The sequence below is a fragment of the Alsobacter ponti genome, assembly GCF_024294805.1.
GTDB classification, from domain to species: Bacteria; Pseudomonadota; Alphaproteobacteria; order Rhizobiales; family Beijerinckiaceae; genus Alsobacter; species Alsobacter ponti.
Genome location: NZ_JANCLU010000016.1, coordinates 56,669 through 114,339 on the forward strand (window position 1 = coordinate 56,669; position 57,671 = coordinate 114,339).

The 57,671-nt window shown below is 69.4% G+C and carries 47 protein-coding genes (2 of these 47 running past the window's edge); 21 read left to right on the forward strand and 26 right to left on the reverse strand.

Translation table 11 applies throughout. The features are described from left to right. From NK718_RS15760 to NK718_RS15820, 13 genes are all read right to left on the reverse strand, one after another. Window positions 1-39, reverse strand: partial view of an acyl-CoA dehydrogenase family protein gene (locus NK718_RS15760; RefSeq protein ID WP_254744199.1) — the 5' end (the start) only. 1,230 nt of this gene lie to the left of the window's left edge; the window shows 39 of its 1,269 coding nt (coding positions 1-39); its start codon is at window positions 37-39; its stop codon lies beyond the left edge, outside the window. Next, window positions 39-1,151, reverse strand: coding sequence for an acyl-CoA dehydrogenase family protein (locus NK718_RS15765; protein WP_254744201.1), 1,113 nt, complete (start codon window positions 1,149-1,151; stop codon window positions 39-41). Before NK718_RS15765 ends, NK718_RS15760 begins: the two co-directional genes overlap by 1 nt. 259 nt (window positions 1,152-1,410) lie before the next feature. After that, window positions 1,411-1,821, reverse strand: a complete 411-nt coding sequence (locus NK718_RS15770; protein ID WP_254744203.1) for a MarR family winged helix-turn-helix transcriptional regulator — start codon at window positions 1,819-1,821, stop codon at window positions 1,411-1,413. A 186-nt stretch (window positions 1,822-2,007) separates the two neighbouring features. Continuing rightward, window positions 2,008-2,796: a cyclase family protein gene (locus NK718_RS15775; RefSeq protein ID WP_254744205.1), complete on the reverse strand. Its 789-nt coding sequence runs from the start codon at window positions 2,794-2,796 to the stop codon at window positions 2,008-2,010. 72 nt (window positions 2,797-2,868) lie between these two features. Then, window positions 2,869-4,833 carry a TRAP transporter large permease gene (locus NK718_RS15780; RefSeq protein WP_254744207.1) on the reverse strand — a complete coding sequence of 655 codons (1,965 nt, stop codon included), beginning with the start codon at window positions 4,831-4,833 and terminating at the stop codon, window positions 2,869-2,871. 138 nt (window positions 4,834-4,971) lie between these two features. Beyond that, window positions 4,972-5,931 carry a TRAP transporter substrate-binding protein gene (locus tag NK718_RS15785; protein WP_254744209.1) on the reverse strand — a complete coding sequence of 320 codons (960 nt, stop codon included), beginning with the start codon at window positions 5,929-5,931 and terminating at the stop codon, window positions 4,972-4,974. A gap of 202 nt (window positions 5,932-6,133) precedes the next feature. After that, window positions 6,134-7,186 carry a TRAP transporter substrate-binding protein DctP gene (dctP, locus tag NK718_RS15790; protein ID WP_254744211.1) on the reverse strand — a complete coding sequence of 351 codons (1,053 nt, stop codon included), beginning with the start codon at window positions 7,184-7,186 and terminating at the stop codon, window positions 6,134-6,136. Window positions 7,187-7,426: 240 nt separating this feature from the next. After that, window positions 7,427-7,939 carry a flavin reductase gene (locus NK718_RS15795; RefSeq protein WP_254744213.1) on the reverse strand — a complete coding sequence of 171 codons (513 nt, stop codon included), beginning with the start codon at window positions 7,937-7,939 and terminating at the stop codon, window positions 7,427-7,429. Between the two features lie 19 nt (window positions 7,940-7,958). Then, a complete protein-coding gene (locus NK718_RS15800; protein WP_254744215.1) occupies window positions 7,959-9,179 on the reverse strand; it encodes an acyl-CoA dehydrogenase family protein in 1,221 nt (406 codons plus the stop codon). Window positions 9,180-9,263: 84 nt separating this feature from the next. Next, on the reverse strand, window positions 9,264-10,142 hold the full coding sequence (locus NK718_RS15805; RefSeq protein WP_254744217.1) for an enoyl-CoA hydratase-related protein: 879 nt from the start codon (window positions 10,140-10,142) through the stop codon (window positions 9,264-9,266). Window positions 10,143-10,181: 39 nt separating this feature from the next. Further along, entirely contained in the window at window positions 10,182-11,405 is a 1,224-nt protein-coding gene (locus NK718_RS15810; RefSeq protein ID WP_254744219.1) for a CaiB/BaiF CoA transferase family protein, read from the reverse strand. Further along, window positions 11,405-12,676: a CoA transferase gene (locus tag NK718_RS15815; RefSeq protein ID WP_307730371.1), complete on the reverse strand. Its 1,272-nt coding sequence runs from the start codon at window positions 12,674-12,676 to the stop codon at window positions 11,405-11,407. Before NK718_RS15815 ends, NK718_RS15810 begins: the two co-directional genes overlap by 1 nt. 103 nt (window positions 12,677-12,779) lie before the next feature. Next, the gene (locus tag NK718_RS15820) at window positions 12,780-13,901 is read right to left on the reverse strand and encodes a CaiB/BaiF CoA transferase family protein (RefSeq protein ID WP_254744223.1); all 1,122 of its coding nucleotides are present in this window, start codon (window positions 13,899-13,901) and stop codon (window positions 12,780-12,782) included. A 154-nt stretch (window positions 13,902-14,055) separates the two neighbouring features. On the opposite strand from NK718_RS15820, the gene NK718_RS15825 reads away from it, so the two are divergent. Beyond that, entirely contained in the window at window positions 14,056-14,703 is a 648-nt protein-coding gene (locus NK718_RS15825) for a carboxymuconolactone decarboxylase family protein (RefSeq protein ID WP_254744225.1), read from the forward strand. Window positions 14,704-14,807: 104 nt separating this feature from the next. On the opposite strand, the gene NK718_RS15830 is transcribed toward NK718_RS15825, so the two are convergent. From NK718_RS15830 to NK718_RS15840, 3 genes are all read right to left on the reverse strand, one after another. Continuing rightward, window positions 14,808-16,934, reverse strand: coding sequence for a methyl-accepting chemotaxis protein (locus tag NK718_RS15830; RefSeq protein ID WP_254744227.1), 2,127 nt, complete (start codon window positions 16,932-16,934; stop codon window positions 14,808-14,810). Between the two features lie 88 nt (window positions 16,935-17,022). Further along, complete coding sequence (locus NK718_RS15835) at window positions 17,023-17,460, reverse strand: chemotaxis protein CheW (RefSeq protein ID WP_254744229.1); 438 nt, start codon at window positions 17,458-17,460, stop codon at window positions 17,023-17,025. Window positions 17,461-17,807: 347 nt separating this feature from the next. Then, the gene (locus NK718_RS15840; protein WP_254744231.1) at window positions 17,808-19,349 is read right to left on the reverse strand and encodes an ADP-ribosylglycohydrolase family protein; all 1,542 of its coding nucleotides are present in this window, start codon (window positions 19,347-19,349) and stop codon (window positions 17,808-17,810) included. A gap of 92 nt (window positions 19,350-19,441) precedes the next feature. Here NK718_RS15840 and NK718_RS15845 point away from each other — a divergent pair, with 92 nt between their 5' ends. After that, the gene (locus NK718_RS15845) at window positions 19,442-21,988 is read left to right on the forward strand and encodes a ligase-associated DNA damage response DEXH box helicase (protein ID WP_254744233.1); all 2,547 of its coding nucleotides are present in this window, start codon (window positions 19,442-19,444) and stop codon (window positions 21,986-21,988) included. Between the two features lie 20 nt (window positions 21,989-22,008). Then, window positions 22,009-22,704 carry a ligase-associated DNA damage response endonuclease PdeM gene (gene pdeM, locus NK718_RS15850; RefSeq protein ID WP_371877307.1) on the forward strand — a complete coding sequence of 232 codons (696 nt, stop codon included), beginning with the start codon at window positions 22,009-22,011 and terminating at the stop codon, window positions 22,702-22,704. A 2-nt stretch (window positions 22,705-22,706) separates the two neighbouring features. Here pdeM and NK718_RS15855 read toward each other — a convergent pair whose 3' ends face one another. From NK718_RS15855 to NK718_RS15870, 4 genes are all read right to left on the reverse strand, one after another. Next, window positions 22,707-23,219, reverse strand: coding sequence for a DUF3429 domain-containing protein (locus NK718_RS15855; RefSeq protein ID WP_254744237.1), 513 nt, complete (start codon window positions 23,217-23,219; stop codon window positions 22,707-22,709). A 65-nt stretch (window positions 23,220-23,284) separates the two neighbouring features. Continuing rightward, a complete protein-coding gene (locus NK718_RS15860; RefSeq protein ID WP_254744239.1) occupies window positions 23,285-24,037 on the reverse strand; it encodes a TIGR02186 family protein in 753 nt (250 codons plus the stop codon). Next, window positions 24,034-24,960: a sulfite exporter TauE/SafE family protein gene (locus tag NK718_RS15865; RefSeq protein ID WP_254744241.1), complete on the reverse strand. Its 927-nt coding sequence runs from the start codon at window positions 24,958-24,960 to the stop codon at window positions 24,034-24,036. Before NK718_RS15865 ends, NK718_RS15860 begins: the two co-directional genes overlap by 4 nt. 162 nt (window positions 24,961-25,122) lie before the next feature. Beyond that, window positions 25,123-28,038, reverse strand: coding sequence for an SEL1-like repeat protein (locus tag NK718_RS15870; protein WP_254744243.1), 2,916 nt, complete (start codon window positions 28,036-28,038; stop codon window positions 25,123-25,125). Between the two features lie 278 nt (window positions 28,039-28,316). Here NK718_RS15870 and NK718_RS15875 point away from each other — a divergent pair, with 278 nt between their 5' ends. The 3 genes from NK718_RS15875 to NK718_RS15885 are packed head-to-tail and all read left to right on the forward strand — an operon-like array spanning window position 28,317 to window position 33,573. After that, window positions 28,317-30,104, forward strand: coding sequence for an acyl-CoA dehydrogenase C-terminal domain-containing protein (locus NK718_RS15875; protein WP_254744245.1), 1,788 nt, complete (start codon window positions 28,317-28,319; stop codon window positions 30,102-30,104). Between the two features lie 35 nt (window positions 30,105-30,139). Further along, a complete protein-coding gene (locus tag NK718_RS15880; RefSeq protein WP_254744247.1) occupies window positions 30,140-31,348 on the forward strand; it encodes an acetyl-CoA C-acetyltransferase in 1,209 nt (402 codons plus the stop codon). Window positions 31,349-31,365: 17 nt separating this feature from the next. Beyond that, window positions 31,366-33,573: an FAD-dependent oxidoreductase gene (locus NK718_RS15885; protein WP_254744312.1), complete on the forward strand. Its 2,208-nt coding sequence runs from the start codon at window positions 31,366-31,368 to the stop codon at window positions 33,571-33,573. An 8-nt stretch (window positions 33,574-33,581) separates the two neighbouring features. Here NK718_RS15885 and NK718_RS15890 read toward each other — a convergent pair whose 3' ends face one another. Beyond that, window positions 33,582-37,085 carry a PAS domain-containing hybrid sensor histidine kinase/response regulator gene (locus tag NK718_RS15890; RefSeq protein ID WP_254744249.1) on the reverse strand — a complete coding sequence of 1,168 codons (3,504 nt, stop codon included), beginning with the start codon at window positions 37,083-37,085 and terminating at the stop codon, window positions 33,582-33,584. 171 nt (window positions 37,086-37,256) lie between these two features. On the opposite strand from NK718_RS15890, the gene mscL reads away from it, so the two are divergent. The 7 genes from mscL to NK718_RS15925 all read left to right on the forward strand — a co-directional run bounded on the left by mscL (window position 37,257) and on the right by NK718_RS15925 (window position 44,013). Further along, the gene (gene mscL / locus NK718_RS15895) at window positions 37,257-37,673 is read left to right on the forward strand and encodes a large conductance mechanosensitive channel protein MscL (RefSeq protein WP_254744251.1); all 417 of its coding nucleotides are present in this window, start codon (window positions 37,257-37,259) and stop codon (window positions 37,671-37,673) included. A 108-nt stretch (window positions 37,674-37,781) separates the two neighbouring features. Further along, window positions 37,782-39,005: a pyridoxal phosphate-dependent aminotransferase gene (locus tag NK718_RS15900; RefSeq protein ID WP_254744253.1), complete on the forward strand. Its 1,224-nt coding sequence runs from the start codon at window positions 37,782-37,784 to the stop codon at window positions 39,003-39,005. A 32-nt stretch (window positions 39,006-39,037) separates the two neighbouring features. Further along, window positions 39,038-40,276 (forward strand): two-component system sensor histidine kinase NtrB, encoded by a 1,239-nt coding sequence (locus NK718_RS15905; protein WP_254744255.1) that lies wholly within the window; start codon window positions 39,038-39,040, stop codon window positions 40,274-40,276. Window positions 40,277-40,321: 45 nt separating this feature from the next. Beyond that, entirely contained in the window at window positions 40,322-40,942 is a 621-nt protein-coding gene (locus NK718_RS15910; protein ID WP_254744257.1) for a response regulator transcription factor, read from the forward strand. Window positions 40,943-41,092: 150 nt separating this feature from the next. Continuing rightward, window positions 41,093-41,446, forward strand: coding sequence for a response regulator (locus NK718_RS15915; RefSeq protein WP_254744259.1), 354 nt, complete (start codon window positions 41,093-41,095; stop codon window positions 41,444-41,446). 164 nt (window positions 41,447-41,610) lie between these two features. Further along, window positions 41,611-42,345, forward strand: coding sequence for a Crp/Fnr family transcriptional regulator (locus NK718_RS15920; protein WP_254744261.1), 735 nt, complete (start codon window positions 41,611-41,613; stop codon window positions 42,343-42,345). A gap of 570 nt (window positions 42,346-42,915) precedes the next feature. Beyond that, a complete protein-coding gene (locus NK718_RS15925) occupies window positions 42,916-44,013 on the forward strand; it encodes an AbrB family transcriptional regulator (RefSeq protein WP_254744273.1) in 1,098 nt (365 codons plus the stop codon). Window positions 44,014-44,383: 370 nt separating this feature from the next. Here the strand turns inward: NK718_RS15925 and NK718_RS15930 are convergent, their stop codons facing one another. Next, the gene (locus NK718_RS15930) at window positions 44,384-45,874 is read right to left on the reverse strand and encodes a mannitol dehydrogenase family protein (protein ID WP_254744275.1); all 1,491 of its coding nucleotides are present in this window, start codon (window positions 45,872-45,874) and stop codon (window positions 44,384-44,386) included. Between the two features lie 215 nt (window positions 45,875-46,089). On the opposite strand from NK718_RS15930, the gene NK718_RS15935 reads away from it, so the two are divergent. After that, entirely contained in the window at window positions 46,090-47,091 is a 1,002-nt protein-coding gene (locus tag NK718_RS15935) for a tripartite tricarboxylate transporter substrate-binding protein (RefSeq protein WP_254744277.1), read from the forward strand. A 10-nt stretch (window positions 47,092-47,101) separates the two neighbouring features. Here the strand turns inward: NK718_RS15935 and cysN are convergent, their stop codons facing one another. The 3 genes from cysN to NK718_RS15950 are packed head-to-tail and all read right to left on the reverse strand — an operon-like array spanning window position 47,102 to window position 50,417. Next, complete coding sequence (gene cysN, locus NK718_RS15940; RefSeq protein WP_254744279.1) at window positions 47,102-48,730, reverse strand: sulfate adenylyltransferase subunit CysN; 1,629 nt, start codon at window positions 48,728-48,730, stop codon at window positions 47,102-47,104. After that, complete coding sequence (gene cysD / locus NK718_RS15945; RefSeq protein WP_254744281.1) at window positions 48,730-49,632, reverse strand: sulfate adenylyltransferase subunit CysD; 903 nt, start codon at window positions 49,630-49,632, stop codon at window positions 48,730-48,732. The genes cysN and cysD overlap by 1 nt, the downstream gene beginning before the upstream one ends. Then, the gene (locus NK718_RS15950; protein WP_254744283.1) at window positions 49,629-50,417 is read right to left on the reverse strand and encodes a phosphoadenylyl-sulfate reductase; all 789 of its coding nucleotides are present in this window, start codon (window positions 50,415-50,417) and stop codon (window positions 49,629-49,631) included. Before NK718_RS15950 ends, cysD begins: the two co-directional genes overlap by 4 nt. Before the next feature lie 282 nt (window positions 50,418-50,699). Here NK718_RS15950 and NK718_RS15955 point away from each other — a divergent pair, with 282 nt between their 5' ends. From NK718_RS15955 to NK718_RS15970, 4 genes are all read left to right on the forward strand, one after another. Beyond that, the gene (locus tag NK718_RS15955; protein ID WP_254744285.1) at window positions 50,700-52,292 is read left to right on the forward strand and encodes a peptide chain release factor 3; all 1,593 of its coding nucleotides are present in this window, start codon (window positions 50,700-50,702) and stop codon (window positions 52,290-52,292) included. Window positions 52,293-52,360: 68 nt separating this feature from the next. Next, on the forward strand, window positions 52,361-52,987 hold the full coding sequence (locus tag NK718_RS15960) for a glutathione S-transferase family protein (RefSeq protein ID WP_254744287.1): 627 nt from the start codon (window positions 52,361-52,363) through the stop codon (window positions 52,985-52,987). Between the two features lie 280 nt (window positions 52,988-53,267). After that, window positions 53,268-53,681, forward strand: a complete 414-nt coding sequence (locus NK718_RS15965; protein ID WP_254744289.1) for a hypothetical protein — start codon at window positions 53,268-53,270, stop codon at window positions 53,679-53,681. 34 nt (window positions 53,682-53,715) lie between these two features. Continuing rightward, window positions 53,716-54,090: a hypothetical protein gene (locus NK718_RS15970; RefSeq protein WP_254744291.1), complete on the forward strand. Its 375-nt coding sequence runs from the start codon at window positions 53,716-53,718 to the stop codon at window positions 54,088-54,090. A gap of 56 nt (window positions 54,091-54,146) precedes the next feature. On the opposite strand, the gene NK718_RS15975 is transcribed toward NK718_RS15970, so the two are convergent. Beyond that, window positions 54,147-55,160 carry an aldo/keto reductase gene (locus NK718_RS15975; protein ID WP_254744292.1) on the reverse strand — a complete coding sequence of 338 codons (1,014 nt, stop codon included), beginning with the start codon at window positions 55,158-55,160 and terminating at the stop codon, window positions 54,147-54,149. 171 nt (window positions 55,161-55,331) lie between these two features. On the opposite strand from NK718_RS15975, the gene kynU reads away from it, so the two are divergent. The 3 genes from kynU to NK718_RS15990 form a co-directional block, all read left to right on the forward strand. Then, a complete protein-coding gene (kynU, locus tag NK718_RS15980) occupies window positions 55,332-56,564 on the forward strand; it encodes a kynureninase (RefSeq protein WP_254744293.1) in 1,233 nt (410 codons plus the stop codon). A gap of 10 nt (window positions 56,565-56,574) precedes the next feature. Next, a complete protein-coding gene (kynA, locus tag NK718_RS15985) occupies window positions 56,575-57,432 on the forward strand; it encodes a tryptophan 2,3-dioxygenase (protein WP_254744294.1) in 858 nt (285 codons plus the stop codon). Between the two features lie 115 nt (window positions 57,433-57,547). Continuing rightward, on the forward strand, window positions 57,548-57,671 hold the beginning of the coding sequence (locus NK718_RS15990; protein WP_254744295.1) for a GntR family transcriptional regulator. It continues 653 nt past the right edge of the window; the window shows 124 of its 777 coding nt (coding positions 1-124); it begins with the start codon at window positions 57,548-57,550; its stop codon lies off the right edge, out of view.

Sequence of the window (57,671 nt, forward strand, 5' to 3'; positions counted from 1 at the left end):
GCGGAAGGCGGCTTCCGCCGGGGTATCCGAAAAATCCATCACGCGTCTCCCGTCCGGGCGCCGTCCCGCAGTCTCTCCACCAGGAGACTTTCCCATGTCGACAGGGGCCCGAGCACGAGCGCCAGCGCGTTGGACCGCCTGAAGAAGACGTGGCAATCGTAGTCCCAGGTGAAGCCCACGCCGCCATGCACCTGGATGGCGTTCATGGCGCACTCCTGGAACGCTTGCGTCGCGCTGACGCGCGCCGTCGCCGCCGCCACGGGCAGTTCCCCATGGCCGGTCGCCATCGCCCACGCGCCGTAATAGGCGTTCGAGCGGGCCAGCGTCTTGGCGACGTACATGTTGGCCAGCATGTGCTTGATGGCCTGGAAGGAGCCGATCTGACGCCCAAACGCGACGCGCTGCCGCGCATAGTCGCAGCCCGCCTCCAGCGCCCGCTCGGCCCCTCCGAGCTGTTCGAAGGCCAGCAGCACGGCCGCCGTGTCGACGACGCGGGAGAGGTCCGGCATCTCGACGCCGTCGCCCAGCCTCTCGACCTCGCAATCGGTGAAGACGAGGGAGGCGCAGGTCCGCGTCGGGTCGATGGAGGCGAGCGGCTCCCGGGCCGCTCCGGGTCCGGAAAGGCGGGCGAGGTAAAGCCCCAACCGGCCCTCCTCGTCGAGGGCGGGCAGGACGGCCCAGTCCGCCACCAGGCCGTCATGCGCCATGGGGACGCGGCCCGTCAGGCGGCCGCGGCTCACGCGCAGCGACGTCCTGTCGGGGGACATGAGCGCATCCGCCGGGCACGTGCCGATCTCCCGTCCCGCCGCGATTTGCGGCAGGCGGTCGCGGCGCTGCCGCTCGCTGCCGAAGGCCAGGACGAGTTGGGCGTAGAGATAGACGGCGGAGGAGAACGGAACCGGCGCGACGGCGCGGCCGAGCTCCTCGGCGATCACGCAGAGTTCGAGAAGCCCCAGGCCCAGCCCGCCATACTCTTCCGGAATGGCGACGCCCATCGCGCCGAACTCCGCGAGCGCCCGCCAGAGCGGCTCGTCGAAGGCGACGCGGCCGTCGAGCGCGGCGCGAACCCTGCCCATGTCGCACTCGCGGGCGAGCAGCGTGCGCAGCGATTGCCTGAGCTCCTCCTGTTCGGAGCTGAAACCGAAGTCCATGCCGAATTCCCTTCCCGATGGACCGAGAGTGCACAAGGCCGAGGGTCCAGTCAAACTACTTTAGTTCTAAAGCTTGCGGAGTCGGAGCTCCGCAAACCGATGTGTTCCGCCGGTCACGCCGGGGTGTTCACGGCCATCCGCGAAGACACGGAATCCGACGGTCCGCCGGGCGGAACGCCCGCGTCACGCGCGTCCCCGCGGCTTCGACGGCCGGGGTTCCGGCTGGGCCGGGACGGCGACGAGACGGACGGTCGCGAAGCTACGAAAGCCCGCGCGCGGCGAGCTGCTTTCTCACGGCCCCGAGCAGTTCCATGAGCTGCATCGACTGCGACTGGGACATGCCGCCCAGCAGGTCCTCGACCCAGGCCTGATGCGCCGCGTTGAGCTTGGCGGCGCAGGCGCGGCCACTGTCGGTGAGCGAAACGATGGACGATCTCCGGTCCGTCTGCGCCGTCGACGTCGTCACCAGTTTCTGCTCCTTCAGGTCGCGCACGATCCCGCTGATATTGCCCGCCGTGACGAACAGCTCGGCGGAAAGGTCGCTCATGCTCAGCCCGTCCGGGTGCCTGTCCAGCGTGGCCAGGATATCGAAGCGGACGAGAGTCATGTCGAACTCCGCCGCCAGGTTCTTTCTCAGCTGCCTGTCGACGATGGCGTAGCAATTCGCCATGCGGAGCCACATGCGCAGGCGAACGGACCCCTGCGAAGTGTTCCGCTGTTCGATTCTGGAGGGGGAACGGGTCAATGTTCGGATCCTAAAGCAATCGGGCTCACCTACTTCACCGCGCCGGCGGCATCAACAACGACTCGCGCGAATGCCGGAGCGGCCTCGTCGGCAACGCGCGAAGTCTGCTTGCTATCGGAAGGTGAGCGCAAGGGCCCTCACCGGGGAACCGGTGCCGTTCACGATCTTGAGCGGGGCGGCGATGAGGATCGCGCCCTTCGGCGGCAGCCGGTCGAGCTGGCACAGGCTCGCCAGGCCATAGCGGTTGGCCTTGTGCATGAGGTTGTGCGCCGGGAAGGGCGGGTCCATTCCCCCCGCCGAGCCGGCGTCGGTTCCCACCGTCTCCACGCCCCAGCCGATGACGCCCTTGTCGATGAGATAGGAGATGGCGTCCGCGGTCGGCCCGGGAGAGTGCGGCCCGTTCTCGTCGGCGTTGAGAAATTCGGCGTCGGAGCCGTTGCGCTTGTACCAGTCGGTCCGCATCAGGACCCAGCTGCCCGCCTCGATGGCCCCGTGCTCGCTCTCCCACTGCCGGATGCTGTCGACGGTCAGGAGGTAGTCGGGGTTGGACCTCACCTCCGGCGAGCGGTCGATCACGTTGGCGGGCGCGACGAAGCGGCCGGGCGGGATCGTGTCCGTCGTACTGTCCGGGTTGTCCTTGCCGGTGATCCAGTGGCACGGCGCGTCGAAATGCGTCCCCGTATGCTCGCCCAGCTCGAGCCAGTTCCAGGCCCAGAACGGCCCGTCCTGGTCGTAGTGGGAGATGGTGTGGACCTTCACCCGGGGCGTGTTCTTGCCGAACTGGGGCGGCAGGTAGATGACCGGGGTTTCGGGGCCGAGGGGCGCGGTGAGGTCCACCACCTCGATGTCGCCGCTCAACAGGCCGGCGGCCAGGCCGCCCAAACTCGCCTTCGCATCCATGCGCGTCTCCCTTCCTTCTGTTTGGCGCGTCGCCGCGCAAGGTTCGTTCGGATGGCGTCGAGGGCGGTCCCGCTATCTGAGCGCGTTCGGCAGCCAGGTCACCAGCGCGGGAAAGAAAAGCATCAGCGCGACCTTGACCGCGTCGCTCACGACGAACGGCAGGACGCCCTTGTAGACGCGCGAAAGGGCGATGTCGGGCGCGACCGTCTTGAGCACGAACAGGTTCATGCCGAACGGCGGCGTCAGCACGCCGATCTCCACCAGCACGACCATGACGATGCCCCACCACAGCAGGTCGTAGCCGAGGCCCTGGATGATGGAGGCCGCCATGGAGGCGGTGATCATCATGATCGTCATGCTGTCCATGAACATGCCCATGATGATGTAGAACACCACCAGCAGCAGGATGACGCCCCAGTTGGGCAGGCCGAGGCCCAGAATACCCTTAGTGATGGACTGGGTGATCGTCGACGAGCCGAAGAAGAAGGTCAGCACGAGCGCCCCGATGATCAGGAAGTAGATCATCGAGGTCGAGCGGGTCGTTTCGGCGGCGATGGTCCAGAACGCGCCCTTCGAGAGCTTGCCGCGCCACAGCGCGACGACGAACGCGAACACCGCGCCCAGCGAGGCCGCCTCCGTCGCCGTGACCACGCCGAACGCCATGCCGCCGAGCACGACCCCGAACAGGGCGATGGCGGGAATGCAGTTCACCGTCGCGACCCGCAACTCGCCGAGGTCCCAGCGCTGGCCGGCCGGCGCGAGGCGCTTGTTCAGGCGCACCAGCGCGAGGATGGTGCCGGAGTACATGAGCACCGTGAGGAAGGCGGGCACCAGGATCGCGACATACATCGCCCCGATCGACTGCTCGACGAGCACGGAGTAGACGACGACGACGGTCGAGGGCGGGATCAGCTGGCCCAGCGTTCCGCCGGCGGCGATGCTGCCGGCGGCGAGCCCGGGATCGTAGCCCCGGTTCTTCATCTCGGGATAGGCCGCCGACCCGATGCTGATCACCGTCGCGATGGACGAGCCGGTGAGCGCGCCGAATCCGGCGCAACCGCCGATAGTGGCCAGCGCCAGGCCTCCGCGAAACGGCGCGAACGCGGCGTGCGCCAGGCGGTAGATGTCGCCGGCCATCCCTCCCGCCACGGCGAAACCGCCCATCAGCAGGAAATAGGGGATGATAGCGAGTTCGCTGCTCGTCAGCAGGCCGATGGTCTCCGATCCCGCGATGTTGAGGGACGCGGAGAACCCGAACGTGGCGGCGATGCCGACGATGGCTGTGGCGATCATGGCCGCCGCGAGCGGCACGAAGAGCAGGATGGCCACCCACAGCACGAAGATGGCGATGGTCGCCGCGAGCACGGGATCGGAGGCGAGAGCGGGCCTCGGTTGCGACACGCCGTAGAGGACGACCAGGGTCGCGAGCAGGCTGATGCCGCCGAACAGGGCGACGGTTCCCGCCAGCGACTTCCCCCACTGCGCGGCGAGATCGAGCGCCGTCAGCGCGTGCGACGGCACGCACAGCACGACGAGGGCGAAGATGCCCGTGTAGAAGGGCCAGAGCTTCCACTGCTGGATCGCCGTCAGCGTCCCCATCCGGTAGGCCGTCGCGGCCTGCTCGAACACGGCCACGGCCAGAAGCACGAGGCAGAACAGATAGAGGAACGACCCGACCATCCGCATGGCGGCCACCGTCCGCGCGGGGAGCCGGCCGGCCATGATGTCGACTTCGAGGGTCGCCCGCTGCGAGAGGCCGCTGGCGAGCACGGCGGCGATCGCGACGGCGAACACCGTTCCGAAGATCTCGTTCGAGCCGGCGATCGGCGAGTTCAGAAGCCAGCGGAAGACGATGATGTCGACGAGGCTCAGTATGCCCGTCAGGAGCATGACGACGACGCCGAGCGACGCGACTTTCCGGTTGAAGGACGCGAGCGCTTCCCCCGCCCGCAGGATCGCGCGCCGCCCCGTGTAGTCCGTCGCGGCGCCCAGGAATTCGCCCGCGATCGGCTGGCCGGATGTCGGCTCGCTCGTCATGCGTGATCCTTCATGTGTCTCGCCCATCCGGCCGAAGTTCCCGGATGCGCCGGGCGCGCCCGGATCGACGCCGGCCGGCCGGCTGGCGCGCCGGCGCATGTCGCGCCGACGGCATGCCGGCCGGCGGCCGCCGCATCCTCATTTCGCCTTGAGCGCCGCGTCGTAGGCCTGCTTGAAGGCCTCGAGCACCTGCGCGCCGTCCGGCGTGCGCTCCATCCAGCCCTTCTCGACGGTGGCCGTCAGGGCGCGCCACTTGGCGAGTTCGGCGGGCTCGATGGTGATGAGCCGGTACTTCTTGTCGTCGCTGAACTTGGCCACGATGCGCGCATCCGACGCGCCGTAGGCGGCGCCGATCCACTTCGACGTCGCTTCGCCCGTAAACTTGTCGAACACGGCCTTCGCGGACGGGCTGAGCCCGTCATAGAAGGCCTTGTTCAGCACGAACGCCGTCGGGATCGCGCCGAAGCTGACATTCTCGACGTGATTGTGCGCCAGCTCGTTGTAGCGGAAGGTCTGGATCGTGCCCGGGTTCGAGACCGCCGCGTCCACCACGCCCTTGCTGAGGGCCTGGTAGGCCTCCGTCGCCGGGATGAAGGAGGGCGAGGCCCCGAGCGCCGAAAGTGCGTCCGCGCCGTTCTTGTCGTTGGCGCGCACCTTGAGGCCCTTCATGTCGTCGAGCGTGCGGATCTCCTTGCGCGAGATGAGCGTGTTGGGAGGCAGCACGGCCAGCGCCATCAGCTTCGTCCGCGCGAACTCGTCGGCCAGCAGGCCTTTCTCGTAGAGCTTCCAGAGCGCGACGGAGGACGCCGCGGAGTCGCCGCCGACCATCGGCAAAGTGGTCACCAGCGTGCGATGGAAGGGGATTCCCGTCGCCGGAATCACCAGGATGCCCATGTCCGCGACGCCGCTGACGACGCGGTCCATCACGTTCGTCGTGGTCGCGAAGGTCGGCCCGAACAGCTGGATCTCGAACTCGCCGTTGGCGGCCTTGTTGATCTCGTCGACCCAGGGTTTGATGACGTCGATGACCGTGACGCTCGTATCCGGCAGCGTCGTCGCGAACTTCACGATCGTGGCCGCCGAAGCCTCGTGCTGCACGGAAGCCGTCGCCGCCGCCGCAAGACCGAAAACCGCAAGGGAATGGCGCAAGCGCGCCCACAGAAACCGCTCTTTCGCCACTGGGATCCCTCCACCTTCGCTGCAGAAAGGCCGAACGTCGCGCCATTCCCGCGACGGCGCCCGGCCCGCGTTGTTCTTGTCGTTGCCGCCCGCGCGGGCTGTGCCGCGCGCGCTCGCCGCGCTACTTCTTCTCCGCCCTGGCGTATTCCTCGACGAAGCGGCTGTAGATATCGGCGCCGCCCGGCGTGTCCTTCTTCCAGGCGTCGACGACAGGCTTCGTCGCGTCCTTCCATCGGGCGAGTTCTTCCGGGGGCAATTGCCGCATCGTGTACTTGGCGTTCTGCCCGCGCACCGCCTCGAAGTTCTGGGCCTCGAAGCCGATATAGGCCGCGCCGATCATCCGCGACGATTCCTCGCCGATGAAGCGGGCGAAGATCTCCTTCGCCTTGGGCGACAGCCGGTCGTAGAACTCGGCGTTCATGAAGATGGCGGAGGGCAGCATGCCGAAATAGGCGTTGGCGATCTGGTTATCCATCACCTCGCCAAACTTGTACGCCACCAGCGTTCCGCCATTCGCCACGAACCCCTGGACGACTCCCTTGCTGATGGCCTGGTAGGCCTCGGTGAACGGGATCGCCACGGGCGAGGCCCCCAGCGCCGTGAGAGAATCGGCGCTGATCTTGTCCACGGCCCGGATCTTCAGGCCGGCGACGTCTTCCAGCTTCTGGATCGACTTCTTCGTCACCAGCACAACGGGGGGCAGCGTGGTGACGTTGATGACCTTGACCGAGCGGAACTCGTCGCTGATCAGGCCTTTCTCGAACAGCCGCCACAGCGCGATCGAACCCACTTCCGTGTCGTGGCCGAGCCCCGGAAGCATCGAGACGGAGCTCTTCGGAAAGGGCAGGCCTGTATTCGCCAGGATCGCGAAGCCCATGTCGGCGACGCCGCTGACGACGCGGTCCCAGACATTGGTGCCGGTCGCGAACGGCGGCTCGAAGGGCACCACGACGAACTCGCCCTTGCCCGCCGCGTTGAGCGCGTCGACCCAGGGTGCGTACACGCTCTTGTAGATGACGCTGTTGGACGGCATCGTCGTCGCGAACTTGATCGTCGTCTCGGCGGATGCCGGAACGGGACCCGCGGCGAACGCCGCGAGCCCCGCCAGGACGATGCTCTTCCACGAACACAACGCCTTTGTCACGGTCGCCATGCCGCCTTTACTGCGCGTCATTCGTCCTTTCCTCCCTGTTTTTTCTTGTGCAAGCCCGCGCCGGGTTTCGGGCGGGGCGGGCCCGCTTTCCCGGTCTCCCGCTTCGAGCGGGGCACTTACTTTATTTCTAAAGCATCCTAGCGCGACCTTGTCCGCGGTGCAATCGAAAGATGCTCGTTCTCAACCTCGTCCGCGCCGTGCGCGATTTCGAACATTGCAATCAGCGAGCGGCGCCCTGCCGGAGGGGGCGAGTCCGCGCGCTCAGTATTCGGCGACGGCCTGCCCGGCCCAACCGGTGATCGGGTGATACGCGCGGTCGAAGTAGATCAGCCCTTCGGTCGTCGCCGAGAAGGAGACGTCGACGACCTCGCAGAAGAACACGCCGTGCGTGCCCATGTGCTTGACCATGGAGACCCGGCAGTCGAGCGACACGGCGGCGTCGGCCAGCGCCGGGGCTCCCGTCGCCAGCGTCTTCCATTCCACCCCGCTCCACTTCTGCTCGGCGGACAACTGGGCCGTCGAGAACCGTCGCGACAGGTCGACGTGCCGAGGCGCCAGGATGTTGACGCAGACCGCGAGGTTCCGCCGGACAGCCCGGTACGTGGACGCGTTCCGATTGATGCAGACGAGGAGCGTCGGAGGCTGGTCGGTGACGCTGCACACCGAGGAGGCGGTCATGCCTCCCCGGCCGGCGGGGCCGTCCGTGGTGATCAGGCTGACGGACGCGCCCAGCCGCGACATCGCCGCCCGGAACTCGGTCGCATCGACGGTCATCGCGCGGTCCTCCCGACGGTCATCGCTGGGGCCGCGGAGGGTAGTAGAGCGGGTCGGACGGCGTCTCCCCGAGCAGCATGCCGCCCACGATGGAATAGCTCATCGGCGACGCCACCAGGTGCTGGTTGGCCGTGTGAACGTCGCGGAAGCAGCGGTCGAGAACGCTCGGAGCCTTCACCGCCGTGGTTCCCGCCGCGTTGAAGACGAGGTCGACCGCCTCAACCGCCGCGTGATGCGCGTGGGTGATGGCGAGCCGGAACCGCGCCGCCTCGTCGAGCGAGAGCGATCCGCGCTCCGACAGCGCGGCGTGGAGATCCTCGAGCGTCCGGAGCGCGTAGCAGCGGGCGGAGCCCGTCAGCGCCTCGGCCCTGGACAGCGCGCTGAGCGCAAAGGATTGGCGGCTCAGCGGACCCCACGGTGTCTTCTTGCCGAGGCAGATCTCGCGAAACGCCTCGATCGCGGCGCGCGCGATCCCGAGCACGGCCGCCGCGTGGTTGAAGAAGAACATGTTCGGGAAGGCGTAGAGCGGCTCCGGCCGGCGCACCGGCGTCGTGTAGAAATTGAACGTCCGCTCGGCGGGCACGAACATCTGGTCGATGACGAAGTCGTGGCTGCCGGTCCCGCGCAGCCCCGTCGATTGCCACGTGTCGAGAACGGTCATCTCGGACGTGCGGACGAACGCCGCGATGACGGTCGGCTTGCCGGACTTGTCGAGAACGACCTGGCCGCCCTGCCGGACCAGCGCGCCGGCCAGGAACCACTCGGCGTGGCGGACGCCGCTGCCGAACGGCCATTGCCCCGTCAGGACATAGCCTCCCGGCGCGAGTTCGGCGGCCCCGATCGGGGAGGGGACGCCGCCGCTGGGGGCGTCCAGATCGGTGAACATGTCGCGCGCGACATCAGGGTCGAGATAGGCCGCGAAGTGACCGCCATTGCTGCCCACATAGGCGCACCAGCCGGTGGATCCGTCGGCGGCGGCGATCTCCTCGACGACCTCGAATTGCTCTGCCGGGGACAGCTGCGGCCCGCCCCACTCCCTCGGATAGGACATCCGGAAGACGCCGGCCTGCCGCAGCCCCGCCACCACCGCCGGCGGGAGCGTGCGCGCCCGTTCGGCCTCCTCGGCCGCGCCGCGGATCAGGCTTTTCAGGCCGCGCGCTGCTTCCAGGATTCGCCGACCTTCATCCCCCGCCTGGGAGGGATCCGGCGTCGCCACTTGGGCGCGGGTGGCCACGGTCATCTTGTCCGCCTTCCTCCCGGGCGATCGCTCCGGGCTCCGTTGTCATGTCAATCGACGCCTTCCGGGGGATGGCCGCGCGCCGGGTCAGCTTTCGGCGTTGCTGCCGCGGAACGGCCCGTCGCGCCATTCCAGCGCCGCCTTGAGCGACTTCGTGGTCGCGATCCGCAGGAACTCGGCCGTGAACGGGCTCTGGTGGGAGATGGAGTTGAGGTCGACCGTTGTATCGACCGACGGCCCGTAGCCCATGTTGTCGACCCAGCGGTTCACCACCTCCTTGTGGACGGTCAGCATGTCGAGAGGAAGCAGGGCGATCCTCCGGCAATACTTCATCACGTAGGCGTCGAGTTCGTCCGCCGGCACGGCGCGATTGACGATCTGCCACTGCTCGGCCTCGCGACCGTTCACCGTGTCGCCCGTGAACAGCAGCTCCTTCGTCTTCAGCGGCCCGGCCTTGATCGGCAGCAGGCCGAGCGTCGTGGGCAGGCCGAGCGCGCGGGAGGCGGGATGGCCGAGGCAGGCGTCCTCGGCCGCGAAGACGCTGTCGCACACGCCGATCAAGTCGAGGCCGCCGGCCAGGCAGTAGCCGTGGACCTGCGCGACGAGCGGCTTGCGGAAGCGGCGAATCTGCTGGAGCCAGTTCGCCACCTGGCGAAGATTGTCGCGGTCCTGCGCGATGAAGGATTCACCGATGCGGCTGACTTCGTCCTGAGTACGCGCGGGATGACGCTTCTGGCGCGACATGACGTCGTAGCCGCCTTCGAGGTCGTACCCGGCCGAGAAGGCGCGCCCGGCGCCGCGCAGGCGGATGACGCGGATCTCGTCGCCCGGATTGAACCGCTGCAGGACGGCGACGAGTTCGTCGCGCAGCTCGATGCTGATGCTGTTGAGCTTGTCGGGCCGGTTCAGCGTCACCGTCGCGACTGGCCCGTCCGTTTCGACCTGAAGCGTGTTGTACTCCGCCATCGTGCGTGTCCTCCCTGTTTCGTCGTCTTCTTGTGCGCGTCAGCGCAACGCGCCGGATTGCGCGAGCTGTTCGATCTGGTCTGCCGAAAGGCCGAGAAGCTGGCCCAGAACGAAGTGCTCGTGCTCGCCGATGTCGGGCCCCGCGCCCTGGGGTCGCCCCGGAGTTTCGGAGAGCCTGATGCGCGTCGATTCGACATAGCTCGGCCCGCGCCTCGGGTGGCGTACCGGGACAAAATGCTCCCGCGCGATAAGCTGCGGGTCGCGCACGAGGTCGACCCCGGTGACGGCGACATGCGCGGGGACGCCGGCCTGTTGCAGGCGCGCCTCCACCGCCTCGGCGGCCTGCGTCGAGGTCGCTTCCTGGATGGCGTCATCGATCCGCTGGCTGTGGGCGCGGCGCTCCTCGAGGCTGGCGTCGGCGAGGTCGCCGAGGCCGGCCAGGTCGAGGCTCGACAGAAGGGCGCGCCAGTCCGCGTCGTTGCGGACGCTGATCGCCACGAAGCGATCCGACCCGTCGCCCGCCGGGGCGCATCTGTAGGCGTTGTTCGGGCAGCAATGGGGGTCGGCGTTGGCGGCGCGCTCCGCCACGGCTCCAGTGGTCGCGTAGGCGAGGAGTTCGAGGCTCATGAACTGCAGGCCGGTCTCGACCTGCGAGACGTCGATATAGGCGCCCTGTCCCGTCCTGCGCCTGCGATCCAGCGCCGCCAGCAGGCCGATGAGGCTGAAGCGAGGGGCGGTGAAGTCGGTGTAAGGGCCCGAATAACCGGTGGGAAAGAGATCGGGCCAGCCCGTCACGTAGTGAATGCCGGAGAGGCACGATCCGGCGCTGCCGAAACCGGCCATCTTGGCCAGCGGCCCGGCGTTGCCCATCAGGCAGGTGCTGAGCATGATCAGGTCGGGGTTCGTGGCGGTCAGCGCCTCGAAGTCGAGCCCCCATTTCTTCATCGTGCCGGGGCTGAAGGACTCGATGACGATGTCGGCCCAGTCCGCCAGCTTGCGCGCGACGTCGCGGGCTTCCGGCACGGCGAGGTCGAGCGCCAGACCCAGCTTGCCGGCATTGACGTCGCTCGCCAGCGCCGAGTTGTCGCTGCGGATCTGCCCGTTGGTGAAGGGCGAGAGCGCTCTGGCGAGGTCCACGCGCTCCGCCGTTTCCACCCGAACGACGGTGGCGCCGTAGTCGGCCAGCACGCGCCCCACCGAGGGGCCGGCCAGCACCCACGAGAAGTCGGCGACGCGGATGCCTTCGAGCGGAAGCGAGCGCATCAGATCACTCCGTTTGCACGAAGGGCCTCGATGTCGCCGTCCGACAGGCCGACCCAGCGGCGATAGATGTCGGCGTTCGCGGAACCCGGTTCTCCCGGTCCGCCGCGATCCTGGAAGCCGTCGGGGACCGTGCGCGCGAAGCGTCCGACCAGGCGCGGCCCGTCGCTTGCGGGACCCTCGGGGGAGAACCACAGGCCCCGCTCTGCGTGGTGCGGATTGGCGTAGACGTCCGCCACGGAGAAGATCGGCGAGAGCAACAGACGACGCTCGTGCGCCGACGCGAGAAGATCCCGCGTGCCCAAGGTGAGGAAGAACCGGCGGATCGCCTCCTCGAGCCGGCTCCTCTTCGCCTGATCCAGCCCCGCCGCCGCGAATCGTTCGAGCGTCGATCCGCTGGACGAGAGCCCCGAACCCGATGTCTGCGGCAGGTCGCGCCAGTCGAAGACGGCGAATTCCTCGGGCAGCATTCCGGCTTCGTCCATCCAGCGGATGAAGCCGTTGCTGAAATGCCCGGTCGCCGGGCCGGTCGTCAGGGTGAACTGCACGTAGCCATCGCTCGTCCGCCACACCGTCGGGAAGATCGTGACCGCCTGGTCGGGCGGCGCCGCGACATCGTTGACGAGCGGGTAGAGGCCCTGGAGCATGTTGGCGAAGACCATCGAGTTCTGGAACGAGATGTCGACGTGCTGTCCACGGCCGGACCGGGCGCGCTCCGCCAGCGCGAGCAGAGCCCCCGCCACGGCCTCGACGGCCCCGTGGAAATAGCCGTGCAGGGGAGAGCTGATGCGGATCGGCACGCGAGAGCCGACCCGGTTGCGCGAGAGCGTGCCCGAGGCGGCCCAGACGATCAGGTCGCTGTCCGCATAGTCCGCCTTCGGGCCGGTGAGCCCGAACGGACTCATGGTCACGTAGATCAGGCCGGGGTTGGCTTTGGCGAGGCGCTCGTAGCCGAGGTCGAGCGCTTCCAGTTCGGCCGGCGCGCCGGACAGCAGCAGGAAGTCCGCGCCCCTGCACAGCTCGTCGAGGAGGTGGCGGCCCTCCGGGCGGCCGGCATCGCAGGTGACGCTTTTCTTGTTGTAGGAGAGAACCGACCATTGCTCGGGACGCGCCCATGAGACGGGCCATTCCCCGCCGCCTGTGGGCGGCTCCACGGCGACGACCTCGGCGCCCAGGTCGGCGAAGACACGGCCGGCAAGCATTCCCCGGACATCGGTCAGATCCACGACACGGTATCCGTCCAAGAAGCCCATCGACGAAACCCCACCGCCCATTGGTTTGCAGCAACCGACCAAACCACTTTAGTTCTAAAGCATACCGGGTGACAAGGCCCGGCGAGCGTGTGGTGGACGCCCGCGCCTCGCCCATGTCGGGCGGTCAGCGCCCGTCGCCTCGCGCCGGCGACGCCCGTTCGGCCCAGTCGCGGACCACGTCGCCATCCTCGTCGCTGAACCGCGCTCCCGGACGAGCGGTGGACGGCGTCAGGGACAGTTTCGGCGCGGGGCCGGTCCTTATCTTTCCATCCCGGACGACATAGGCGCCTCTGGCCCGGTTGTGCGGGTGAAGCGGCGCTTCGCCAAGGCTCAGGACGGGCGCGAAGCAGGCGTCCGAATCTTCCAAAAGGGCGCACCACTCCGCGCGCGTCCTGCCGGCGAAGATCGCCGCGAGCTTCTGCTTCAGCTTCGGCCAGGACTGTTCGTCGAGCTGGTCGTCGAACTGGGGGTCGTCGATTCCCATCCGGTCGATGAGCTCGCGGTAGAATTGCGGCTCGATCGCCCCGACCGCGATCCAGTGCCCGTCGCGGCACTGGTAGACGTTGTAGAAATGGGCGCCCCCGTCGATGACGTTGCTCTCGCGGCTGTCGCGCCACGTCCCGTCGTCCCACCGGCCGTGGATCATGCTCAGCAGCGACACGGCGGCATCGCTCATGGCGCAATCGACGACCTGCCCCTGCCCGGTCGCTCGCGCATGGTGAAGCGCGGCCAGCACCCCGAGCGCGAGGTGCAGCGCGCCGCCGCCATAGTCGCCGACGAGGTTGAGCGGAATTTGCGGCCGGTCCGCCGTTCCGATGGCGTGCAGCGCGCCGGAGATCGCGATGTAGTTGATGTCGTGCCCGGCGCGCCGGCTTGAGGGGCCGTCCTGGCCCCAACCGGTCATGCGCCCGTACACCAGGCTCGGCCGGTTCGCGAGCGCGACGTCGGGCCCCAGCCCCAGCCGCTCCATCACGCCCGGCCTGTAGCCCTCGATGACGATGTCCGCGCGCACCATCAATGCCATTGCCGCGGCGCGGCCTTCCTCCGACTTCAGGTCGAGGGCGATCGAGCGCCGGCCGCGGTTTTCGGGAGCGAGGGGATCCTGCGGGACCAGGCTCTTGCGGTCGACGCGCACGACATCGGCCCCGAGATCGGCGAGCAGCATCCCGCAGAACGGGACCGGTCCGATCCCCGCGAATTCCAGGACCCGCACATCCGCCAGGGCGCCCCGTTCGGGTCCATTCATCGGTGAAAATCCAGGAGCGCGAGGTCGCGAAGGCCGGCCGGCGGAGTGGCGCCGAGGCCGGGAATGGAAGCATTCGGGCCCTTGCCCGTCAATAAACTTTAGAAATAAAGTTGTCCGGCCGCGCGCGCCTGGCTGGGCATGAAGGATCTTCGGGATGGGGCTGTCTCTCGGCGACATGCATGCCTGGGCGCGGGAGCGCCTGGCGACCGTGGAGGACGGCGCGCCTCTTCCCTCGGTCGACGCGTCGCTCATCGAATTCGCGCTATCGATCTCGCCGTTCTGCCTCGACCTCCGTCGCGCGCGTGACCACGGGTCCACGGCCCTTGCCGGCGGCGCGACGCCGGACCAACTCCACTCCGTCGTGACGCTCGTCTCGGGGGCGGGCGTTCACTCGGTGATGGAAGGCTCCCCTCTGGTCCAGGATTTGCGGGGAGGCGCGACGTCCGGCGAGGACTTCGACGGCGAACGGGCCGAGCTTTGGGCCCGCTATATCGGGGACAGGCCCGTCTGGCGCGCGGTGGAACAGTCGAATCCGGGCTTCCTGAAAGCCCTGGTCCAGCAGTCGCCTGACGGGTTCCGGAATTTCTGCGAGTCGATGCGGCTTCCGTGGAAAGAGAGACGCCTGTCCCCCCGGCTCATCGAGCTGATCTGCATGGCGCTCGATGGCCTTCCCAGCCACCGCTATGGCCCCGGATTCCGGCTTCACCTCGACAACGCCCTCGTCGCCGGCGCGACGAAGCGTCAGATTCTCGAAACGATCGAACTGGCGGCTGTCGAGCGTGTCGTCCCCGGCGTCGAGTGACGCGGCCGTTCCGGGTCAGAACGCCTCCCACCCGTCCGCCCGGCCGCCCGCGGCCACGCGCTGGCGCTTGCGTCTTACGCCGGGGATTGCACGGCGCATCAGCGTCAGAATTCGCTCCAGCCGCCATTGCCGGCGGCGCGCTTGGGGCGCTGGCGGGCGGCGGGCGCGGAGAACGCCGCCTCGGCCATCTGGCGCAGCCGCGCCGGCTCTCGGCGGACAGCTTCGCCGCGCGCCGCGTCGCCGGTCCGCGTGCGGAAGCCGGCCACCAGCTCGTCGAGACGCTCGATCTGCTGGGTGAGCGTCGCGGCGGAGGCGGCGCTCTGCTCGGCGAGCGCGGCGTTCTGCTGCACCATTTCGTCCATGTGGGCGACGGTCTGGCTCATCTCCTCGATTCCGTTGGCCTGTTCGACGGCGGCGGCGGAGATCTCGTTGACCATGGTCGAGACCTTGCTGGAGGCCTCGACGATCTGGCCCAGCGCGTCGCCGGCGGAGCGCACGAGCTGCACGCCCTCCGCCACCTGCGCGGTGGAGGACTGGATCAGCCCCGTGATGTCCTTGGCGGCCTCGCTGGAGCGCTGCGCCAGCGTGCGGACTTCGGAGGCCACCACCGCGAAGCCCTTGCCGGCGTCGCCGGCGCGGGCCGCCTCCACCGCGGCGTTGAGCGCCAGCAGGTTGGTCTGGAAGGCGATGTCGTCGATGACGGACGTGATGTCGGTGATCTTCTGCGAGGCCGCCTCGATGCGCGCCATGGCGTCGACCGCCTTGCGCACGATGCTGCCGCCCGTCTGCGCCACGCCCATGGCCTCCTCGGCGACCACCACGGCCTGCCGAGAGGCGGCGGCGCTGGACTTCACGGAGGCGGCGAGCTGTTCGGTGGTGGCGGCCGTCTCCTCCAGAGACGCGGCCTGGCTCTCGGTGCGCTTGGAGAGGTCGTCGGAGCCCGAATTGATTTCGCGCGCCGCGTTGCCGACATCCTGCGTCGTCGCCTGGATCGTGCTCACCGCTTCGGACAGGCGGACGACCGTGGCGTTGATGGCGTCGCGCAGCTCGCCGAGGCGGCCCGCATACTGGCTGTCGACGGTGCGCGTCAGGTCGCCCGAGGCCACCGCGCCGAGCGCGTCGGCGAACTCGCCGGTCGCCTGGTCGACGACCTCATTGATCTGGTTGACGCTGTCGACGAGCGCGCCGAGCTCCGGAATGCTGGCGCTGGCCCGGGCGCGGCGGGAGAAATCGCCCCGCGCGGCCGCCTCGACCACCGCGCCGACCTCCTTGACGACCTCGGCCATCTCGCGGGCCTGCGCGACGCGACGGTCGGAGCCGGCGCGCTCCTCGGCCTCGAGCGCCCGGGCGTGCGCGGCGTTCTCGCGGAACTGGACGAGAGCGTTGGCCATCACGCCGATCTCGTCGGTGCGGTGCGCGTCGGGCACCTGGGTGGCGAGGTCGCCGCCGGCGATCGCCGCCATGGCGGCGCGGATGCCGTCCAGTCCCTTCAGCACGCGCTTCCACATGAAGCCGCACAGCACGATCACCGAGCCGGCGAGCAGGGCGGTCGTGACGTAGGTCAGCAGCATGAACAGGCCGAGCGAGGACTCCGCCCGCTCGATGGCGCCGGCGGTGCGCTGGTCCAGCAGGACGAAGAAGTCGTCCACCGGCTTCATGATCTGCGCCTTGTAGCGATGGTACTGCGCGGAGTGCAGCAGCTCGCGGGCGCGTTCGGGATCGGCCGGCGCGGGATTGCCGCGCGCGTCCTTGCCTTCCACGGCGTTCATCGCCTCGACCTCGAGGCCGATCAGCCCGTCGGAATTGGCCTTGGCCTCCTCGAGCTTGCCGAACTCCTCGCGCGAGAACCCGGCCTCCTTCATCAGGTCGAGGAGCGCGACGGTGCGGCCCGGCGGGCGGGGCTGTGGATTGCCGGCGGCGACGAAGTCCCAATAGACGCGATGGGCTTCCACCGGCCGCGGCTTCTGCCCGTTCCGGATGGCGATGATGTCGTTGTACTGCTGCTTGTAGGCCGGGTCGCCGGTGACGACGTAGGTGCGCGCCAGGCGCGTCAGGTCATCGGAGCTCTGCCGCATTTCGTCGGCGAGCAGATAGGACGCGTAGCGGGCGTCGTGCGCGTCGCTGACGGCATGGGCCGCGCGCCGGTAACCGACCAGCGCGCCGATCTGAAACAGGCCGGCGACGATGCTGACGCCGACCATCGCGACGAACGTGCTCTTGACGTTGAGCATCCGAAATCTCCTTGGCGCCGCCGGGGGCGGCGCGAAAAATGGCTGCAAGGGAATGAACGATGGAAACGGGGAGGCCGGGTCGCCGAAATCAGGCGACCCGGGCGATGTCGATGAGGGGGATGACCTCGTCGCCCTTGACGACGAGCGCGTCGATCAGAGAGTTCTCGTTGGCGGCGAGCGGCGGCGGGCGCAATTCCCCGCTCGTCACGTCGAGGATGTCGGAGACCGCGTCGGCGAGGATGCCGATGTTGCGGCCGTCGCTGTCGACGACGATGACGACGCTCGCCTTGTCGCGCTCGCTGGCGGCGCGTTCCAGGCGGATGCGCAGGTCATAGACCGCGATCACCTGGCCGCGCAGGTTGATGACGCCGAGCACGTGCGGCTCGGCGTTGGGGATCGACGTGGTGGGTTGCCAGCCCTTGATCTCGCGTACGCCGTCCACCGGCACGCCGAAAGTCTGCTCACCGATCTTGAAGGTGACGATCTGCCGCGGCGCTTGGGCGTTGGCGGTGTCTGTCTCGGTCACTGCTTTTCCCTGCCTCGATGAAGCTCCGCCGAGGCCGCACCGGGCCGCGCCGCGCGAGGAGCGTTGCGTGGACCGGGCGGATCGGAACATCCCGAGTCGCCGGCGGGCTTGACGTTCACAAACAGAGCAGAGTCGAATGAATCTGAAGTTAATGGGGCGAAATTCGACGCTTAATCGTCGAAGATGTCGACCGCTTTCATTTTCAAATGATCTGACCGAAATTAACAAGCGGAAAAAATAATTGCTGTGAAAGCTTGATACAACTCTACGTTGTAGCGTCTGCGCCGGTTGCGATGATCAACATCGGCGCGACGCCCCTTCGCCTTTGCTCCGGGAAGCGGGTGCGGTCAGCCGGCCGGACCGCCAGGTCCATGGTCGTCGTTTTCCGCCTCGCCCGCCCCCGCCGCGAACAGTGCGGTCGCGGCCTGCGTCAGGCGCTCGCGCCAGGCCAGCCGGGCCAGCCAGTCCTCCGGGATGCCGGACAGGCCGTACAGCGCTCCGGCAAGCTGGCCGGCCACGGCGGCGGAGGTGTCGGCGTCCTCGCCGAGATTGGCGGCGAGCAGGACGGCGGAGCGGAAATCCGTGCTGCGCCCGACCGCCCACAGCGCCGCTTCCAGGCAGTGCGCGACGTAGCCGGACCCCCGGATCGTGTCGCGATGGCGGCCCCGCCACGAGCCGGCGGCGATCGGGCCGATGGCGCCGGCGAACGCGCCCGGCCGGGGCGCCAGCACGTCGCGCGCCGGCCGCCCCGCGATGGCCTCGGCCAGGAGCTCGGCGAACAGGCGCGAGGCGTCGATGGCTTCGCTCGCCTGGTGGGTCGTGCGCGTCTGCGCCTCGGCGGCGGCGGCGAGGGCGGCGGGGTTCGCCCAGTAGCGCACGGCGACGGGGGCGAGCCGCATCAGCGCGCCGTTGCCGGCCGTATGCGGCTCGCTCGCCCCGGCGAAGGGGTCGCCGGTGCGCTGGTAACGGCGCAGCGCCGCGTTCACCGTCGTCCCGATGTCGAAGCAATGGCCGGTGCAGGAGGTCGCGCCGTTGTCGCGCCAGTCCAGGAAGCGTTCGATCAGGTCGCGCGGGTCGAGGCCGCCTTGGGCGGCCAGGCTCTCGGCCAGCGCCAGCGCCATGGCGGTGTCGTCCGTCCACTGGCCCGGCGCCAGCCCGAAGGGCCCACCGCCCACCATGTCGGCGAGCCTGGCCGTGGCGGGCTTGGGCTGGAACTCCAGCGTCGTGCCCACCGCGTCGCCGACGGCGAGGCCGATCAGGGCCCCGAGCGCGCGGTCGCGGACCGCCTCGGCCGTACCCGCCCGCGGCCGATCGTCGCCGACGGTGGCTGCGGCCGCGACCCAGCGCTCCTGCGCCGTCGTCTCGACCGCGCCGGGCCGCGCCTGCCGCACGGCGGCGATGGCGTCTTCGGCGGGGTGGCCGAACTCGGCGAGCAGGCGCGCCGCGATCATGCCCGAGCGGCCGAGCCCGCCCTTGCAGTGGACGAGCACGTTCGCTCCGTTGGCCAAAAGCGTGCGCAGCCGCGCCGACCAGTCCGGCCAGCCCGCCTCGAACGCGGCGGAGGGCACGCCGAAATCGGCGATCGGCCAATGGTGCCATTCCATGTTCCGGCGGCGCACCTCCGGCCCGAGCGCGGCGATGCGAAGATCGCGCAGCTCGTGCGCCTCCACCAGCGTCACCACGGCGGCGGCGTTCCACGCGGCGACGGCGTCGAGGTCGCGCCCCAGGTCGCGCGCCCATGCGCCGGTGTGGCCGTCGGCCTGGTGCTTGCCCGGCGCGAAGGTGACGCCGATCAGCCCGTGGCCAGGGGCGGGGCGGACCTCGGCGATCTGGAGCGGATGCGTCTCGCTGGTCCGCGCGCCCGCCATGCTCCCGCCCTTTCCGCTCATGCCGAATCTCCCATCCTTGTCCCGGCCGGCTAGTCTAGCATGCTCGCGCTCCTGCTTTCCCGCGATGGGGGAAATGGGCTACGTCTCGCACCGTGTCCGCTCCGCCCGCCGCCCCCGCCCCGGACGACCTGCCCGCCCGGTTCGCCGCCTGGTTCGCGGCTCGCGGCTGGACGCCCCGCGCGCACCAGCTCGAGCTGCTGCGGCTGGCCCGGCTCGGCCGCTCGGTGCTGCTCGACGCGCCCACCGGCGCGGGCAAGACGCTCGCCGGGTTCCTGCCCACGCTCGTCGAGCTCGCCGACGCGCCGCCGGCTCCGCTGAAGGGGCGCGGGCTGCACACGCTGTACATCTCGCCGCTGAAGGCGCTGGCCGTCGACGTGGCGCGCAATCTCGACGCCCCGGTGGCCGAACTCGGCCTGCCGGTCCGCATCGAGACGCGCACCGGCGACACCTCGGCGCACAAGCGCACAAGGCAGATCGAGCGGCCGCCGGACATCCTGCTCACCACGCCCGAGCAACTGGCGCTGCTGCTGGCGCATCGCGGCGCGGAGGCGCTGTTCGGCTCGCTCCGGCGCGTCGTGCTCGACGAGCTGCACGCGTTGGTCACCTCCAAGCGCGGCGACCTGCTGTCGCTCGGCCTGGCGCGGCTGTGGCGGCTCGCGCCCGGGCTCGGCGCGGTGGGCCTGTCGGCGACGGTGCGCGAGCCGGACGACCTGCGCCGGTTCCTCGTGCCCCAGCTCGCGGCGCAAGCCGCGACCCAAGGCGCGCCGCCGCCGATGGCGGACCTGGTGGTGGCGCGCGGCGGCGCGAAGCCGCGCATCGACATCCTGGAGACCGGCCGCCGGCTGCCGCTGGCCGGGCACATCGCCCAGCACGCCATGGGGGACATCTACGCCGCCATCGCGGCCCACCGCACCACGCTGGTGTTCGTCAACACCCGCATGCAGGCCGAGTTCGTGTTCCAGGAGCTCTGGCGCATCAACGACGAGGGCCTGCCCATCGCGCTGCACCACGGCTCGCTCGACGCCGGCCAGCGCCGCAAGGTCGAGGCGGCGATGACCGCGGGGAAGCTGCGCGGCGTGGTGTGCACCTCGACGCTCGACCTCGGCATCGACTGGGGGGACGTCGACCTCGTGGTCAATGTCGGCGCGCCGAAGGGCGCGAGCCGGCTGATGCAGCGCATCGGCCGCGCCAACCACCGTCTCGATGAGCCGTCGCAGGCGCTGCTCGTGCCCGCCAACCGCTTCGAGATCATGGAATGTCGCGCCGCGCTCGACGCGGTGGCCGACGCCGCGCAGGACACGCCGGAGGCGCGCACCGGCGCGCTCGACGTGCTGGCGCAGCACACGCTCGGCATGGCCTGCGCCGGCGGGTTCGACGCCGACGACTTTTACGAGGAGGTGCGTTCCGCCGCGCCCTACGCGCGGCTCGGGCGCGAGGAGTTCGACCGCGTGGTCGGCTTCGTCGCCACCGGCGGCTACGCCCTGCGCAGCTACGACCGCTTCGCCAAGATCGTGCGGGGCAAGGACGGCCTGTGGCGCGTCGCCAATCCGCGCTTCGCCCAGCAATACCGGATGAATGTCGGCACCATCGTCGAGGAGCCGATGATGAAGGTGCGGCTCGGCCGCGCGCGTCGCGCCGCGCCGGGCTTGCCGGCGCCGCCGCTGCGCGCCGGGCGCGTGCTCGGCGAGGTGGAGGAATATTTCGCCGAGACGCTGACGCCCGGCGACACCTTCGTCTTCGCGGGCGAGGTGCTGCGGTTCGAGGCCATCGTCGAGACCGACGTGCTGGCCTCGCGCACCAGCCCGGGCACGGACCCCAAGGTGCCAGCCTATGCCGGCGGCAAGTTCCCGCTTTCGACCTTCCTGGCCGAGCGCGTGCGCGCCATGCTGGCCGACCCGCGCCAGTGGCGGCGTATGCCGGGCGGCGTGGCCGACTGGCTGGAGACGCAGCGGCGCAAGTCGGTGCTGCCCCGCCGCGACGAAATGCTGGTGGAGACGTTTCCGCGCGCCGGCCGCCATTACCTCGTCTGCTACCCCTTCGAGGGCCGGCTGGCGCACCAGACGCTGGGAATGCTGCTGACCCGCCGGCTGGAGCGCGCGCGGCTGAAGCCGCTCGGCTTCGTCGCCACCGATTACGGCCTGGCGGTATGGGGCCTCGCCGATGTCGGCGCGGCGCTGGCGCAGGGCCGCGTCACGCTCGCCGAGCTGTTCTCGGAGGATATGCTGGGCGACGATCTCGAGGAATGGCTGGCGGAATCGGCGCTGATGAAGCGCACCTTCCGCCACTGCGCCATCATCGCCGGGCTGATCGAGCGGCGCTTCCCCGGCCAGGAGAAGACGCGCCGGCAGGTCACCATGTCGACCGACCTCGTCTACGACGTGCTGCGCCGGCACGAGCCGGACCACGTGCTGCTGCGCGCCACGCGCGCCGATGCGGCCACCGGCCTGCTCGATCTCAAGCGTCTCGCCATGTTGCTCTCCCGAATCAGGGGCGCGATCGTGCACAAGGAGCTGGAGCACGTGTCTCCCCTGGCGGTGTCCGTCATGCTGGAGATCGGGCGCGAGGCGGTCTATGGCGAGGCGGCGGAGGAAATCCTGGCCCGCGCCGAGGCCGAGCTTCTGGAGGAGGCTCTGGCGTGAATGCGCGGGCGGGATTCAGCGTGGAGGTCGAGGCCGTGCCGGTGACCGGGCTCGTGCGCGTCGGGGGCCGCGACTTCGTCGCCGACCCGTCGGGCGCGCTGGTCCTGCCGGAGGAGTCGGCGCTGCTGGTCGCCGACCTGCACCTGGAAAAGGGATCGGCCTTCGCCGAGCGCGGCCAGATGCTGCCGCCCTACGATTCCCGCCAGACTCTGGCGGCGCTGTCGCTGGTTCTGCTGCGCTACCGGCCGCGCACGGTGATCGTGCTGGGCGACTCGCTGCACGACCGTCGCGCGCTGCGGCGCATCGCCCCGGACGACCTCGCCTCGCTCTCCGCCATGCAGGTCGGGGCGGACTGGATCTGGCTGACCGGCAACCACGATCCCGTCATTCCCGCGGCGCTCGGCGGCGAGATGCGCGCCAGCGCCACGCTGGGCGGCGTGACGCTGCGGCACGAGCCGGGGCCGGCGGGCGCGGGGCCCGAGATCGCCGGCCACCTGCACCCGGCGGGCAAGGTCCGCCTCAGCGGCCGCTCGGTGCGCCGGCGCTGCTTCGTGTCGGATGGCGCGCGCTGCGTCATGCCCGCCTTCGGGGCCTATGCCGGCGGGCTCAACTTGCTGGACGCGGCCTTCCGGCCGCTGTTCCCGGCGGGCTTCACAGCCCACATGCTGGGCGAGGCGCGCGTCTACGCCATTGCCGGCGACCGGCTGGCTCGCTGACCTCAGAGGCCGGTTTCGAGCGGCAGCACCGCCAGCGCGACGATCAGGATGGCCACGACGAGGCCCGTCAGCACGGTGCGCAACGTGCCGTACCACGCCGGCGCGGAGCCCTTGCGGGCCATCATCACGTCGCTGAACCCGAGCAGCAGGAAGATCAGGATCAGCAGCGTGAGGTCGTGCGGCGGGCGCGTCACGATCGGGATCGCGAACGCGAACAGGGGCGCAAGCACGGACATCGCGAAGAACATCGCGCGCTCCTTCGGGTCGGGGTGCCGCATCGCGGCGCCCCAGCGTATGCCGCCCACGAAGGAAGCGATAACGATGCCGTACAGAACGAGGAAGTCCCGCGCCGAGCCGGACGCCAGGCCCACCCGCCTGTCGTATTCGAAGATGGCGGCCAGCGTCAGCAGCGCGAAGGGGAGCACGCCCGCCACGCCCAGCGCCGCCGCGCTCATCGGCATGTCGCGGTCTTCGCGCGGGTCGGGCTCGCGGCGCAGGGCGGAATATTGCTGCACGTCAGGCTCCTTCTGGCTGCCCGGCCGCCTTCGGCCGTGCTTCGGCGCTACCGTCCGCCGCCGCGTCAGTCGCGGCGGAAGATGACACTGGCAAGCCACCCGAAGGCAAGAGCTATGGCAGCGGTTATGCTTCCATACAACCAGGGATGTTGGCGCGCCGCGGTTGACAGGGTCTGCTCGAAGCCCGCTTTCGACACTTCGAAGCTTGTCTTTTCGCGCGTCAGCTCCAGCCCACCGGACATCAGCGACACCGTCACCTCGTAGGTCCCGACCGGCGCGGTGTCGGCCACCGGCACCGGGGCGCGGAAGATGTCGCCGCTGATGAAGGTGACGTCACGCGGGTTTTCCACATAGAGCCCCTGCTCGCGCTTGAGGCGGATCAGCGCTTCGCGGAAGCGCGGTTCGGCGTTGTCCGCGCCGAGCGCGTTGGCGAGGCCCAGGCCGTAGCGCTTCTGCATCTCGGGCGGCGCGATGTCGACGAGGTCGCGGCTCGACAGCACGGAAAGCGTGGAAGGAGCCAGCGGGAACTTGCGCTGTTCCAGGTTCACCCAGATCGGGCCGAAGCGCGTCTTCTCGCGTACCACGGTCTGGCCCCTCGGACCCTTCACCGTGACCACGATGTCGAACGGCCCCGGCCGCGCCACGCTGCGCGCGTCGCGCTCGATGGCCCCGAAGATGACGAGTTCCGCGCCGGTGTAGCTCTGCGTGATCTGCACGCGCCGGCTCGACAGCGACAGGATCAGCGTCTCGGCCCGCGCCGCGGCGGCCGGCGGCAGCAGCGCCGTGGCGACGAGCGCGATGCGCAGCGCGCGCCTCATCCGCGGACCTCCACCTGGCCGAGCGAGAACACCTCGTCAGGCTTGACGGCGATCTCGGTGGCGAAGCGCACGCCGACGGCGAGCACGATCAGGGCCAGCAGCAGGCGGAAGTGCTCGCCCCTGATGTTCTGCCCGGCGCGCGCGCCGAACTGCGCGCCGAACACGCCGCCCACGACGAGCAGGATGGCGAGGATGATGTCGACCGACTGGTTCGTCACCGCATGCAGGATCGTCGCGGCGACCATCGTGAACAGGATCTGGAACAGCGACGTGCCCACGACCACGGCGGTCGGAACGCGGAACAGGTAGATCAGCGCCGGCACCATGAGGAAGCCGCCGCCGATGCCCAGCACCGCGCCGATGAAGCCGATGATGATCGACAGCACCATCAGCGGGATCACGCTCGCGTAGAGCTTCGAGCGGTGGAAGCGCATGCGCAGCGGCAGGCCGAAATACCACGGATGGTGGCCCGGCTGGTTGAGCCGGGGCGGCGCGCCGCGGCGCACCTGCAGGATGGCGCGCACGCTCTCGAACAGCATCATGCCGCCCACCGAGCCAAGCAGCGTGACGTAGGACAGCACGATCACGAGGTCGAGCTGGCCGACCCGCCGCATCGCGTTGAAGAAGGCGACGCCAAGGAACGTGCCGACGATGCCCCCCACCAGCAGCACCGACCCGAGCTTGAAGTCGAGGGCGCGCCTGCGCCAGTAGGCCAGAGCGCCGGTCATCGACGAGGCGGCGATCTGCGCCGACTCCGTCGCCACCGCCACCGCCGGCGGGATGCCGACGAAGATCAGCAGCGGCGTCATCAGGAAGCCGCCACCGACCCCGAACATGCCCGAGATGAAGCCGACCGCCGCCCCCAGCCCCAGGATCAGGAACACGCTGACCGGCAGTTCCGCGATGGGCAGGTAGATCTGCACGGCGTCAACCTCCGTCCGGGGCGCGCGGCTCCGGGCCGTCAGGGGTCGTTCGGGGCGCTCCCAAGCGGAAGCGCGGCAAGCGTTCGGCGCGCATCGAACGTCGGCGGCCGCCCGGCGTCAACCGCCGAACGGCCCTGCCGTGCCCGATGGTCGCCTGTCACGTCAGGAGCGCGGCTTGGCCGCTCCGCCGGCGACGTCGTCCCATCCGCCCTGAGGCGGCGTCACATCGTTGGCCGCGCGCTCCACCGGCCGCGGCTTGAACTCGGCGAGGGCGGCCTTGGCGCGGGCCAGCGTGGCGGCGTCCAGCCGCGCGCCGACCTCGTCGCGCTTGCGGGCCGCGTCGTCGTCGCCCTGCGCGGCGGCGAGCGCGAACCACGTCCAGGCCTCGGCCAGGTTCTGCGGCCCGCCGATGCCGCGCGCCGTCAGGATAGCGAGGTTGTACTGGCTGTCGCGCAGGCCGAGATCGGCGGCGCGACGAAACCACTGCGCCGCCGCCGCGTAGTCGGGCGCGGCGCCCGCTCCGTCCGCGAACAGCACCCCGAGATTGTGCATGGCCCGCAGATGGCCCTTCTCGGCGGCGCGCAGATACCAAGCCTTGGCCTGCGTCGGGTCGGCGTTGACGCCGACCCCCTTCTCGAGCGCCGCCCCGACCCGATACTGCGCCGGCGCGAGGCCGAGCTCGGCGGCGTATTCGAACCATTTGAAGGCGGAGCGCGCGTCGCGCGGCACGCCCTGTCCGTCGGCCAGCCGCACGCCGACCTCGTAGGCCGCGTCGGCATTGCCGGCTCGCGCGGCGCGCAACAGGCCCTTGGACATCAGCGCCGCCTGCAGGTCGCTGACGCTCGGCGGCGGCGCGGCTTCGGGCTGCGCCGGTGTCGACTGCGCGTCGCTGCCGAGCGCGCCCACCGTCTCGGGGTCCGGAACGACGCCGGCGGAGCCGGAGTCCGGGGCCGTGATCTCGTTGCGGGCCACCGGCGCGCCGGTATCCCCCTGCCGCATCAGCGTGCCGAGATAGCCGTAGCCGAGGCTGCCCAGCGCCAGCGCGAGGATGCCGGCCCCGACAAGCAGCGTCGGCCGCAGGCCCTTGCCGCCGGTCTCGCCGGAGGCCGGCTCGCTCTCCGCGCCCGGCGCGTCGCCCTTGGAGTCCTGAGCCGTCTGCGCGGCGCGGCGCGCGGCGGCGATGAATTCCGGCGTCGCCGGGCCGGCCTCCGGCGCGCGGGCCATCAGCGGCCGGGACGCGCCGAACTCGAAGCGCACGTCCTCTCCCAGGCCATGCCGGCGCGGCAGGTCCGCGCCGATGGCGCGCGCCGTCTGCGCGGCGGCCGCGGCGGCGGCGATCTTCTCGGCGACGGTCATCGCGCCGGGCGCGGTGGGGACCGGACGCTCGGCCGTCTCGACGCGCGGCGCGCCGTGGACCTTCTGGGCCAGTTCGCGGACCAGCGCCTCGATGCGGCCGAGGTCGGGAGTGGCGCGCAGCGCGTCCCCGACCATGGCATGAACCGCGTCGAGGCGGTCCCGCAGTCCGTCGAGGCTGGAGTGGTCTTGGCTCTCCGACAGCGCGTCGATGCGCTGCGCCAGTTCGCCGAGGCGCTGTTCGAGGCTCGCGGACTGTTCGGGCGAGGCGGTTTCGCCGCGCGGGCCGCCGACGGCGGCGACGATGTTGCGCTCAAGGGCGGCCAGGGCGCGGCGGGCGATCTCGCCTTCGCTGCGCTGGCCCTGCTCGATGCGCTGGGCGAGCGTGTCGACGAGTTGCTCGACGTCGTCGCGGCGCAGCGCCGGCTCGGCGCTCTTCGCCAGGATGTCCTGCAGCGCCGTCATGCGCTCCTGCATCTCGGAGCGGATCAGCTGCGCGACTCGGGTCTCGTCGTCGCGGTCGTTCAGCCTGGCGGCGATGTCGTCGAGCCGCTGGCGGATGTCGACCAGCTCGTCCGGGCCGGGCGCGCCAGGGGCGGCCGCGGCCGGAACCGCGGCTCGCAGTGCGCGCAGCTCGTCGGCGATGGCGTCGAGCCGTCCGTCGGGGGCGTTGGCGCGCACGGCGGCGACAACGGCGGCGAGGGAGGCTCGCAGGCTCTCCAGCTCGGGCATCGGCCGTGGCTCGGCGAGCCGGTCGAGCCTTGCGACGAGGTCGCGGCGCAGTTCGTCGAGGTCGGGGCGCAGGTCGCCGGCGTGGTCGATGCGCCCGCCGAGAGCGGCCAGCTCGGCCTGCACGGCGTCGAGGCGGGGGCCGGGGTCGATGTCGCGTACCGCGGCTGCGAGGCCGGCGAGCCCGTCGAGGACGTCGTCGGAGGTCACGCCTTCGGGCGCGGGGCGGGCCAGGAGCTCCGCGATGTCCTGCTGGATTCGGTCGAGCGCCGAGGCGGTGCGGGCGTCGCGCGCCTCGGCTTCCTGCGGGTCGGGCAGACGGGCCAGCACCGCATCGAGCGCGGCGGGAGAGGCCGCCGACGGCGGACGCTCGGCGTCGATCCGTCCGGCCAGCGCGGTCAGGCGGCGTTCGAGGTCGGCGAGATTGTCGGCGAGCCTGGGCGGCAGTTCGCCGGCGCGCGCCTGCGCGTCCAGCGTGTCGAGGCGGGCTTCCAGCGCGGCGAAGGCTTCACGCAACAGGGCGGATTCGCCGGTGCTGTCGGCGCGGCGCTCGACGGCGTCGAGGCGCGCGACCACCAGCGCCAGCGCCTCACGCACCGCGCTCGTCATGCGTTCCTGCGCGGCGGCGACGCCGCCGATGTCGTGCCGCAGCAGCGTATCGCTGCGCTCGACCCAGCCCATCAGCGACTTGAGGGCGGCGGCGGTCTTCTCCTCCACCGCCTCGACCCTGCGGCGGCCCTCGGCGGTCGCGGCCTCGATGCGCGCCTCCACGTCGGCGGGCGCGGGCGGGGCGGCGGGACGGGTCGGCTCGAGGCGCTCGATCAGCTTGGACAGGGTGTCGCCGGCGGCGGGATCGTGAGTCTCGACAGCCTTGCGCGCGATCATCGTGTTGAGCCATTCCCCGAGTGTCATGCCGGCGCGGCGGGCGGCTTCCTTGGCGGCGTCCCGGGCGTCCGGTCCGACCCCTTTCACGCTCCAGGGAACCCCCTGCTTCATGGTCGCGCTCGTGTCGGAGGGCATGGCGTGCCTGGCCGTTGGAGGACCGGCCAGCCGGCCGGCGGGGATGCCGCCGGGATGTCCCGGGTGACGGGCCATCCGGCTGAATCGCTGCCTCCAACTGTTCCCCGTTACGGTAAATAAGCCGTTAAGCCACGGCTTGGGCGTTTCACTTTCATCAATCTTCGCGCGGCCACTCCGTCACCGAGGCGGGCCCACGCTTGAACCTTTGGGCGCACTGTTTATTTATGAACTATCTGTTGGAGCGGGAGCACGCCATGCCGAGCTACAGGGCCCCGGTCGACCACACATTGTTCCTGCTGCGCGACGTCTTCCGCATGGAGCGCCACGCCGGCCTGCGGGGATTCGCGGACGCCACGCCGGACGTCGTCGAAGCCATCCTGCGCGAGGGCGCGCGGCTCTGCGAGGAAGTGCTGCAGCCGCTCAACCGGGTCGGCGACCTTCAGGGCTGCCGTCGCGGGGAGGACGGTTCGGTGCGCACGCCGGACGGCTTCGCCGACGCCTACCGCGAATATGCGCGCGGCGGCTGGATGGGCCTTTCGGCCGATCCGGCGTTCGGCGGCCAGGGCCTGCCGTTCGTGCTCAGCACGATGATGAACGAGTACACGGCCTCCGCCAACGTCTCGCTCGGCATGTATGCCGGTCTGACGATGGGCACGATCGCCGCGCTCGCCCGGCACGGCGACGAGGCGCAGAAGCGTCTCTATTTGCCGAAGCTCGTGGCGGGCGAGTGGAGCGGCACGATGAACCTCACCGAGCCGCATTGCGGCACGGATCTCGGGCTCATCCGCACGCGCGCCACGCCCCAGACGGACGGCTCCTACCGGATCACCGGAACCAAGATCTTCATTTCGGCGGGCGACCACGACCTCGCCGACAACATCGTCCACCTCGTGCTCGCGCGCATCGACGGGGGGCCGGAGGGCACGCGCGGCATCTCGCTGTTCGTCGTGCCGAAGTTCGTCCCCGGCCCGGACGGCGAGCCCGGCGCGCGCAACGGCGTGTCGTGCGGCGCGCTCGAGCACAAGATGGGCATCCACGGCAACGCCACCTGCGTCATGAACTACGACGACGCGACCGGCTGGCTGGTGGGGGAGGCGAATCGCGGCCTGAACGCCATGTTCGTGATGATGAACGAGGCGCGGCTGGTGGTCGGCATCCAGGGCCTCGCCCTGTCCGAGGTCGCCTACCAGAACGCCGCCGCCTATGCGCGCGAGCGGCGCCAGGGCCGCGCCCCCACGGGCCCGGCGGAGCCGGACAAGGCGGCCGACCCCATTATCGTCCACCCCGACGTCCGCCGCGCGCTGATGGGCATCCGCTCCTTCAACGAGGCGGCGCGGGCGCTGGTGGTGTGGACCGCGCTGCAAAGCGACGTCGCGCACCGCTCCGACGACGCCGTGCAGGCGCGCGACGCGCAGGACCGGCTCGGCCTGCTGACGCCCGTGGTGAAGGGTGTGCTGACGGACATGGGCTTCGACAACGTGGTCGCGGCGCAGCAGGTGTTCGGCGGTCACGGCTACATCGCCGAATGGGGCATGGAGCAGTTCGTCCGCGACGCCCGCATCGCCATGATCTACGAGGGCACGAACGGCGTCCAGGCGCTCGACCTCGTGGCCCGCAAGCTGCCCAAGGACGGCGGCCGGGCCGCCATGGCCTTCTTCGCCGAGCTCTCGGGCTGGGCCAAGGCCCACGCCGTGGACGAGGGGCTGAAGCCCTTCGCAGCGCCGCTGGCCGCCGGCCTCGACCACCTCCAGCAGGCGACGCTCTGGCTGATGCGCAACGCGCCGGCCAACCCGGACGAGGCGGGGGCGGCGGCGACCGACTACATGCACCTCTTCGGCCGCGTGGCGCTGGGCTACATGTGGGGGCTGATGGCGCAGGCCACGCTCGCCGACCCGGAGCTGGCGGCCTCGCCGGAGGGGCAGGCGCGGCTGGCGCTCGGGCGCTTCTTCATGGAGCGCGTCATGCCCGAGACCGCGCTGCGTCTGGCGCGTGTCGCCGCCGGGTCGCGCGCGACGATGGCCTTGCGGCCCGAGCAGTTTTAGCCGACGACTCGGGCGGGGCACACGGAGGGAACGACATGGCCGACGCCTTCATCTACGACCATGTGCGCACGCCGCGCGGGCGCGGCAAGCCGGACGGCGCCCTGCACGAGGTGAGTTCGCTCGGCCTCGCCACGCACGTGCTGCGGACGCTGCGCGAACGCAACGGGCTCGACCCCGGGCTTGTCGACGACGTCGTGCTCGGCTGTGTCGATCCGGTGGGCGAGGCGGGCGGCGACATCGCGCGCGCCGCCGCGCTGGCGGCGGACTATGGCGATGGCGTGCCGGGCGTGCAGATCAACCGCTTCTGCGCCTCCGGTCTCGACGCGGTGAACTTCGCCTCGGCGCAGGTGATGGCCGGCCAGCAGGACATGGCGGTGGCGGGCGGCGTCGAATCCATGAGCCGCGTCGGCATCGGCGCGTCGGGCGGCGCGTGGCCGGTGGACCCGGCCATCGCCATCAAGTCCTACTTCATGCCGCAGGGCGTCTCCGCCGATCTCATCGCGACCAAATACGGCTTCGGCCGTGACCAGGTGGACGCCTACGCCGTCGAGAGCCAGCGCCGCGCCGCGCGCGCCTGGGACGAAGGCCGCTTCGCGCGCGCCGTGGCGCCGGTCGAGGACGTCAACGGCATCGTGCTGCTGGCCCGCGACGAGCACATGCGGCCGCAGGCCGACATGCAGTCGCTCGCCGCGCTGAAGCCGGCCTTCGCCATGATGGGCGAGCAGGGCGGCTTCGACGCCGTCGCCATCCAGGCCCATCCCGAGGTCGAGCGCGTCGCGCACGTCCACCACGCCGGCAACTCGTCCGGCATCGTCGATGGCGCGTCGGCGGTGCTCGTCGGCAGCGCGGAGGCCGGCCGGGCGGCTGGCCTGACGCCGCGCGCCCGCATCCGGGCCTTCGCCAATATCGGCTCGGAGCCGGCCCTGATGCTCACCGGCCCGGTGGACGTGACGCGCAAGGTTTTGCGGCGCGCCGGCATGGAGATCGGCGACATCGACCTGTTCGAGGTCAACGAGGCGTTCGCGGCCGTCGTGCTGCGCTACTTGCAGGCCTTCGAGCTCGACCCCGCCCGGGTGAACCCGAACGGCGGGGCCATCGCCATGGGCCATCCGCTCGGCGCGACCGGCGCGATGCTGCTCGGGACAGCGCTCGACGAGCTGGAGCGCACCGGCGGCGCGACCGCGCTGGTGACGCTGTGCATCGGCGCGGGCATGGGCACCGCGACCATCATCGAGCGCGTCTGATGCCGGGAGGCGACACCATGGACCTCGTGCATTTCCGCTTCGAGACCGACGCGGACGGCGTCGCAGTCGCCACCTGGGACTCCCCCGGCCGCTCGATGAACGTCATCACCCTGGAGGTGATGGACGAGCTGGGGCGCATCGTCGAGCGCGTCGCGGCCGACGCCGCGATCCGCGGCTGCGTCATCGTGTCGGGGAAGGAGAGCTTCTCCGGCGGCGCCGACCTCACCATGCTCCAGGGCCTGCGCGCGACGTTCGAGACGCTGGCGCGCGAGCGCGGCGAGGCCGAAGCGACGCGCGTCGTGTTCGAGGAGTCGCGCCGGCTCACGCTGCTGTACCGGCGGCTGGAGACGTGCGGCAAGCCGTTCGCGGCCGCCATTCACGGCGTCTGCCTCGGCGGCGCGTTCGAGCTGGCGCTGTCGTGCCACCGCCGCGTCGTCAGCGACGACGCCTCGACGCGCGTCGGCCTGCCGGAGGTGAAGGTCGGGCTGTTCCCCGGCGCGGGCGGAACGCAGCGCGTCGCGCGCCTGATGCCGACCGGCGACGCCTTGCAGATGCTGTTCAAGGGCGAGCAGATCCGCCCCGCCGCCGCCCGGTCGATGGGGCTGGTCCACGACGTGGCGCCGCGCGCGGAGATCGTCGAGCGGGCCAAGGCGTGGATCCGCGACGGCGGTTCGCCGGTCGCTCCGTGGGATGACGAGAAGTTCCGCCCGCCGTCCGGCCGCGTCTACTCTCCCCAGGGCATGATGATCTGGCCCGCCGCCAACGCCATCTACCGCCGCGAGACGCAGGATAACTACCCGGCGGTGAAGGCCATCCTCCAGGCCGTACATGACGGTCTGCAGCTGCCGATGGACCAGGCCCTGCGCGTCGAGAGCCGGCTGTTCGCGCGCGTGCTGCGCAGCCGCGAGGCGGCGGCGATGATCCGCACACTGTTCGTGTCGCTGCAGGAGCTGAACAAGGGCGCGCGCCGGCCGCCGGCCGCGCCCCCGTCCACGCCGCGCCGCGTCGGCGTGGTCGGGGCCGGCTTCATGGGCGCCGGCATCGCCTACGTCGCCGCCGGCGCCGGCATCGAGGTGGTGCTGGTCGACCGCGACGCGGAGACGGCGGAAAAGGGCAAGGCGCACGCCCACAAGGCGATGACCGAGCAGATCATGAAGGGCCGCGCCAAAACGGCCGACCGCGACGCGCTGCTGGCGCGCATCCAGCCGACGGCGGACTACGCGGCGCTCGCCGGCTGCGACCTGGTGATCGAGGCCGTGTTCGAGGACCCCAAGGTCAAGGCCGAGACCATCGCGCGGGTCGAGGCGGCGATCGGGCCGGAGGCGGTGCTCGCCTCCAACACCTCGACCCTGCCGATCACCGGGCTGGCCGCCCATTCGGCCCGCCCTGAGCGCTTCATCGGCATCCACTTCTTCTCGCCGGTGGAGAAGATGCTTCTGGTCGAAGTGATCCTCGGCAAGCAGACCGGCGACACGGCGCTGGCGACGGCGCTCGACTTCGTGCGCGCCATCCGCAAGACGCCCATTGTGGTGAATGACGGGCGCGGCTTCTTCGCCAATCGCTGCGTCACCAACTACGTGCGCGAAGGTCATCTGATGCTGGCCGAGGGCGTGCCTCCGGCGATGATCGAGAACGTGGCGCGCATGGCCGGCATGCCCGTCGGCCCGCTCGCGCTCAACGACGAAGTCGCGCTCGACCTGGCGCTGCGCATCGTGCGCGCGACCAAGGCGCAGCTCGGCGACAAGGCGGTCGATCCGGTGCAGGAGCGGCTTCTGGTCACGATGGTGGAGACCCAGGGGCGGCTCGGCCGCAAGAACGGCAAGGGTTTCTACGATTATCCCGAGAAGGGGCCGAAATCCCTGTGGCCGGGACTCGCGGACCTGCAGCCGACCCGCCTCGACCCCGATGCGCTGGACGTCGACGAGATGAAGCAGCGCTTCCTCGCCGCCCAGGCGGTGGAGGCGGCGCGCACGGTCGAGGAGGGCATCGTCACCGACCCGAGGGAGGCCGATGTCGGCTCGATCCTCGGCTTCGGCTTCGCGCCCTTCACGGGCGGCGCGCTGTCGTGGATCGACTTCATGGGCGCGCCGGCCTTCGTGGCGATGTGCGACCGGCTGGCCGAGCGCCACGGCCCGCGCTTCGCGCCCGGCCGCCTGCTGCGCGACATGGCGGCGAAAGGCGACACCTTCTACGGCCGCTTCGCGGCGGGGCGTCTGGCGGCCTAGAAAGTTGCCTACTCCGCGGCGGCGAGGCGGGTGCGCCACTGCGCCAGCAAGGCGCGCAGGGCGGCCGGCTTGAGCGGCTTGTTGAGCACGTGGGCGGAGTGCTCCGCCGCCGCGTCGCGCACGGCGAGGGTGCGGTCGGCGGTGAGCAGAACGGCCGGCACGGCGAGGTTGAAATCGCCGCGCAGCGCCGCGATGGCGGCGAGCCCGTCGCCGTCGTCCAGGTGATAGTCGGCGACGATCACGTCCGGCGGGCCTCTGCCGTCGAGCGCGGCGCGCGCCTCGGACAGGCTGGCGGCTGTGATCACCTCGCAGCCCCAGCCGGACAGAAGCGTCATCATGCCGTGCAGGATGGACGGCTCGTTGTCGATGCACAGCACGGCGAGGCCGTTGAGCGGCGCGCCGACGCTGGGGGCGGCCTGCCGCTGCGCCGCCATGGCCGGCTGCGGCGCGGCGGTCGGAACCTCGACCGAGAACATCGAGCCCTTGCCGACCGTCGAGGCGAGCCGGACCCGATGGTTCATCACACGCCCTAGCCGCTCGACGATGGACAGGCCGAGCCCGAGACCCCGCGCCACGCGCGCGCCCTGATCCAGGCGTTGGAATTCGCGGAACACCGCCTTCTGCTTCGAGGTCGGGATGCCGAGCCCGGTATCCCACACCTCGACACGCAGGCGACCGTCGAGGCGGCGGCAGCCGACCAGCACGCGCCCCTGCGGCGTGTACTTGATCGCGTTGGACACGAGGTTCTGCAAAAGTCGGCGCAGCAGCCGCCGGTCCGAGCGCACCGTCAGCGAGCACGGCGCGAACACCAGCCTCAGTCCCTTGGCCTTGGCGATCGGCTCGAACTCGAGCTTGAGCTGGTTCAGGATTTCCTCGATGCGGAAGCTGGTGAGCTCCGCCTTCATCGTCCCGGAATCGAGGCGCGAGATTTCGAGCAGCGCGCCGAGGATTTCCTCGACCGCCTCCAGCGAGGCGTCGACGTTCTGGGCGAGCGTGCAGTCACCCGCCGCGCGGTCGCGCTCCAGCAGGGAGGTGGCGTAGAGGCGCGCCGCGTTCAGCGGTTGAAGAATGTCGTGGCCGGCGGCCGCCAGGAAACGCGTCTTGGACAGGTTGGCCTCGTCGGCCTCCGCCTTGGCGCGTTCGAGTTCGCCGTTGAGGCGCAGCAATTCCTCGGTCCGCTCGCGCACGCGCCGCTCCAGGGTCTCGTTGGCGCGCTCCAGTTCCTCTTCCGCCTCCACCGTTGCGGTGATGTCGGTGTAGGTGGTCACGATGCCGCCGTCCGGCATGTGGGCGGAGCGGATCTCGATGGCCTTGCCGTTGGAGTGCAGGCGCAGGCGCACCGGCTCCATGTCGTTGACGAAGCTCTCCAGCCGCGTCGTGATGAACTCGTCCGGATTGCCCTCTCCATAGGCGCCGGACTCGGCGTTGAAGCGGATGATGTCGTCGAGCCCGACGCCGACATGGAGCATCTCGACAGGAAGCTCGAAGAGCTGCTGGAACTCGCGGTTCCAGCACATCAGCCGCAGGTCGCGATCGAACACGGTGATGCCCTGGCGGGCGTGGTCGAGCGCGTGTTGCAGCAGGTCGCGATTGTACTGGATGGCCGCCGAGGCATCGTCGAGCAGCTTCAGCGCGGCCTTCTTGGTGACGTTGCGCCGCCGCAGCAGCAGCGACAGCACGAGCCGCGACGAGGACGCGCCGATGGCCGAGGCCAACAGGTGCTCGGCGAAGCGCAGCAGGTGGATGTCGGCGTCCTGGTTGCGTTCCAGCACCAGGCCGCGACTGCGCGCGAAGGCGTCGAACGAGGCCTCGGTCTGCTCCCGCCCGAGATAGCGGGCCACGGTGTGGCGCAGCTCCTCGACCGACACGCTGGTGCGCCACAGCCGGAAGGTCTGCGCCATCACCGGCATCTCGGGCGACACGAAGGCGCTGGCCTGCAGGCGCTCGATCGGCGTCGCCGTGCGGGCGAGCGAGAAGGCGACATAGGCCGTGGTGTTGATGGCGAGGCTCCACAGCGCGCCGTGCATGATCTCGGCGGTTCCGAACCCGAACCCGTCTCCGGGGGAGGCGTCGCCCCACACGGCGCGGATCGCCTGCGTCCAGTCGTCGCCCGCCAGGCTCGGCACCAGAAGCATCACCGCCCAGACGAGCAGGCCGGAGGCAAGGCCCGCGGTCGCGCCCAGCGCGTTGCCGCGCCGCCAGAACAGCCCTCCGAAGAAGGACGGCCCGATCTGCGCGATCGCCGCGAACGAGATCAGGCCGATGGACGACAGCGCGGCCGTGCCCATGTTCTCGTAGTAGAGATAGGCCAGCAGCAGCAAAGCGAGGATCGCGACCCGGCGGATGATCAGCAGCAGGCCGCCCATGTCTCCGGAGCCGAAACCGCGCGACAGCGCGCGCCGGCGCAGCAGCACCGGCATCACGAGGTCGTTGGAGATCATCACCGCCAGCGCCACCGACTCCATGATGACCATGGCGGTGGCGGCGGACAGGCCGCCGATGAAGGCGATCAGGGCCAGGAGCTGCTTGCCCTGCGAGAGCGGCAGCGCCAGCACCGTCATGTCGCGGTCGGCGTCGGGTGGCAGCAGCAGGTCGCCCCCGAGCGCGATCGGGATGACGAACAGGTTGATGAGCACGAGGTAGCTGGGGAACATCCACGAGGCGCGGCGCGTGTCGCCCTCGTCGCGGTTCTCGACCACCATCACGTGGAACTGCCGCGGCAGCAGCATGATGATGAGGCCGGAAAGCAGCGTCGTCACCAGCACGGGCTGCCAGCCGGCGCTGCGGTCGGTCAGCGGCTGGAGATGCGGGCTCGCCGCGACCTTGGCGACGATGTCGCCGAAGCCGTCGAACAGGCCGAACGTGACGAACAGCCCGACGGCGATGAACGCGACGAGCTTGACGAGCGATTCCATCGCGACCGCCAGCATCAACCCGTCCTGGTGCTCCGTGGCATCGACGTAGCGCGTCCCGAACGCCATCGCGAAGCCGGCCAGCACCAGCGCGATGAACAGGGCGATGTCGCCGACCACCGGAATCGTGCGCGTGACGCCGCCCGGCTCGATCACGTCGAGCAATGTCGTCAGCGAGGTGGCCACCGCCTTGAGCTGCAGCGCGATGTAGGGCACCGAGCCGATCACCGCGATCAGGCTGACGAGCGCCGCCACGCGCTGGCTCTTGCCGTAGCGCGAGGCCACGAAGTCGGCGATCGAGGTGATGTTCTGCGATTTGGCAAGCCGCACCACCCGCCTCAGAAGCGGCAGGCCCAGCCCGAGCACGATCATCGGGCCGATATAGATGGCCACGAAGTCGAGCCCGGAGCGCGACGCGGAACCGACCGAACCGAAGAACGTCCAGGACGTGCAGTAGACGCCGAGGGCGAGCGAGTAGATCGTGGCGCGAGCCGGGCCGGCCATCCACCTGCGGCCCGCCGTGTCGCCGTAATGGGCGACGGCGAAGAGCGCGCAAAGATACGCCAACGCGGCCAGGACGACCGACCAACCCGCCAACATCCGCGTCCCCCTCGGAATTGCGGGAAAACTTTACCGTTCTTCCCGGCCGGGCGAAAGACGCGCGCCCTCCGGCCGAGCGACGCCGCCGTTCCTGCTTGACATTCGTGGGCCCGGACCAAAACCCTAGGTTGTCATCCTCCGCTATTCGGGGACCAGGGAGAGGGACGGGCGATGCTTCAGGAATTCAAGAACTTCGCGATGAAGGGCAATGTCGTCGATCTCGCCATCGGCGTCATCATCGGCGCGGCGTTCGGCAGAATCGTCGAATCCATCGTCAGCGACCTCATCATGCCGATCATCGGAGCGCTCACCGGCGGCCTCGACTTTTCGAATTACTATTTGCCCCTGTCCAGCGCGGTGAAGACGGGCATGTCCTATGGTGACGCCAAGAAGGCGGGCGCGGTGCTCGGGTACGGCAACTTCCTCACCGTGGTCGTCACCTTCCTCATCATCGCCTGGGTTCTCTTCCTGGTCGTGAAGGGCATCAACCGGCTGCGCCTCCAGGCGCTGGCGCCCGACGCGCCCCCGGCCAGCAAGACCGAGGAGCTGCTGACCGAGATCCGCGACCTGCTCGCCGTGCGGCGCTGAAGGGCGGGGCGCCAGGGCCGGCCGGCGGGGTTGCGCAGAATTCAGAAGACGGGCCATCGTCCTCGTGACACAAGAGCCCGCTAATCCAGCGCAAACGCCGTGACGGACATGACCCTCGACGCCCTTCTTGACCGCGACAACGCACCTTCGCTTCTCGATTTGATCCGCCCGGAGGCGCGCGGCGCGCCGGAGAGCGGCATCGTCGAGGTCGCCAATTACGGGCGCGGCCGCCAGGGGCTGATCCCGCTCTGGGTGGGCGAGGGCGACCTGCCCACGCCCGGCTTCATCGTCGACGCGGCCAAGGCGTCGCTCGACGCCGGCGAAACCTTCTACACCTGGCAGCGCGGCATTCCGGACCTGCGCGAGACCATCGCCCGCTACATGACGGGCGTGTACGGGCCGCTGTTCGGCAAGCCCTACGATCCCGAGCGCTTCTATGTCTCGATCGGCGGCATGCACGCCTTGCAAATGGCGCTTCGCATGGTCGCCGGCGCCGGCGACGAGGTGCTGGTGCCCTCGCCGGCCTGGCCCAACTTCGTCGGCGCGCTCGGCGTCTCCGGCGCGACCCCGGTCGAGGTGCCGATGACGCTCGACCCCGCCCGCGCCAAGGGCGGCTGGTTCCTCGACATCGACCGACTGGCCGACGCCGTGACGCCACGCACCCGGGTCATCGTCGTCAACTCACCCGCCAATCCGACGGGCTGGACGGCGACGCGATCCGAGCTGGAGGCCATCCTGGCCCTGGCGCGCCGCCACGGGCTGTGGATCGTCGCCGACGAGATCTACGGCCGCTTCGTCTACGAGGGAGACCGCGCGCCGTCGTTCCACGACATCATGGACGAACGCGACCGCATTCTCTTCGTCCAGACGCTGTCCAAGAACTGGGCCATGACCGGCTGGCGCGTCGGCTGGCTGGAATGCGACCCGGCGCTCGGCCAGACGGTCGAGAACCTGATGCAGTATTCCGCCTCCGGCGTCGCCACCTTCGTTCAGCGCGCGGCCGCGGCGGCGATCGCCGGCGGCGAATCGTTCATCGCCCTGCAGAAGGACAAGGCGCGCCAGAGCCGCGACATCCTTTGTCCGACGCTCGCGGCGACCGGCCGCGTCCGCTTCGCGGAGCCGGCGGGGGCGTTCTACCTGTTCTTCTCGGTGGAGGGAGAGCCGGATACGCGGCGGCTGGCGCTACGGCTCATCGACGAGGCGAATGTCGGGCTCGCGCCGGGCACGGCGTTCGGGGCCGGCGGCGAATCCTACATGCGCCTGTGCTTCGCGCGAAATCCCGCCGACATCGCCGAGGCGGCGCGCCGTCTGGCGCTCGCCCTCGGGCGCTGAGGCATTTGCGTGTTGCGCCGGACGCGCGGGGCGTGTTCATTGAAGCCAATGGACGGGCTGGTGTCATGAGCGATAGCACCATGACAGGATCCCCCGAAGCCGGTTCTGTCTCGGACGCTCGTCTCGCGAGCGTGCTGGACACCGCTGTCGATGCGATCCTCGTCATCAACGAGCGCGGGGAGATCCTTGTCTTCAACAAGGCCTGCGAGAAGCTGTTCGGCTACACGCCGGAGGAGGCGATCGGCCAAAACGTCCGCATGATCATGCCGACGGGCTACGCCGACCGTCACGAAGGCTACATCGATAATTTCCTGCGCACCGGCCATCGCAAGATCATCGGAATCGGGCGCGAGGTGCATGCCATCCACCGCGACGGCACGGAGTTTCCGGTGGAGCTCTCGGTCGGCGAGGCGTTCACGCCCGACGGGCGGCAGTTCATCGGCATCATCCGCGACCTGCGGCCGCGCAAGGAGCAGGAGCGGCGCGTCAACGAGTTGCAGGCCGACCTGGTTCATATCGCGCGGGTCTCGGCCATGGACGAGATGGGCGCGGCGCTCGCGCACGAGCTGAACCAGCCGCTGACCGCCATCATGCTCTACCTCCAGGCGGCGACCCGCACCCTGGCCCGCGCCCAAGAGAACCAGGTCGTCCCGGGCGACAGCTTCCGCCAGGTGCTGGACAAGGCCGTCCACGAGGCCGAGCGGGCGGGCAACATCATCAGCCGCATGCGGCACTTCGTCGAGAAGCGCGACCCTCACCGACGGGCCGTCGACCTCAACGCAGTGGTCGACGAGGCGGTCGAGCTGACGCTGCTCGGCCAGCGCCTGCCGCCGCGCATCGAGCGCGACTACGGCGAGAACCTGCCCTCGGCGGTCGTCGACCCCGTGCAGATCCAGCAGATCGTGGTGAACTTGCTGCGCAACGCCTTCGAGGCGGTGCGCGATCGTCCCGGCCCGACAGTCACGATCCGCACTGCACGCGTACGAGACATGCTAACCGTGACGGTATCGGACAATGGCCCTGGCCTGAATCCCGGCGTTGTACCTACGCTTTTCAAGGCCTTTTCGACATCGAAAAGGACCGGAATGGGATTGGGACTTTCCATTTCACGAACAATCGCCCAGAACCATGCGGGAGATCTCACGGTTGAACCCGGAGGCAACGGCCGCGGAGCGAGTTTCACGCTGCATCTGCCGGTGACGTCCGCCGTATCGCAGGACGATGACGAGGACAAGGTCGGGGACGTCGCCGCCGGGAAGGCCGGAGCCTGACGGCTCGCCGGCCCGGGGACGATGCAGGAACGCAGGGCATAGGGAATGGCAAACCAAGACAGCGAGATCTTCGTGGTCGACGACGACCCCTCGGTGCGGGACGCACTGCGCGTCGTGTTCGAGCTCGAAGGGTTCCGCGTCTCCGTGTTTCCAGACGGAGCGGCCTTCCTGGCGGCGATCCGCACACGCTCTCCGGAATGCGTGCTGCTGGACGTCCACATGCCCGGACGCTCTGGCCTCGACGTGCTGAACGAACTCGGCGTGAACTTCGGCGCGCCGGTGTTCATGATTTCCGGCCAGGGCGACATCCCCATGGCGGTGGAGGCCATCAAGCACGGCGCCCACGACTTCCTGGAGAAGCCGTTCGACGCCGACACCATCGTCACCCGGGTGCGCGAGGCGCTGGAGGCGCGCGCCAACCGGGGCGGCCCGAAGTCCGGTGACCCAATCCTCGCGCCCTTCCTGGGAGAGGACCAGTTGACGCCGCGCGAGCGCGAGGTGCTGGAGCGCATCGCGCTCGGCGCGTCGAACAAGGAGGCGGGGCGCCAGCTCGGCATCAGCCCGCGCACCATCGAGGTGCACCGCGCCCGGATCATGGAAAAACTGGGGGCGCGCAACACCGCCGATCTCGTACGAATCGTGTATTCGGACGCGCGCCGCAACTAATGGTCGTGTAGATTTCGGAACCGGATACAAAATTGACAGCCATCAGGATTGCTACCGATAGCTAGGCCGTTACGGCCCGGCTTATGTTGATGCCGGTTTGATAGTGGCGCCGCCGGAGACGTTTCCCCGTTCCTGAGTGGCGTGGGCATCTTGGGCGCTTCCGTGACCGTTCATATCCTCGAAGATGACCCCGGCGTCAGCGACTCCTTGCAGACGTATATGAAGGGGCTTGGCCACGAGGCCGTCGTGTACCGCGACGCCGAGAGCTTCTTCGGGCGAGAGCCGCCGGCCGCCTCAGACACCATCATCGTCGACCTGTTCCTGCCCGGCATCGGCGGCGCCAAGGTCATCGGCTGGCTCATGGGCCTGAAGAACCCGCCTCGCGTCATCGCGATCAGCGGGCAGGCGCAATCGGTGATCGACCGGCAGTTGTCCGGTGTCGCCGGAAATTTTGACATCCTGCGCAAGCCGCTCTCTCCCCACACCATCGCGCAGATGGTGTGAGGCGCCGGGAATTTCGCCCGGCGGAGCGGTTCATCCGTAGGAACCCGTAAGTCCGATGCCGGATAGGCGTCGGGTATCCGAAAGGGTAAGAATTGATAATTGCCGAGAACAACCCCCCTGGGTGCGACGGACGTCCCGTTATCCCTGGTTCCGGAGTATCCCCCATGTCCCTCGATTTCCGGCCTGCTCACGACCACGTCGACAACGATCGGGTTCCGCCAAAGCATGACGCCCGGTGGACGCTGGGCTTCTCGCGGGACGGCGCCGTCGCGTCTCCGCTCGACCGCGCCACGCGGCACCTCGAGTTCGAGCAACGCTCGACGATTTTCGACGAGGGCGACGACGCCCGCTACGTGTACGTCATCCTCGAAGGCGCGGTGATGCTGTCCAAGCTGCTGCCGGACGGACGCCGCCAGATCATCGAGCTGCTCGGCCCAGGCGACGTCTTCGGCGTCACGACCACTCCGGCGCACGATTGCTGCGCCGAGGCGCTGCGCCCCACCCGCATCGTCGCCTACGACCACCACGCCGTGGATGGCTCGGCCTCGCTCCAGAAGCTCATCACGGAGCGCATGAAGGCCCAGCTCTGCGCCATGCACGATCACGCCGTGCTCCTCGGCCGAAAGTCCGCCATCGAGCGCGTCGCCACCTTCCTGATGCGCATCGTGCCCGGCCGGGGCGGCGCCGGCTGCCTGGGCCGAACGGAGCGCAACGACCAGGCCAATATCCGCGTGCCGCTGACCCGCCAGGAGATCGCCGACTATCTCGGCCTGACGCTGGAGACGGTGAGCCGCGCCTTTTCGCACCTCAAGCGCGACGGCCTGCTCGTCTACGGCCGCCACGACGAGGTGACGATCTGCAACGTCTGCCGGCTCTGCCAGTACACCGGCTCGCACTGAGCGCCGCGTCGGCGAAGGCTGACGGCGAGGCTCAAGGCCCTCGTCCGAACGATCCGAACCCCGCCGCCCGGCGGGGTTTTTCGTTTGCGGTGGGTGACGATCCCGGAGGCGGGGGGAGGATGGCAACTCTCCGGAGCAAAGCCCGAGCCGCTCAGGTCGCCGGCACCCACCGGTCAGGCGCGAGGCTTCGGCGCTTGTGGCCTGGGTTCTTCAAGGATGGCTCGGTTCAGAGGGACTTGGCGGCTTCGCCGCCAGTGCGCCGCCGGTCCGCGAGCGCATCTGTATCTCCGCCGATGCCTGGGGGCACGGACGGAAGCGCCCGACACAGCTCCCCCGAGACTGTGCCGGGCGCCCCGGCCCACGGCGGAATCCGCCATGGAGTACGATGTGAAGGCACGCCGGCCCGCCGATTTCGCGAGAGGCGGCGGACCGTTCCGTCGTGTCCGCAAGGACCCTGTGGAACCGACCTTCACCGTGAGGACATTATTTGACGGCGGGTCGGCTGGGCTGCATTGATCGAGGTCAACATCGCCCCTGACGATCCGGTTTTCCGCCTTTTCGGGTTCCCCCATGTCGCCTGACATCACCAAGGCCCTGCGCACGGGCGCAGGGCAAATCGCGATGCTGGGGGCGGGATTGCTGGGCGGATGGCTGTTCAGCCTCATGCACGTGCCCGCGCCGTGGCTGGCGGGGCCGATGACCATCACCGTCTTGCTGGTCGGGCTGCGAATCGCGCCGCCCATGCTGCCACAGGTGCGGGACGTCGCCATGCTCATGGCCGGCGTGTCGCTTGGCGTGTCGGTGACGCCGGACGCGCTGCACGCGCTGGGGGCCTATCCGGTCAGCCTGACGCTGCTGTGCGTGGGGATGGTGATGCTGATGGCGGGCTCCAGCCTGGCGCTGACGGTTTTGCGCGGATGGTCGGTGCGCGACGCCTTCTTCGCCTCGGCCCCCGGCGCTCTGTCCACAGTGCTCGTGATCGCGGTGGAAGAGCGCGCCGACGTTCCGCGAATTGCCGTCGTGCAGATCGTCCGCCTGTTCGTGCTGATTCTCGTGCTGCCGGGCATCGTCGGCTCGCTGGCGCCGGCCTTCGACGCCAACCTGCCCCCGCCGCCGACCGTCGATGCTCCGGCGCTGGCGCTGTTGCTGGCCGCCGCGCTGGTGGGCTGGGCGGCGATGAACCGCATGCGCGTCTCCGCCGACATCATGCTCGGCTCGATGCTGGGCAGCGCGCTGCTGACCGGCACCGGCACGCTGAGCGGACAGGTCCCGCCGGCCATCTCCACGCTCGGCTTCGTGCTGGTGGGGTGCTTCATCGGCCAGCGCTTCCGGGGCGTGGAGTGGACGCTGCTCGTCCGCCTTCTGCCCGATGCGCTGATCGCGGTCGTCGTCGGGCTCGGAGTCGCCGTTGGCATCTCGGCGCTGGTCGAGAAATTGGCCGACGTGCCGTTCGAGAGCGCTATCGTGGCGCTCGCTCCCGGCGGACTCGAGGCCATGACCATGCTGGCGCTCGCGCTGAAGATCGACCCCGTCTATGTCAGCGTTCACCACACGGTCCGCTTTCTCTTCGTCGGCGCGTGGGTGCCGCTGGCGGTGCGGATGTTTCCGAGGCTGCTGGGCGGACGCGGGCGCGCGGACGAACCGAGGGAGCCGCCGGCGGACCCGTGAGCGCGGCGATGCAACGAAGGCCGTTCTGACGGGTTGAATTCTTGACGGAAGCGCACTCGCCGGTTGACGGCGCGTGCGTCAAACTCAGGGAGACGGACATGCGGATGGCGGTAGCGGCTTGCGCGGCGGGCCTACTCCTGACGGGTTGCGCCTCGTCGCCACCGACTCCGCCCATGCCGCTTGTATCGCCCATCGACGGGGAATTCCGGGGCCCGGTCGTGTCGTCGCGCTCGGTGCCGATTTCCCGGCGATACACCGCCTATTGCGAAAGCCGGCCATATCGATGGACGCGCGGCTGGTACCGCGTCTACGGCGACTGCCCGCCGGCCCAGCTCCGGCGCACGACGGTCATTATCCGCAAATAGCTCGGTCAGGAGGCGGCGACGACCTCGGCGGCGCGCCGCGCGCCCGAGATCAGCAGCGTCGCATAGGCCTGCGCGACCGCGCTCTCGAAACGCGCGTCGGCGGGAAGCTCGGTTCCGAAGACCGCCTTAATGCCGAGGATCGCCCGCACGCGGGCCAGAGGATCGTTGCCGGCGCGGTTTAGCGCGTCGCGGAAATCGGTCGCCATCGGATCGCGCACGTCGATCGGCTGGCCTCGTTCGTCGACCCCGCCGACATAGCGAATCCACGCGGCCACCGCGAGGGCGAGGCACGGGATCGGCAGTCCGCGCGCGAGGCGCTCGGCAATCGTGCCGAGCAGGCGCTGCGGCAATTTTTGCGAGCCGTCCATGGCAATCTGCCACGTGCGGTGGCGAATGGCGGGGTTGGAAAACCGCACCAGCAGCGCATCGGCATAGGCGCGCAGGTCGGCGCCGGGCGGCGGCGGAAGGACGGGCGCGATCTCATCGCGCCATAGCCGCACGACATAGGCGCGCAGCGCCGGCTCGCTCACCGCGTCGAAGATCGTCTCGCAGCCGGCGAGGTAGCCGAGATAGGCGAGCGACGAATGCGAGCCGTTGAGCATGCGCAGCTTCATCAGCTCGAACGGCGCCACGTCCTCGACGAGCTGCGCGCCTGCGTTCTCCCAGTCCGGACGTTGGCCGTCGACGAAGTTATCCTCGATCACCCACTGCTTGAACGGCTCGTGGACGACGGGAGCCTCGTCGGCGAGCCCGGTCAGCCTGGCCACGTCGGCGATGTCGGCCGGCGTGACGGCGGGCACGATGCGGTCGACCATCGTGGACGGGAACGCGCCGTGGCGCTCGATCCAGGCGGCCAGGCCGCAATCGCGGGACTGGGCGAAGCTGAGGACCAGACCGCGCACGAGCTCGCCGTTATGTGGAAGGTTGTCGCAGCACAGCACGGTGAAGGGTGAATCGCCCGCCTCGCGCCGGCGCTCCAGCGCCTCGACGATGAAGCCGATGGCTGAGCGCGGCTCGGTCGGGTTCTCGAGATCGTGGACGATGTCGGGATGCGTGTCGTCGAGCCTGCCGGTGGCGGGGTCGTGGCAATAGCCTTTTTCGGTCACCGTCAGGCTGACGATGCGCGTCTCCGGGGCGCTCATCGCCTCGAGCACTGCGCCCGGATCCTCCGGCGCCACGAGCACGCCGAGCACGCTGCCGATGATACGCGCGCGCTCGCCGTTCTGGTCTTTCTCCACGGCGGTGTAGAGGCCGCCCTGGGGCTCCAGCCGGTCGCGCTGCTCCGGCCGCTTGAGGCTGACGCCGATGATGCCCCAGTCGGGCGTAGCCTCGGGCAGCACGTCCTCGGTGTAGATCGCGCCATGCGCGCGGAAGAACGCGCCCAATCCCAGATGCACGATGCCGGGCTTCAGCCGCTCGCGGTCGTAGGTGGGGCGCGCCGTGCCGGCGAGTGCGTCGATCAAGGTCGCCGGGGAAAGGCGTTGAAGCTGCGGCATCGAGCTCGCTCGGGGAAAGTCGGGCCCATGCACAGGGCGCGCGGCTAACTGCCCTATGCGCATTCCCGTTTCAACCGAATTTTTACATTCGCCCACGAGTTGCATGGCTGCCCCCGCGTCGGAGCAGAGTGTAGCAGAGGCTGCAACCTCAGATAGAGGCTTGAGCAGCACGGGGCCGGTTTCTACACTCACTGGACATTCGCCAGGGAGACGCCATGCCCGCTGCGTTCGCGTCCTCGCTCCGGACTGCCCCCTGGCGGGGCCGCGGCATCCTGCTGGCGCTGTGCGCCCTCGCTTTAAGCATGGTGGGAACGCAGGCGCGGGCGCAACTCGCGCCGGACATCAGGTTGGTCGTGGGCGCTCCCGCTGGCGGGCTCGCCGACACGGCGGCGCGCCTGCTCGCGACCCAGCTCGCCGCCTCGGGGGCGCGCGTCTCGGTTGAATACCGGCCCGGAGACGGTGGCCGCGAGGCGGCCCGCGTCGTGATCCAATCCTTCGGCGACCCCGGCGTTCTGCTGGTCGCCGAGAACCTCACGTTGGCGCTGCAGGATTTGCGCGGCACGCCCCTGTTCAACGGATTGCTGCCCGTCGCCAAGCTCTCCACCGGCGTTTCGACGGTGCTGTTCGCCCGCGCGGACGGCGCGACGGGAGCCTGGACGGAGTTCATCGCGGCGGCCCGCCGCAAGCGCCTGCTCGCGGCCAGCAACGGGCGCACCTCGGATGTGAGCCTGCCGCTGGCGATGATCGAGCGGCGCTGGGGCGTGCGCTTCCAGGACGCCGAGGTCGCCGACGCCGCCCGGATAACGGACATCGTCGCCGCCGGCGGCGCCGACTTCGGCATCACCACCGTCGACCAACTCCTGGCGTGGCAGGCGCGCGACAACGGCCCGGCGGATCTGGCTGCGATGATGACGTTCGGCGCGGAGCGTTCGCCGGCCTACCCGGACACACCGACGCTGGCCGAGCTGGGGCGCGACCGCCGGCTCGCGTTCACGCTGAGCTTCGCTCTCTACGCGCCGCTCGGCCTTGCCGCCGGCGAACTCGCGGCGCTGCGCAAGGCGGCGCTCGCTGCAAACGACAACGCCACCGTCCGCGCGCAGGCGCAGGCCGCGCGCTTGCCCTTCGTGGTGGCCGGTCCGGACGTGCTGGACGAAACCCTGTCGCGCGACCGGCGCATCGCGGCCGCGATCGCCTCGGCCCTCGGCAACCCCCGCTGAGGGCCGGCGCTCAGATCCCGCCGCCGTCGCGGAAGGAGCGCAGCCGCTCGTCCCGCCGGGCGAAGACCCGCCGCCAGACCTCGCGGTGCAGCGCGGTTCCGCCGGTGCGCAGCACGAGGTCGGCTGACGCCGTCGCGATGCCGACCCAGGCGAGGCCTGTCGCGGCGCCCGCCGCGACTCCGAGCGCCCCGGCGCCCACCAGGCGACGGCTCAGCCATTCGCGGAATGCGTCGTCGGCCGATTCGGCCGCGGGGGCAGCCTGCCGCCGCGCCCAGTCGAGAAGCGGGCGCAGTGGCGAATCCGCCTTGGCTCCCACCTCCGGGGCCGCGTCCGCGACCACGTCGACCTGCTCGATGACGCCCAGCGCGACCGTGTCGTTGGTGATGCGATCGATCAGGATGAACGCGCCGAGTTCGCGATCCTGCACGTAAGGGGCAACGGCGAGCGGCCGGTCGAGGCGGACCGTCACCGCTCCCAGCCCGTTCATCGGAAGGCCCTCGGCCCTCTCCTCGCGGTAGGTTTCAACATCAACACGCGACGTGACGCGCACGGTCGCCTGCGCCGTCGCCGTGCCCTGGCGCAGCAGCAGGTTGTCGCCGGAGGCGAGCGGAGTCTCGGTCATCCACAGCAGGCGCGCTGCGAACGCGGAACGCACCGGCGTCCCGCCGTCGTCGGCCGCCAGCACGTCGCCGCGCGACACGTCCACCTCGTCGGCGAGCACCAGCGTCACGGCTTGCCCCGCGACGGCGCACGGCAGGTCGCCGTCGGCGGTGAGGACGCGGGCGATCGTCGAGGCGCGGCCGCCGGGCAGCACACGGACCGGATCCCCCGGTTCGATGTGCCCCTTGGCCACCGTGCCACAATAGCCCCGGAAATCCAGGTTCGGGCGGTTCACCCATTGCACCGGCATGCGGAAGCCGGCCGCCAGGGTCTCGTCGTCGCCGGCGTCGATCGTCTCCAGATAGCCGACCAGCGTCGGGCCCTGGTGCCAGCTCAGGCGCGGGGACGGCCTGGCGACGTTGTCGCCGTCACGCGCCGAGATGGGGACGATCTCGACGGACGTGAAGCCCAGGCCCGCTGCGAGTTCGCGATATGCCGCCGCGATGCGCTCGAAGACGGCCTTGTCGTAGCCGACCAGGTCCATCTTGTTGACCGCGACGAGGACGTGCCGGACGCCGAGCAGCGAGACGATGAACGAATGCCGCCGCGTCTGCGGCAGCACGCCCTTTCGCGCATCGACGAGAATGACGGCGAGTTCGGCCCCGGACGCCCCGGTCGCCATGTTGCGCGTATACTGCTCGTGGCCGGGCGTGTCGGCGACGATGAAGGAGCGGCGCGGCGTGGCGAAATAGCGGTAGGCGACGTCAATGGTGATGCCCTGCTCGCGCTCGGCCGCGAGCCCGTCGACAAGGAGCGCCATGTCGAGCTTGTCGCCTTGCGTCCCGAACTTGCGGCTGTCGCGGTCGAGCGCCTCGAGCAGGTCGTCCTGCACGAGGGCGCTGTCGTAGAGCAGCCGGCCGATCAGCGTCGACTTGCCGTCGTCCACCGAGCCGCAGGTGATGAACCGCAGCAGCGTTCGGACGGGCGCGGCGGAGGCGGCGGGCGCGGCGTCGCGCGAAAGGTCGAGGGCCGCGCTCATCAGAAATAGCCTTCCTGCTTCTTCTGCTCCATCGAGGCCGAGCCATCATGGTCGATGACCCGGCCCTGCCGCTCGGATGAGCGGGACTGGCGCATTTCGTCGATCACCTCGGCCAGCGTCGTCGCCGTGCTTTCCACCGCGCCCGTGAGGGGGTAACAGCCTAACGTACGGAATCGCACCCAACGTGTCTCGACGACCTCGCCGGGGCGAAGCGCCATGCGCTCGTCGTCGCGCATGATCAGCGCGCCGTCGCGCCGGACCACCGGTCGCGGCGCGGCGAAATAGAGGGGCACCACGGGAATGGTCTCGGCCGCGACGTAGGCCCACACGTCGGCCTCCGTCCAATTGGAGAGCGGGAAGACACGGAAGCTCTCGCCCTTGCGCTTGCGCGTGTTGAACAGCCGCCACGGCTCGGGCCGCTGGCTCTTGGGATCCCAGCGATGCTCGGGCGACCGCAGCGAGAAGACCCTCTCCTTGGCGCGGCTCTTCTCCTCGTCGCGGCGCGCGCCGCCGAGGGCGGCGTCGAAGCCGTGCTGGTCGAGCGCCTGCCGGAGCGCCTGCGTCTTCATGACGTCGGTATGCAGCCGCGAGCCGCTGTCGAACGGGTTGATCCCCGCCTTCACGCCCTCTTCGTTGACGTGGACGATCAGCCGCACGCCGAGTTCCGCGGCGCGGCGGTCGCGAAAGGCGATCATCTCGCGAAACTTCCACGTCGTGTCGACATGCAGCAGCGGAAAGGGCAGGAGCGCGGGATAGAACGCCTTGAGCGCCAGGTGCAGCAGCACCGCCGAATCCTTGCCGATCGAATACAGCATCACCGGGTTGTCGCTGGTGGCGACGACCTCTCGGATGATGTGGATGGCCTCGGCCTCGAGTTGCTGCAGCCGGAGGAGCTGGATCATGCGGACAATTCCTTCGCGCAGACCAGTCTCCCGTCCGGGCCGACATGCAGCCCGCATTCCTTGGCGGCCTCCTCCTCCCACCACCAGCGTCCGGCCCGCTCCGGTTCGCCTGAGGCGACGGCGCGGGTGCATGGCGCGCAGCCGATGGAGAGGAAGCCTCGCGCGTGCAGCGCGTTCACCGGAACCTCATGAAGAGCGGTGAAGGCGACCACAGCGTCGCGGGTCCAGTCGAAGAGGGGGTTGATCTTGAGGAGGCCGCGTTCGGCGTCGACCGCAGCGGGCTCCACGCCGGCGCGCTGGGCCGACTGATCGCCGCGCAAGCCGGTGATCCAGCCCGACGCGCCGTCGAGGGCGCGCGCCAGCGGTTCGATCTTCCGAACGGTGCAGCAATCCTTGCGGTTGGCGACGGAGAGATAGATGCCGTCGACACCCTGGCGTTTGCCGAGCGCTTCGAGAGCGTCGTGCCTGGGGGAGTGGGCGCGGATCGTCACGCCGTAGCGCGTCTCCGTCTCGGCCCAGACGCGCAGCGTCTCGGGGAAGAGCCGGCCTGTGTCGAGCGTCACAATCTCAATGTCGAGGCCCTGGGAGAGAATGGCATGGGAGATGGCCTGGTCCTCGATCCCGAAACTCGTCGTGAACACGACCTCCCCTTCTACCCGCTCCGCCGCCGACGCGACGCGCTGGAAGAGGTCCTTCCCGACGAACGAAGCCGCAAGGTCCGCGGCGGCGACGCCGAGCCGCCTGTCGAAGGGTCCCGCGACCTTGGGGGAGTGTGCATGACGCATAGACCGCACGGGACCTCCGTTCGATTTGACGAACAATATACTACGACACGCTGGAAAGACCGTCAATTCACGACAAAAGACGGATTTAGTCCATAAATAACATTTTCATATGGAAATATAAGCGCGCCCAACGCGGCGCATCAAAGCTCGCTGACGGCGGTCCCCGTCACCGCTTGATCCCGGAGGCGTTCCCTATTACCTCCGCCTCACGATTTCCCTGCGCTGGCGACGATGCCGCTCCGATGAGCGGGCGGGCCCGCTTGGCGCGATTTGGACACCACGATGACCGAGACCGAGTCGCCCGTCGCCCGGCGCAGGACGTTCGCGATTATCTCACATCCGGACGCGGGCAAGACGACGCTCACCGAGAAGCTGTTGCTGTTCGGCGGCGCGATCCAGCTCGCCGGCGAGGTCAAGGCCAAGCGCAGCGGAACGCAGACGCGCTCCGACTGGATGGGCATCGAGCGCGAGCGCGGCATTTCGGTCGTCACCTCGGTGATGACCTTCGAGTACGGCGACTGCGTCTTCAACCTGCTCGACACGCCGGGCCATGAGGACTTCTCGGAAGACACCTACCGCACTCTGACGGCGGTCGACTCCGCCGTGATGGTGATCGACGCCGCCAAGGGCATCGAGGCACGCACGCGCAAGCTGTTCGAGGTCTGCCGGCTGCGCGACATCCCCATCGTCACCTTCATCAACAAGATGGATCGCGAGAGCCGCGATCCCTTCGAACTGCTGGACGAGATCGAGAAGACGCTGGCGCTCGACACCGCGCCGATGACGTGGCCGATCGGACGTGGCCGCAGCTTCGCGGGCACCTACGACCTCAAGACCAACATGGTGCGCCGCCTCGACCACGACGAGCAGCCGATCCAGGCGAGCGGGCCCGACGACGACGCCGTGCTCGGCCTGCTGCCGGAGCACGAGCGCGCCGCGTGGCTCGACGAGATCATGCTGGCCCAGGAGGCGGCGCGGCCATTCGACCTCCAGGCCTTCCGCGAAGGCCACCTTTCGCCCGTTTATTTCGGCAGCGCGCTGCGCAATTTCGGCGTCCGCGACCTCATCGACGCGCTCGCCGCCTTCGCGCCGTCGCCGCGCGGCCAGCAGGCTGCGGGGCGGCTCGTGGAGGCGACCGAACCGCGCATGACGGGCTTCGTCTTCAAGATCCAGGCGAACATGGACCCGAACCATCGCGACCGCATCGCCTTCATCCGCGTCTGCTCCGGCAAGCTGACGCGGGGGATGAAGGCCAAGCTGGTGCGCACCGGCAAGAGCCTCGGCATCAACACGCCGCAGTTCTTCTTCGCCCGAAACCGCGCACTGGCCGAGGAGGCCTATGCCGGCGACGTCGTGGGCCTGCCCAATCACGGCACGCTGCGCATCGGCGACACGCTCACCGAGGGCGAGGACATCGTCTTCCGCGGCGTTCCGAGCTTCGCGCCGGAAATCCTGCGCCGCATCAAGCTGCAGGACGCGATGAAGGCGAAGAAGCTGCGCGACGCCCTGCAGCAGCTCGCCGAGGAGGGCGTGGTGCAGCTCTTCATCCCCAATGACGGCTCGGGGGCGATGGTCGGCGTCGTCGGCGCGCTGCAGCTCGACGTGCTCGCCGTGCGCTTGCAGGCCGAGTACGGGCTGCCGATCGCCTACGAGCAGACGCGCTTCTCGCTGTGCCGCTGGATCTCCTCCGAGGACAAGGTCGAGATGGAGAAGTTCATGGAGGCGCACAACTCGTCGATCGCCCGCGATCTCGACGGCGCGCCGGTTTTCATGGCGCCCAACACCTTCCAGCTCCGCTACGACGAGGAGCGCTGGCCGAAAATCGTGTTTTCCGACGTCAAGGACTACCAGGTGGCGGCCGACAAGGCGGCGTGACGGCGCGGCGCATTGACGCCGGACGCACGGGCGGGCGAGGCTTCAGCCCCCGAAGCCGGAGCCACGTCATGCAGGATGAACTCGTCTTCTACACCAACCCGATGTCGCGCGGGCGCATCGTCCGCTGGATGCTGGAGGAGCTGGGCCAGCCCTATCGGACGGAGGTCGTGGCGTTCGGACCGGAGATGAAGGCCGCCGGTTACCTGGCGATCAATCCGATGGGCAAGGTCCCCGCGATCCGCCACGGCGACACGGTGGTGACGGAGGCGGCCGCCATCTGCGCCTATCTCGCCGACGCGTTCCCGCAAGCGGGCCTTGCGCCGCCGGCCGGCGACCGGCTGCGGGGAGCCTATTACCGCTGGCTCTTTTTCGGCGCGGGTCCGCTGGAAGCGGCGTCGGTCAACAAGGCGCTCGGCGTCGAGGTCCCGCCGGAGCGCAAGGGCATGGTCGGCTACGGCTCGATGGAGGACGTGGTCGGCACGCTCGACGCCGCGCTATCCTCGGCCAACCACCTCGTGGGCGATCGCTTCACGGCGGCGGACCTCTATGTCGGCGCGCAACTCGGCTGGCTAATGCAATTCGGCGTCATGGAGAAGCGTCCAGCCTTCGAGCGCTTCGTCGCTTCCCTCTCCGCCCGTCCCGCGGCGGTTCGGGCGCGCGGCATCGACGACGCGCTGCTGCCGCCCAAGGCGTGATCGCGCGGCTCCAGCCGCGCGCCCTCAGTCTGTAGGACACGAGGAAGGCGAAGAAGCTGCGCAACGACCTTCAGCACCTCGCTGAGGAAGGCGTCGTGCAGCTCTTCATTCCCAATGATAGCTCGGGCGCGCTGGCCGAAAAACGTGTTCTCCGACGTCAAGGACTACCAGGTCGCGGCCGACAAGGCGGCGTGACGTCGGTGTGTTGTGGCTTTTCAGGTTGCTTTACTATGTCTTTGAGATGTGGAATCGTTCATAAAAAGAGGGGAACGATAATTCCATGGCTATGCACAATTTAGAGTTGATTACCTCAGCTTTATTTCTCTCGGTAGTTGCGCATCCAGCCTTTGCAGAATCGCCGTTGACGGTGGTGGAGCGAACGGTTGTTTCTGGATCGGAATTCCGGATCGGCGAATATTATCAGCTCAACGCTGATTGCTCGCCAGTCGGGGACATCACTGTGAAGCTTCTGCAGTCTCCGAAGAACGGGACGGCAGAAGTGTCGGACGCCGCTCTGGTGACCAATTTCCCGCCTGCAAATCAGCGACACCAGTGCAATACGCGCAAAAGTCCAGGGGTCGTCTTGAAGTATCAGGCCAAGGATGGGTTTGTTGGAAAAGATAAGATCGAGGCCCTGATTATATATCCCACCGGGCTCACACAAAAATATCGATACGTCATTGAGGTGAAGTAGAATGATTGGGCGACTTACAGCGGCATTCGCAGTCATGCTCGGACTCGCGTCCGGTTCAGCGTTGGCTCAGTCGCCGAGATCCACACTCGAACGAACCGTGCTGGGAGGAACCCGCGCGAACGTTTCTTCGCATTTTTTGATGCTGCCCGACTGCACATCTGGCGGCGACGTTGCGGCAAGAGTCACCAAGGCCCCAAAACACGGCGACGTCGTCATCGAACCTGCCGCTGTCGTGGCGTCCTACGAGAAAGACACCAGCTTCGCGCAATGTAACGCAAAGTCTGTTCCTGGCATCAAGATTTACTACAAAGCGAACGAGAACTATCAGGGCGCTGACGGCTTCGAAGTCCTGATTTTCTACCCGAATGGCACGACCCGCGAAAACCGGTACGTCATTACAGTGAAATGACGCGGGACTGATGGAGCGTTTCGCGGCTGTGCGCGAAGCGCTCCATTTTCAGGCGGTCACCGTCCCGTCCAAGTCACCCGCCCCTCGAGCGGGTAGGCGGGGTCGTTGTAGCCGGGCGTCGAGGGGTGGCCTGGGGCGACGAGGCGGTCGATCAAGGCTTCGTCCTCGGGCGTGAAGGCGTAGTCCAGCGCCGCGATGTAGTCGTTCCACTGGTCCTCGGTGCGCGGGCCGCCGATGACCGAGGTGACGATGCGCGAGTTGAGCACCCAGGCCACCGCGAGGTGGTTCGCCGTCGCGCCTTTCGCTTCGGCGTGGCGCTTGATCTCCTGCGCGATGTCGAGCGACTCGCGCCGCCACTCCGTCTGCATCATGCGCGCGTCCTGCCGCCCGGCGCGCGTGCCCTCCGGCGGCGGGCGGCTGGGGTCGTACTTGCCGGTGAGCACGCCGCGCGCCAGCGGCGAATAGGGCACCACGCCCAGCCCGTAGAACTGGCAGGCCGGCAGGTGCTCGACCTCGGGCATGCGGTTCATGGCGTTGTAATAGGGCTGGCTGACGACTGGGCGGTCGATGCCGAGTTCGTCGCAGAGGCGGCAGATCTCGGCGATGCGCCAGGAGCGGTGGTTGGAGACGCCGAAATAGCGGATCTTGCCCCCCTTCACGAGGTCGCCCATGGCGCGCACGGTCTCGGCGAGCGGCGTCGAGTGATCCTCCTTGTGGAGGTAGTACACGTCGACATAGTCCGTCCCGAGCCGCTTCAGGCTGGCGTCGGCGGCCTGCATCACCCATTTGCGCGACAGGCCGCGCTCGTTCGGGCCGGGCCCCATCGGGTTGCAGACCTTGGTCGCCAGCACCCAGGCGTCGCGGTTGCCGGAGATGGCGCGGCCGACCACTTCCTCGGAGCGTCCCTCGTTGTAGACGTCCGCCGTGTCGATGAAGTTGACGCCCGCCTCGCGCGCCCGGTCGATCATGCGGCGCGACGAGTCCTCGTCCGCGGGGCCGCCGAACATCATCGTGCCAAGGCACAGTTTCGACACCTTGAGGCCGCTGCGGCCCAGTGCGCGGTACTCCATCGCTCGCTCCCGTCGATCGCCGGCCGCAAGGGTTCGCCGGACTTGTCCGACAAGTGCCATACAGTCCGCGCCGCCCGCCGGCAAGCCGGCCCACTGGACCGCTCCGCCCGGATGCTGAACAATGCGGAAGGCCGCGGCGCGGCTACATGACAACGACGAACAGGGTGAGGAATGGGCCTGAGCCGGGAGGACTGCGTTAGACTGGATCGCGAGGATCCGCTTGCTTTCGCGCGCGAGCGTTTCGTCATTCCCGCCGGCGTCAACTATCTCGACGGCAACTCGCTCGGCGCGCTGCCGCGCGGGGTGTCTGAGCGGGTGCGGCACGTGGTCGACGAGGAATGGGGCGTCGGCCTCATCCGTTCGTGGAACCAGGCCGGATGGTACGCCGCGCCGGGCCGGATCGGCGCCAGGATCGCGCCGCTGCTCGGCGCCGCGCCGCACCAGGTGACGGTGACCGAAACGATCTCCATCAACCTCTTCAAGCTGCTGGTGGCGGCCGCGCGGCTGCGCCCGAACCGCCGGAAGATCGTCGCCGAACTGGGCAATTTCCCGTCCGACAACCACATCGTGGACAGCGTCTGCCGCATGCTCGGGCTCACGCCCGTCTACGTGACGGCCGGCGAGATCGCCGACGCCGTCGACGACGACACCGCGGTCGCCGAGCTGTCCCACGTCAACTATCGCACCGCCGAGATCCAGGACATGGCGGCGGTGACGGCGGCCATCCACGCCAAGGGCGCGCTCGTCGTCTGGGATCTCGCCCATTCCACCGGCGCGGTCGAGTTCAGCCTGGACGACGCGCGGGCCGACTTCGCCGTCGGCTGCGGCTACAAGTTCCTCAATGGAGGCCCCGGCGCGCCGTCGCACGTCTACGTTGCGGAGCGTCACCTGGCGGCGGTCGACCAGCCGCTGACGGGCTGGTTCGGCCACGCCGCGCCGTTCGCATTCGCGCACGAGTTCGCGCGCGCCGAGGGCATTCGCTCGATGCTGTGCTCGACGCCCCAGATGCTTTCCACCGCCGCGCTCGAGGCGGCGCTGGACGCCTTCGACGGTGTTTCGATGCGTGAGGTCCAGGCCAAGGGCCGTGCCCTCGGCGACCTGATGATCCGCCTCTACGACGAGCGCCTGGCCGATCTGGGCTGCGGTCTGTCCGCGTCGCGCGACGGTTCGCGGCGGGGCAACCACGTCTCGATCACCCACCCCAACGGCTTCCAGATCATGCAGGCGCTGATCGCTCGCGGCATCATCGGCGATTTCCGCGCGCCGGATGTGATGCGCTTCGGCTTCGGCGCTCTCTATGTCCGCTTCGTCGACATCTTCGACGCGGTGCAAGGCGTCGAGGACCTGCTGCGCTCCGGCGAGTGGCGCGACGTGCCGCCGCCGAACGCGAACGACGTGACCTGAAGGACGCGCCATGACGGACCGGGATCGCGATGGGCCCGAGGCGGGCCCGAAGGAATGGCACTCCGCCAAGCTCGATTTCTCGCGCGACATGTCCTACGCCGACTACCTGGCGCTGGACGACATTTTGCACGCGCAGCACCCGCTTTCGCCCGACCGCAACGAGATGCTGTTCATCATCCAGCACCAGACCAGCGAGCTCTGGATGAAGCTGATGCTGCACGAGCTGAACGGCGCCATCGAGAGTGTGCGCGGGGACCGGCTGCCGCCCGCCTTCAAGATGCTGGCGCGCGTCTCGCGCATCATGGAGCAGCTGGTCAAGGCGTGGGACGTGCTGGCCACCATGACTCCGCCGGAATACTCGGCGATCCGCCCGTGGCTCGGCCAGTCCTCCGGCTTCCAGTCGTACCAGTATCGCGAGATCGAGTTCAGGCTGGGCAACAAGAACCCGGCGATGCTGAAGCCGCACGAGCACAATCCGGAACGGCTGGCCGAGGTGACCGCGGCGCTCTACGCGCCGTCCCTCTACGACGAAGCGATCGAGCTGCTGGCCCGACGCGGCTTCGCTATCGCGCCCGAGGTGCTGACCCGCGACCGCACCCAGCCCACCGCCTACGACGCCAGCGTCGAGGCCGCCTGGGCCGAGGTCTACCGGAACGCGGAAGAGCACTGGGAGCTCTACGAGCTGGCCGAGGAGCTGATCGACCTGGAGGACGCGTTCCGGCTCTGGCGCTTCCGCCACGTCACGACCGTGGAGCGCGTCATCGGCTTCAAGCGCGGCACCGGCGGCACGGCGGGCGTCGCCTATCTGCGCAAGATGCTCGACGTGGTTCTGTTCCCCGAGCTTTGGCGCGTCCGCACATCCATGTAGCCATGCCGAACCCGCCCGGCTGGCCGGCATGACGCCGGACCCGCGCTCCCGATAGCTGCCGCGCGGGGCGTGACGGGCGGCTTGCGTCCGCTTTGAAAACGCGCAAAGTCAGCCCATGTCCGAGCCGCGATCCGCCCCCGGGACCATCGGTGCAGCGCCTTCGGGCGCCGCCCGTCGCCCGCTGCATGCCCGCATCCTCGACCGGATGCGCGACGCCATCCGGTCCGGCGAGTGGCCGG

Coding starts and splice junctions, on each gene's coding strand:
- kynU (WP_254744293.1), top strand. CDS start 55,332: ATGGGCCTGAGCCGGGAGGACTGCGTTAGACTGGATCGCGAGGATCCG.
- NK718_RS15825 (WP_254744225.1), top strand. CDS start 14,056: ATGGGGCTGTCTCTCGGCGACATGCATGCCTGGGCGCGGGAGCGCCTG.
- NK718_RS15925 (WP_254744273.1), top strand. CDS start 42,916: ATGTCGCCTGACATCACCAAGGCCCTGCGCACGGGCGCAGGGCAAATC.
- NK718_RS15765 (WP_254744201.1), bottom strand. CDS start 1,151: ATGGACTTCGGTTTCAGCTCCGAACAGGAGGAGCTCAGGCAATCGCTG.
- NK718_RS15840 (WP_254744231.1), bottom strand. CDS start 19,349: ATGAGCGGAAAGGGCGGGAGCATGGCGGGCGCGCGGACCAGCGAGACG.
- cysD (WP_254744281.1), bottom strand. CDS start 49,632: ATGATCCAGCTCCTCCGGCTGCAGCAACTCGAGGCCGAGGCCATCCAC.
- NK718_RS15950 (WP_254744283.1), bottom strand. CDS start 50,417: ATGCGTCATGCACACTCCCCCAAGGTCGCGGGACCCTTCGACAGGCGG.
- NK718_RS15930 (WP_254744275.1), bottom strand. CDS start 45,874: ATGCCGCAGCTTCAACGCCTTTCCCCGGCGACCTTGATCGACGCACTC.
- NK718_RS15810 (WP_254744219.1), bottom strand. CDS start 11,405: ATGCGCTCGCTTCCGCTCGAAGGCATCCGCGTCGCCGACTTCTCGTGG.
- NK718_RS15910 (WP_254744257.1), top strand. CDS start 40,322: ATGGCAAACCAAGACAGCGAGATCTTCGTGGTCGACGACGACCCCTCG.
- NK718_RS15880 (WP_254744247.1), top strand. CDS start 30,140: ATGGCCGACGCCTTCATCTACGACCATGTGCGCACGCCGCGCGGGCGC.
- NK718_RS15900 (WP_254744253.1), top strand. CDS start 37,782: ATGACCCTCGACGCCCTTCTTGACCGCGACAACGCACCTTCGCTTCTC.
- NK718_RS15955 (WP_254744285.1), top strand. CDS start 50,700: ATGACCGAGACCGAGTCGCCCGTCGCCCGGCGCAGGACGTTCGCGATT.
- mscL (WP_254744251.1), top strand. CDS start 37,257: ATGCTTCAGGAATTCAAGAACTTCGCGATGAAGGGCAATGTCGTCGAT.
- NK718_RS15770 (WP_254744203.1), bottom strand. CDS start 1,821: ATGGCGAATTGCTACGCCATCGTCGACAGGCAGCTGAGAAAGAACCTG.
- NK718_RS15805 (WP_254744217.1), bottom strand. CDS start 10,142: ATGGCGGAGTACAACACGCTTCAGGTCGAAACGGACGGGCCAGTCGCG.
- NK718_RS15890 (WP_254744249.1), bottom strand. CDS start 37,085: ATGTTGGCGGGTTGGTCGGTCGTCCTGGCCGCGTTGGCGTATCTTTGC.
- NK718_RS15870 (WP_254744243.1), bottom strand. CDS start 28,038: ATGAAGCAGGGGGTTCCCTGGAGCGTGAAAGGGGTCGGACCGGACGCC.
- NK718_RS15775 (WP_254744205.1), bottom strand. CDS start 2,796: ATGGATGCGAAGGCGAGTTTGGGCGGCCTGGCCGCCGGCCTGTTGAGC.
- NK718_RS15960 (WP_254744287.1), top strand. CDS start 52,361: ATGCAGGATGAACTCGTCTTCTACACCAACCCGATGTCGCGCGGGCGC.
- NK718_RS15800 (WP_254744215.1), bottom strand. CDS start 9,179: ATGACCGTGGCCACCCGCGCCCAAGTGGCGACGCCGGATCCCTCCCAG.
- NK718_RS15920 (WP_254744261.1), top strand. CDS start 41,611: ATGTCCCTCGATTTCCGGCCTGCTCACGACCACGTCGACAACGATCGG.
- NK718_RS15815 (WP_307730371.1), bottom strand. CDS start 12,676: ATGGGCGGTGGGGTTTCGTCGATGGGCTTCTTGGACGGATACCGTGTC.
- NK718_RS15860 (WP_254744239.1), bottom strand. CDS start 24,037: ATGAGGCGCGCGCTGCGCATCGCGCTCGTCGCCACGGCGCTGCTGCCG.
- NK718_RS15975 (WP_254744292.1), bottom strand. CDS start 55,160: ATGGAGTACCGCGCACTGGGCCGCAGCGGCCTCAAGGTGTCGAAACTG.
- NK718_RS15935 (WP_254744277.1), top strand. CDS start 46,090: ATGCCCGCTGCGTTCGCGTCCTCGCTCCGGACTGCCCCCTGGCGGGGC.
- NK718_RS15795 (WP_254744213.1), bottom strand. CDS start 7,939: ATGACCGTCGATGCGACCGAGTTCCGGGCGGCGATGTCGCGGCTGGGC.
- NK718_RS15970 (WP_254744291.1), top strand. CDS start 53,716: ATGCTCGGACTCGCGTCCGGTTCAGCGTTGGCTCAGTCGCCGAGATCC.
- NK718_RS15875 (WP_254744245.1), top strand. CDS start 28,317: ATGCCGAGCTACAGGGCCCCGGTCGACCACACATTGTTCCTGCTGCGC.
- NK718_RS15885 (WP_254744312.1), top strand. CDS start 31,366: ATGGACCTCGTGCATTTCCGCTTCGAGACCGACGCGGACGGCGTCGCA.
- NK718_RS15965 (WP_254744289.1), top strand. CDS start 53,268: ATGGCTATGCACAATTTAGAGTTGATTACCTCAGCTTTATTTCTCTCG.
- NK718_RS15830 (WP_254744227.1), bottom strand. CDS start 16,934: ATGCTCAACGTCAAGAGCACGTTCGTCGCGATGGTCGGCGTCAGCATC.
- NK718_RS15780 (WP_254744207.1), bottom strand. CDS start 4,833: ATGACGAGCGAGCCGACATCCGGCCAGCCGATCGCGGGCGAATTCCTG.
- NK718_RS15820 (WP_254744223.1), bottom strand. CDS start 13,901: ATGAATGGACCCGAACGGGGCGCCCTGGCGGATGTGCGGGTCCTGGAA.
- cysN (WP_254744279.1), bottom strand. CDS start 48,730: ATGAGCGCGGCCCTCGACCTTTCGCGCGACGCCGCGCCCGCCGCCTCC.
- kynA (WP_254744294.1), top strand. CDS start 56,575: ATGACGGACCGGGATCGCGATGGGCCCGAGGCGGGCCCGAAGGAATGG.
- dctP (WP_254744211.1), bottom strand. CDS start 7,186: ATGACGCGCAGTAAAGGCGGCATGGCGACCGTGACAAAGGCGTTGTGT.